This window comes from Streptomyces winkii (assembly GCF_032248595.1).
Taxonomy (GTDB): domain Bacteria; phylum Actinomycetota; class Actinomycetes; order Streptomycetales; family Streptomycetaceae; genus Streptomyces; species Streptomyces winkii.
This window is the reverse complement of the sequence record NZ_JASTTH010000003.1, coordinates 282,439-338,803: the sequence shown is the minus strand read 5'-3', so window position 1 is coordinate 338,803 and position 56,365 is coordinate 282,439. Positions and strand designations below refer to the sequence as shown.

The 56,365-nt window shown below is 72.7% G+C and carries 52 protein-coding genes (2 of these 52 running past the window's edge); 13 read left to right on the top strand and 39 right to left on the bottom strand.

Annotated elements, in window-relative coordinates; translation table 11 throughout:
* The 3 genes from cobT to QQM67_RS09990 form a co-directional block, all read right to left on the bottom strand.
* Nucleotides 1-3,768, bottom strand: the 5' portion of a protein-coding gene (cobT, locus tag QQM67_RS10000; RefSeq protein WP_314173334.1) for a nicotinate-nucleotide--dimethylbenzimidazole phosphoribosyltransferase. Its footprint begins 432 nt before the window's first position; the window shows 3,768 of its 4,200 coding nt (coding positions 1-3,768); its start codon is at nt 3,766-3,768; its stop codon lies beyond the left edge, outside the window.
* A 256-nt stretch (nt 3,769-4,024) separates the two neighbouring features.
* Nucleotides 4,025-5,395 carry a precorrin-6y C5,15-methyltransferase (decarboxylating) subunit CbiE gene (cbiE, locus tag QQM67_RS09995; RefSeq protein ID WP_314173332.1) on the bottom strand — a complete coding sequence of 457 codons (1,371 nt, stop codon included), beginning with the start codon at nt 5,393-5,395 and terminating at the stop codon, nt 4,025-4,027.
* Between the two features lie 333 nt (nt 5,396-5,728).
* Nucleotides 5,729-6,379, bottom strand: coding sequence for a GNAT family N-acetyltransferase (locus QQM67_RS09990; protein WP_314173331.1), 651 nt, complete (start codon nt 6,377-6,379; stop codon nt 5,729-5,731).
* Nucleotides 6,380-6,843: 464 nt separating this feature from the next.
* On the opposite strand from QQM67_RS09990, the gene QQM67_RS09985 reads away from it, so the two are divergent.
* Together QQM67_RS09985 and QQM67_RS09980 are read left to right on the top strand one after the other, a co-directional pair.
* Entirely contained in the window at nt 6,844-7,215 is a 372-nt protein-coding gene (locus tag QQM67_RS09985) for a hypothetical protein (RefSeq protein ID WP_314173330.1), read from the top strand.
* Between the two features lie 88 nt (nt 7,216-7,303).
* A complete protein-coding gene (locus QQM67_RS09980) occupies nt 7,304-7,690 on the top strand; it encodes a hypothetical protein (protein ID WP_314173754.1) in 387 nt (128 codons plus the stop codon).
* 7 nt (nt 7,691-7,697) lie between these two features.
* Here the strand turns inward: QQM67_RS09980 and QQM67_RS09975 are convergent, their stop codons facing one another.
* From QQM67_RS09975 to QQM67_RS09965, 3 genes are all read right to left on the bottom strand, one after another.
* The gene (locus tag QQM67_RS09975; RefSeq protein WP_314173328.1) at nt 7,698-8,240 is read right to left on the bottom strand and encodes a GNAT family N-acetyltransferase; all 543 of its coding nucleotides are present in this window, start codon (nt 8,238-8,240) and stop codon (nt 7,698-7,700) included.
* A 118-nt stretch (nt 8,241-8,358) separates the two neighbouring features.
* Nucleotides 8,359-8,940 (bottom strand): sigma-70 RNA polymerase sigma factor region 4 domain-containing protein, encoded by a 582-nt coding sequence (locus QQM67_RS09970; RefSeq protein ID WP_314173327.1) that lies wholly within the window; start codon nt 8,938-8,940, stop codon nt 8,359-8,361.
* Nucleotides 8,941-9,054: 114 nt separating this feature from the next.
* Complete coding sequence (locus QQM67_RS09965; RefSeq protein ID WP_314173326.1) at nt 9,055-10,212, bottom strand: glycerophosphodiester phosphodiesterase; 1,158 nt, start codon at nt 10,210-10,212, stop codon at nt 9,055-9,057.
* 307 nt (nt 10,213-10,519) lie between these two features.
* Between QQM67_RS09965 and QQM67_RS09960 the strand changes: the two genes are divergently transcribed.
* Nucleotides 10,520-11,200: a lysophospholipid acyltransferase family protein gene (locus QQM67_RS09960; protein ID WP_314173325.1), complete on the top strand. Its 681-nt coding sequence runs from the start codon at nt 10,520-10,522 to the stop codon at nt 11,198-11,200.
* A 156-nt stretch (nt 11,201-11,356) separates the two neighbouring features.
* Here the strand turns inward: QQM67_RS09960 and QQM67_RS09955 are convergent, their stop codons facing one another.
* The 11 genes from QQM67_RS09955 to argC all read right to left on the bottom strand — a co-directional run bounded on the left by QQM67_RS09955 (nt 11,357) and on the right by argC (nt 20,905).
* Nucleotides 11,357-11,617, bottom strand: coding sequence for a DUF4235 domain-containing protein (locus QQM67_RS09955; RefSeq protein WP_314173324.1), 261 nt, complete (start codon nt 11,615-11,617; stop codon nt 11,357-11,359).
* A 5-nt stretch (nt 11,618-11,622) separates the two neighbouring features.
* Nucleotides 11,623-12,021: a DUF3618 domain-containing protein gene (locus QQM67_RS09950; RefSeq protein ID WP_314173323.1), complete on the bottom strand. Its 399-nt coding sequence runs from the start codon at nt 12,019-12,021 to the stop codon at nt 11,623-11,625.
* On the bottom strand, nt 12,018-12,437 hold the full coding sequence (locus tag QQM67_RS09945; protein ID WP_314173322.1) for a phage holin family protein: 420 nt from the start codon (nt 12,435-12,437) through the stop codon (nt 12,018-12,020). Before QQM67_RS09945 ends, QQM67_RS09950 begins: the two co-directional genes overlap by 4 nt.
* Nucleotides 12,438-12,509: 72 nt before the next feature.
* Nucleotides 12,510-13,931: an argininosuccinate lyase gene (gene argH, locus QQM67_RS09940; RefSeq protein ID WP_314173321.1), complete on the bottom strand. Its 1,422-nt coding sequence runs from the start codon at nt 13,929-13,931 to the stop codon at nt 12,510-12,512.
* A 130-nt stretch (nt 13,932-14,061) separates the two neighbouring features.
* Nucleotides 14,062-15,258 (bottom strand): argininosuccinate synthase, encoded by a 1,197-nt coding sequence (locus QQM67_RS09935; protein ID WP_314173320.1) that lies wholly within the window; start codon nt 15,256-15,258, stop codon nt 14,062-14,064.
* Between the two features lie 125 nt (nt 15,259-15,383).
* Nucleotides 15,384-15,758: a DUF488 domain-containing protein gene (locus QQM67_RS09930; protein WP_314173319.1), complete on the bottom strand. Its 375-nt coding sequence runs from the start codon at nt 15,756-15,758 to the stop codon at nt 15,384-15,386.
* 37 nt (nt 15,759-15,795) lie between these two features.
* Nucleotides 15,796-16,380 (bottom strand): arginine repressor, encoded by a 585-nt coding sequence (locus tag QQM67_RS09925; RefSeq protein ID WP_314173318.1) that lies wholly within the window; start codon nt 16,378-16,380, stop codon nt 15,796-15,798.
* 19 nt (nt 16,381-16,399) lie between these two features.
* Nucleotides 16,400-17,629 carry an acetylornithine transaminase gene (locus QQM67_RS09920; RefSeq protein ID WP_314173316.1) on the bottom strand — a complete coding sequence of 410 codons (1,230 nt, stop codon included), beginning with the start codon at nt 17,627-17,629 and terminating at the stop codon, nt 16,400-16,402.
* Nucleotides 17,626-18,576 (bottom strand): acetylglutamate kinase, encoded by a 951-nt coding sequence (gene argB / locus QQM67_RS09915; RefSeq protein ID WP_314173315.1) that lies wholly within the window; start codon nt 18,574-18,576, stop codon nt 17,626-17,628. Before argB ends, QQM67_RS09920 begins: the two co-directional genes overlap by 4 nt.
* A 93-nt stretch (nt 18,577-18,669) precedes the next feature.
* Complete coding sequence (gene argJ, locus QQM67_RS09910; RefSeq protein ID WP_314173314.1) at nt 18,670-19,824, bottom strand: bifunctional glutamate N-acetyltransferase/amino-acid acetyltransferase ArgJ; 1,155 nt, start codon at nt 19,822-19,824, stop codon at nt 18,670-18,672.
* Between the two features lie 52 nt (nt 19,825-19,876).
* The gene (gene argC / locus QQM67_RS09905; RefSeq protein WP_314173313.1) at nt 19,877-20,905 is read right to left on the bottom strand and encodes an N-acetyl-gamma-glutamyl-phosphate reductase; all 1,029 of its coding nucleotides are present in this window, start codon (nt 20,903-20,905) and stop codon (nt 19,877-19,879) included.
* A gap of 108 nt (nt 20,906-21,013) precedes the next feature.
* Here argC and QQM67_RS09900 point away from each other — a divergent pair, with 108 nt between their 5' ends.
* Nucleotides 21,014-21,760: a VOC family protein gene (locus QQM67_RS09900; protein ID WP_314173312.1), complete on the top strand. Its 747-nt coding sequence runs from the start codon at nt 21,014-21,016 to the stop codon at nt 21,758-21,760.
* Between the two features lie 94 nt (nt 21,761-21,854).
* Here QQM67_RS09900 and QQM67_RS09895 read toward each other — a convergent pair whose 3' ends face one another.
* Together QQM67_RS09895 and QQM67_RS09890 are read right to left on the bottom strand one after the other, a co-directional pair.
* The gene (locus QQM67_RS09895; protein WP_314173311.1) at nt 21,855-23,108 is read right to left on the bottom strand and encodes an RNA polymerase sigma factor; all 1,254 of its coding nucleotides are present in this window, start codon (nt 23,106-23,108) and stop codon (nt 21,855-21,857) included.
* 63 nt (nt 23,109-23,171) lie between these two features.
* Nucleotides 23,172-23,528, bottom strand: a complete 357-nt coding sequence (locus QQM67_RS09890) for a YciI family protein (RefSeq protein WP_314173753.1) — start codon at nt 23,526-23,528, stop codon at nt 23,172-23,174.
* A gap of 1,278 nt (nt 23,529-24,806) precedes the next feature.
* Between QQM67_RS09890 and QQM67_RS09885 the strand changes: the two genes are divergently transcribed.
* The gene (locus QQM67_RS09885; protein ID WP_314173310.1) at nt 24,807-25,715 is read left to right on the top strand and encodes a P-loop NTPase family protein; all 909 of its coding nucleotides are present in this window, start codon (nt 24,807-24,809) and stop codon (nt 25,713-25,715) included.
* On the opposite strand, the gene QQM67_RS09880 is transcribed toward QQM67_RS09885, so the two are convergent.
* Nucleotides 25,666-26,235, bottom strand: coding sequence for a histidine phosphatase family protein (locus QQM67_RS09880; protein ID WP_314173309.1), 570 nt, complete (start codon nt 26,233-26,235; stop codon nt 25,666-25,668). The genes QQM67_RS09885 and QQM67_RS09880 overlap by 50 nt on opposite strands.
* A 189-nt stretch (nt 26,236-26,424) precedes the next feature.
* On the opposite strand from QQM67_RS09880, the gene QQM67_RS09875 reads away from it, so the two are divergent.
* On the top strand, nt 26,425-27,471 hold the full coding sequence (locus tag QQM67_RS09875) for a hypothetical protein (protein WP_314173308.1): 1,047 nt from the start codon (nt 26,425-26,427) through the stop codon (nt 27,469-27,471).
* A gap of 179 nt (nt 27,472-27,650) precedes the next feature.
* Here QQM67_RS09875 and ligD read toward each other — a convergent pair whose 3' ends face one another.
* On the bottom strand, nt 27,651-28,661 hold the full coding sequence (ligD, locus tag QQM67_RS09870; RefSeq protein WP_314173307.1) for a non-homologous end-joining DNA ligase: 1,011 nt from the start codon (nt 28,659-28,661) through the stop codon (nt 27,651-27,653).
* Nucleotides 28,662-28,944: 283 nt separating this feature from the next.
* Here ligD and QQM67_RS09865 point away from each other — a divergent pair, with 283 nt between their 5' ends.
* Entirely contained in the window at nt 28,945-29,148 is a 204-nt protein-coding gene (locus tag QQM67_RS09865) for a DUF1918 domain-containing protein (protein WP_314173306.1), read from the top strand.
* Nucleotides 29,149-29,271: 123 nt separating this feature from the next.
* Here QQM67_RS09865 and QQM67_RS09860 read toward each other — a convergent pair whose 3' ends face one another.
* Nucleotides 29,272-30,549 carry a glycoside hydrolase family 10 protein gene (locus tag QQM67_RS09860; protein WP_314173305.1) on the bottom strand — a complete coding sequence of 426 codons (1,278 nt, stop codon included), beginning with the start codon at nt 30,547-30,549 and terminating at the stop codon, nt 29,272-29,274.
* A 333-nt stretch (nt 30,550-30,882) separates the two neighbouring features.
* Between QQM67_RS09860 and QQM67_RS09855 the strand changes: the two genes are divergently transcribed.
* Nucleotides 30,883-31,743 (top strand): 3-hydroxybutyryl-CoA dehydrogenase, encoded by an 861-nt coding sequence (locus QQM67_RS09855; protein WP_314173304.1) that lies wholly within the window; start codon nt 30,883-30,885, stop codon nt 31,741-31,743.
* Between the two features lie 13 nt (nt 31,744-31,756).
* Here QQM67_RS09855 and QQM67_RS09850 read toward each other — a convergent pair whose 3' ends face one another.
* From QQM67_RS09850 to infC, 8 genes are all read right to left on the bottom strand, one after another.
* On the bottom strand, nt 31,757-33,223 hold the full coding sequence (locus QQM67_RS09850) for a PP2C family protein-serine/threonine phosphatase (RefSeq protein ID WP_314173303.1): 1,467 nt from the start codon (nt 33,221-33,223) through the stop codon (nt 31,757-31,759).
* A 305-nt stretch (nt 33,224-33,528) separates the two neighbouring features.
* Complete coding sequence (gene pheT, locus QQM67_RS09845; RefSeq protein ID WP_314173302.1) at nt 33,529-36,114, bottom strand: phenylalanine--tRNA ligase subunit beta; 2,586 nt, start codon at nt 36,112-36,114, stop codon at nt 33,529-33,531.
* Nucleotides 36,114-37,262 carry a phenylalanine--tRNA ligase subunit alpha gene (gene pheS, locus QQM67_RS09840; RefSeq protein ID WP_314173300.1) on the bottom strand — a complete coding sequence of 383 codons (1,149 nt, stop codon included), beginning with the start codon at nt 37,260-37,262 and terminating at the stop codon, nt 36,114-36,116. The genes pheT and pheS overlap by 1 nt, the downstream gene beginning before the upstream one ends.
* Nucleotides 37,263-37,477: 215 nt before the next feature.
* Nucleotides 37,478-38,719 (bottom strand): sensor histidine kinase, encoded by a 1,242-nt coding sequence (locus tag QQM67_RS09835; RefSeq protein WP_314173299.1) that lies wholly within the window; start codon nt 38,717-38,719, stop codon nt 37,478-37,480.
* 253 nt (nt 38,720-38,972) lie between these two features.
* Nucleotides 38,973-39,866, bottom strand: a complete 894-nt coding sequence (locus tag QQM67_RS09830) for a TrmH family RNA methyltransferase (RefSeq protein ID WP_314173298.1) — start codon at nt 39,864-39,866, stop codon at nt 38,973-38,975.
* Between the two features lie 109 nt (nt 39,867-39,975).
* On the bottom strand, nt 39,976-40,359 hold the full coding sequence (rplT, locus tag QQM67_RS09825; RefSeq protein WP_314173297.1) for a 50S ribosomal protein L20: 384 nt from the start codon (nt 40,357-40,359) through the stop codon (nt 39,976-39,978).
* Between the two features lie 81 nt (nt 40,360-40,440).
* Nucleotides 40,441-40,635, bottom strand: coding sequence for a 50S ribosomal protein L35 (gene rpmI, locus QQM67_RS09820; RefSeq protein WP_045865535.1), 195 nt, complete (start codon nt 40,633-40,635; stop codon nt 40,441-40,443).
* A 132-nt stretch (nt 40,636-40,767) separates the two neighbouring features.
* Complete coding sequence (gene infC, locus QQM67_RS09815) at nt 40,768-41,424, bottom strand: translation initiation factor IF-3 (protein ID WP_314173295.1); 657 nt, start codon at nt 41,422-41,424, stop codon at nt 40,768-40,770.
* Nucleotides 41,425-41,771: 347 nt separating this feature from the next.
* Between infC and QQM67_RS09810 the strand changes: the two genes are divergently transcribed.
* Complete coding sequence (locus tag QQM67_RS09810; protein ID WP_314173294.1) at nt 41,772-42,146, top strand: DUF1844 domain-containing protein; 375 nt, start codon at nt 41,772-41,774, stop codon at nt 42,144-42,146.
* A gap of 24 nt (nt 42,147-42,170) precedes the next feature.
* Here QQM67_RS09810 and QQM67_RS09805 read toward each other — a convergent pair whose 3' ends face one another.
* The 4 genes from QQM67_RS09805 to QQM67_RS09790 all read right to left on the bottom strand — a co-directional run bounded on the left by QQM67_RS09805 (nt 42,171) and on the right by QQM67_RS09790 (nt 45,994).
* On the bottom strand, nt 42,171-42,908 hold the full coding sequence (locus QQM67_RS09805; RefSeq protein WP_314173293.1) for an MIP family channel protein: 738 nt from the start codon (nt 42,906-42,908) through the stop codon (nt 42,171-42,173).
* Between the two features lie 159 nt (nt 42,909-43,067).
* A complete protein-coding gene (locus tag QQM67_RS09800; RefSeq protein ID WP_314173292.1) occupies nt 43,068-43,829 on the bottom strand; it encodes an SseB family protein in 762 nt (253 codons plus the stop codon).
* A 150-nt stretch (nt 43,830-43,979) separates the two neighbouring features.
* Nucleotides 43,980-45,212 (bottom strand): type VII secretion-associated serine protease mycosin, encoded by a 1,233-nt coding sequence (gene mycP / locus QQM67_RS09795; protein ID WP_399066013.1) that lies wholly within the window; start codon nt 45,210-45,212, stop codon nt 43,980-43,982.
* Entirely contained in the window at nt 45,209-45,994 is a 786-nt protein-coding gene (locus QQM67_RS09790; protein ID WP_314173291.1) for a hypothetical protein, read from the bottom strand. The genes mycP and QQM67_RS09790 overlap by 4 nt, the downstream gene beginning before the upstream one ends.
* A gap of 943 nt (nt 45,995-46,937) precedes the next feature.
* Between QQM67_RS09790 and QQM67_RS09785 the strand changes: the two genes are divergently transcribed.
* Nucleotides 46,938-48,152, top strand: coding sequence for an amino acid deaminase/aldolase (locus QQM67_RS09785; protein WP_314173290.1), 1,215 nt, complete (start codon nt 46,938-46,940; stop codon nt 48,150-48,152).
* 94 nt (nt 48,153-48,246) lie between these two features.
* On the opposite strand, the gene QQM67_RS09780 is transcribed toward QQM67_RS09785, so the two are convergent.
* The 4 genes from QQM67_RS09780 to QQM67_RS09765 form a co-directional block, all read right to left on the bottom strand.
* Complete coding sequence (locus QQM67_RS09780; protein WP_314173751.1) at nt 48,247-49,086, bottom strand: DUF2510 domain-containing protein; 840 nt, start codon at nt 49,084-49,086, stop codon at nt 48,247-48,249.
* Between the two features lie 79 nt (nt 49,087-49,165).
* A complete protein-coding gene (locus QQM67_RS09775) occupies nt 49,166-49,972 on the bottom strand; it encodes a 3-oxoacyl-ACP reductase (protein WP_314173289.1) in 807 nt (268 codons plus the stop codon).
* The gene (locus tag QQM67_RS09770) at nt 49,969-51,354 is read right to left on the bottom strand and encodes an aldehyde dehydrogenase family protein (RefSeq protein WP_314173288.1); all 1,386 of its coding nucleotides are present in this window, start codon (nt 51,352-51,354) and stop codon (nt 49,969-49,971) included. Before QQM67_RS09770 ends, QQM67_RS09775 begins: the two co-directional genes overlap by 4 nt.
* Nucleotides 51,355-51,364: 10 nt before the next feature.
* Nucleotides 51,365-52,732 carry a glutamine synthetase family protein gene (locus tag QQM67_RS09765; RefSeq protein WP_314173287.1) on the bottom strand — a complete coding sequence of 456 codons (1,368 nt, stop codon included), beginning with the start codon at nt 52,730-52,732 and terminating at the stop codon, nt 51,365-51,367.
* 85 nt (nt 52,733-52,817) lie between these two features.
* On the opposite strand from QQM67_RS09765, the gene QQM67_RS09760 reads away from it, so the two are divergent.
* From QQM67_RS09760 to QQM67_RS09750, 3 genes are all read left to right on the top strand, one after another.
* Nucleotides 52,818-53,603, top strand: coding sequence for a FadR/GntR family transcriptional regulator (locus QQM67_RS09760; RefSeq protein WP_314173286.1), 786 nt, complete (start codon nt 52,818-52,820; stop codon nt 53,601-53,603).
* A gap of 188 nt (nt 53,604-53,791) precedes the next feature.
* Complete coding sequence (gene eat / locus QQM67_RS09755) at nt 53,792-55,300, top strand: ethanolamine permease (RefSeq protein ID WP_314173285.1); 1,509 nt, start codon at nt 53,792-53,794, stop codon at nt 55,298-55,300.
* Nucleotides 55,301-55,383: 83 nt separating this feature from the next.
* Nucleotides 55,384-56,145, top strand: coding sequence for a gamma-glutamyl-gamma-aminobutyrate hydrolase family protein (locus tag QQM67_RS09750; protein ID WP_314173284.1), 762 nt, complete (start codon nt 55,384-55,386; stop codon nt 56,143-56,145).
* Between the two features lie 48 nt (nt 56,146-56,193).
* Here QQM67_RS09750 and QQM67_RS09745 read toward each other — a convergent pair whose 3' ends face one another.
* On the bottom strand, nt 56,194-56,365 hold the 3' portion of the coding sequence (locus QQM67_RS09745) for a helical backbone metal receptor (protein WP_314173283.1). Its footprint extends 575 nt past the window's final position; only the last 172 of its 747 coding nucleotides appear in the window; the start codon falls outside the window, past its right edge; its stop codon occupies nt 56,194-56,196.

Here is a 56,365-nt window from a genome sequence, read left to right as displayed (position 1 = left end):
GTCGTTGATGCCCGTGCCGCGGCCGGTCACCTCGGACGGGTCCGCTCCGGTACAGGCCGCGACGAGCACGGCCGAGGCCGTGGTGTTGGCGATGCCCATCTCGCCCGTGAGCAGCGCCTTGTTGCCCGCCGCGACGAGGTCGCGCGCCGTCTCGATGCCCACCTCGACGGCCCGCAGGGCCTCCTCACGGGTCATCGCCGGGCCCTGTGTCATGTCGGCGGTGCCCGCCCGCACCTTGCGTGGCAACAGGCCGGGTGTGGACGGGAGTTCGGTCGCCACCCCCACGTCGATGACACACACCTCGGCGCCGACCTGGTTCGCGAACGCGTTGCAGACGGCGCCGCCGCCGAGGAAGTTGGCGACCATCTGGGCCGTCACCTCCTGCGGCCACGGGGTGACGCCCTGGGCGTGCACGCCGTGGTCCCCCGCGAAGATCGCGACGGCTGCGGGCTCCGGCAGCGGCGGCGGGCACTTGCGTGAGAGCCCGCACAGCTGCGCCGAGATGATCTCCAGCATGCCGAGCGCACCGGCCGGCTTGGTCATGCGCTTCTGCCGTTCCCACGCCTCGCCGAGCGCCTTCGCGTCCAGGGGACGGATGGCGGCGACGGTGTCGGAGAGCAGGTCCTGCGGCTCCGCACCGGGCAGCACACGGCGTCCGTACGACTCCTCGTGCACGACCCAGGAGAGCGGACGGCGCTTGGACCAGCCCGCCTGGGCCAGCTCCGGCTCCGGCGGGAACTCGTCGACGTAGCCGACGCACAGGTAGGCCACGACCTCCAGATGCTCCGGCAGCTCCAGCGCGCGCACCATCTCACGCTCGTCGAAAAAGCTGACCCAGCCGACGCCCAGCCCTTCTGCGCGGGCGGCCAGCCACAGGTTCTCCACCGCGAGCGCCGAGGAGTACGGCGCCATCTGCGGCTGCGTGTGACGGCCGAGGGTGTGGCGGCCGCCGCGGGTCGGGTCGGCGGTGACGACGATGTTGACGGGGGTGTCGAGGATCGCCTCGATCTTCAGTTCCTTGAACTGCTTCGCGCGGCCCTTCGGCAGGGACTCGGCGTAGGCGTGGCGCTGCTGCTCGGCGAGTTCGTGCATGGCGCGCCGGGTCTCCTCGGAGCGGATCACGACGAAGTCCCAGGGCTGCGAGTGGCCGACGCTGGGCGCCGTGTGGGCCGCTTCGAGGACGCGCAGCAGCACGTCGTGCGGGATGGGGTCGGGGCGGAAGCCGTTGCGGATGTCGCGGCGCTCGCGCATCAGACGGTGTACGGCTTCGCGCTCGTCGTCGGCGTAGCCGGGGGCCGGGGGGCCGGTCGGCGCGGGCCGGGCAGGAGTGACCGCCGCTCCGGCCTCGGCCTCGGACTCGGACTCGGTCTCGGTTCCGGCCTCGGACTCGGACTCGGTCTCGGTTCCGGCCTCGGACTCAGGCTCGGTCTCGGTTCCGGCCCCGGACTCAGGCTCGGTCTCGGTTCCGGCCCCGGTGTCGGTCGGGGTCACCGGCCCGGCCCCGGCCACGGGACCGGTCGCGCTGTCGCCTCCGGGCCCGGGCTCGGCGTCCGCTCCGGCGACTTCGGAGACCGCCCCGGGCTCCTGGTCCGGCTCCGTCACGGCTTCCGGAGCGGCCTCCGGGCCTGTCTCCGCGCCTGTCTCCGCTGCGCTCACCTGGTCAGCCTCCGCTCCCGTCTCGGCCGCCGGGGACGAAGCCGCGGGGTCCGCGGCTTCTCCGGCGCTCTCGCCGTCGGTCGGCGAGGCCGTGGGCGCCTGGCCGTCATCGCTTATCTGAGCGGCGGGCATCGGCAGCGCCGCACCCTCCGCCGTCGGCGCCTCCGTCGCGGGCGCCTCCGCCGCCGGACCTCCGGCGTCCGGGGCCGGAGCCGGAGCCGGAACGGCCTCGGCGGCGCTGGAATCCGGCTGCCCCGGCGGGACTTCGGCCTCCGGTCGGGCGTGCTGCCCCTGCCTCGGCACCGTCGCTCCCGCGTCGGACTGCGCGGCCTCCGGGGCCGCCGTCGCATCCGGCTGTGCCGCATCCGCCTGTACGGCGACCGGGTCTTGGGCGGCCTGACCGGGCTCCGCCTGATGCTCGTGCGCGGCGGGCGTCTCGATATGCCTGCTCTGCTGAGCGGGGATTCCCGCGGTGCTTGCGGTGCTTGCGGCGCTTCCGGCGCTTCCGGCCTGCCCGGCGGCACCGGCTTCTCCCGCCTGCTGCTGAGCCGGGATCCTCGCCTCGTCCGCCGCCGGGGCGGTGCCCTCCGCCTCCGGTACGCCCTGCTGCGCGGACGCCGCTGCGCCGTCGCCCTCCTCCGGCCCGGAAGTGCCTTGCTGCCGGGGCTCGATGGCCTCGACCGCCGTCGAACCGGGAGAGGAGACCCAGGTGTTGCCGGTGCCCGTGCTCTCGTTGCTGCTCTCGGGCTTCGCGCGCCGGCGACGCCCCCTCCGGCCGCCGGGCCGGGGCGCGGGCGCCTGCTCGTCCTGTGCACCGGCCGCCGGGGCCGGGCTCGCATCCGCGGAGTCCTCTGCCTGCTGCGCGGTGGCACCGGGCATGCCGGACGCGGCCTGCTCGTCCACTGGGACGTGCTGTGGTGCGTTCTCCGGGGCGCCCGCGGGCAGTTGGGCACCCGCGTAGGCCATGACCTGCTGTTCCTGCTGCGCCTGCTGTGCCTCCGGCGAATCCGGCGACCCCTGAGCCTGCGGAACCGCCTCCTGCCCGGCGACCGGAGCCTGGCCGTCCACCGTCCACATCTCGTCCTGCGGCGGCAGCGCCCCGAGTTGGGGGCCGGGCAGCATCTCGGCGGCCTGCTGCGCGCCGTCCAGGTACTCGGGGCTCCCGGCCGCTCCGGTCGCGTCCTGCTGCGCGACGTCGCCGTCCGCAGGCGTGAACTCGCCCTGCTGCGCGGTGTCTTCGGCCTGCTGCGTCGACGGCTGCGATTGAGCCTGGGGCTGGGGCTCGGGCTGGGGTTGTGCCTGCGGCTGAGGTTGGGGCTGCGCGGCGTCGTGCTGCGGCTGTGCCTGCCCCTGCGCGGCGGTTTCCGGTGCCTGTGCCCGTACGGACGCCGCACCCGAAGTGCCGCCGGTGGCCGCACCCTTCGAGCCCCGGCCCGGCCTGCCGCCGATCCCGCGGTCGGAGAGCGGACGCACCGCTCCGGACTGTTCGGGCTCGGGCGGGCCCAGGTGCAGCGGCCGCCGGGGAGGCGTCCGGTCGCGCGGCGTTCCCTTGGGGGGCGTCTGCTGGGCTGCCTCAGGGAACGCCGCACGGACCGCGCCGGTGTCGATGGCGCCGGAATCGCGTCCGTCCATCTCGTGCGGACCGGGCACATGGGCGGGGGCCGGTGCGGGCGCGAACTGCTCGGCTCCGGGCACTGCTTGAGCGTCCTCGGGTACGGACACCGGCTGGGGCTGCGGCTGGGGCTGTGGCTGCTGCGCCTGACCGCCGTACTGGTCCATGTGTCCGTTGGGGTTCTCCTGCACGTACGCATCCTGCTGCACGTACGAGTCCTGCGGCATGTAGTGCGCCTGCTGTCCGTACGCGGCGTACTGCACGGCGTACGGATCATGCTGGGCCGGGAGTTGCTCGTTCCACGCGCCCTGCGGCGCACCCGGCAGCAGCAGCTCCGGGTCGGTGGGCATCGCCCCGGGAGCCTGTACGTCGCCGAGGGCGTCGCCCGGTCCCGCGTAGGGGTAGGGACCGTTCACCGCGAAGTCCGGCTGCTGGCCGTCCGACTGCCCGCCTGCATTCTCCGGCTGCCCCTCACCCGGGATCCGGCCGGTGTCAGTCATGCGTACCCCTCGCCCATCGGTAGTGCTTCTCCAAGCCCCTGCGGACAGCCGCCGGGCCCCGTAGATGGAGAACGAGCGCGCACACCGTGCGGCACGTTCTCCTCCCACGCGCCATCCGGACATTGACGGACGAAGCGTCAACACCGCATGGCGGCACAACGATCCGTCAGCCTACCGGTGGCGGAGCCGGACGCCGTCCACGGCAGGGTGAGAAACAGCACTTCGTCGTGGTTCGTCACGGGGTGGGCACGGAGGTTCAGGTCCGGACACCGGAAAGCAGGAAAACGACAGCTCGTTCACTTTCCACCCACTCCGTGGTGTCCAGCTCCACGGACTGAAGCAGGGCGCACTCCACGGCGTATCCGCCCTCGGCGAGCGCCCTTCCGATCGCCTCCGCCTCGTCCCGCGTCGCGGCGTGGGTGACGATGCGACCGGGGCGCCTGTCGACGACCGCCGTGACGGTGGGAACGCCTCCGCCGCCCACGCGCACCACGTCCGGCTCCGGCAGATCCTCCAGGACCTGCGGTGCCGTGCCGTGCACGGTCTCCAGCTGTACGCCGAACCGCCGGGCCGCCGCCGCGATGCGCACGCAGGCGGCCGCGTCGCGGTCCACGGCGATGACGGCGGCGCCGAAACGTGCCGCCTCGACGGCGAGGGCGCCGCTGCCGGCGCCGATGTCCCACACGAGGTCCCCGATGCGCGGCCCGAGCCGGGCGAGTTGGCCGGCGCGCAGCTGCCGCGACTCGCTCGCGCGCACCGCCGGGGCTGCGGCGCGCTCCCGCATGCCCCCGCCGGGTCCTTCCCCGACGGGCAGGCCGCCGGGTCTTCCCCACTCGCCCGCGTCGGCTCCGTCGCCGTCCGCGTAGTGGCTCGGCGGGAGCGCCCAACCGCGCACGGCGGGCGGATAGTCCGGGCCGTGGGCGGCGAGCCATCCGCTGCCGTGTCCACCGGGTGCGGGCCCGGGCCCCTGCCCCGCGCCGCGTCCGCTCCCCGCTTCGCCGGGCCGGGGAACGACCGGCCCCGTCGAACCGCCCGCCACGATCACCACGTTCGGGTCGCGCCACGTGTGGTCGGCGACCTTGTCCGATGTGAGGACGGTCACCTCCTCCTGCTCGGTGCCCATCGCCTCGCAGATGACGAACGTGCGGTGCACCGTGCCCAGCAGCAGCGCGAGTTCCGCCGGCCCGGCGCCCGGCGAGGTGAGCACTCCGACCTTGGTGTGAGCACGGCAGACGTTGACCGCGTGGCGGAGCGTGCGGGAGTTGGCGACCACCAACTGCGCGTCGTCCCACGGCATTCCGGCGCGGGCGAAGGCGGCGGCCATCGCGGATACGGCGGGGACGACCTCGACCTCCAGACCGTGTTCCGGGGCGCGCAGCGTACGTACGACGCCGAAGAAACCGGGGTCGCCGTCCGCGAAGACGACGGCGGTGCCGCGGTGGCGGGCTATGCGGCTCGCCGCGAGCGACACGCTGCCCAGCCTGATCTGCTCGGCGTGCTGCGGGACTTCGGGCTGCTGGAGATGGTGCGCGGCTCCGGCGACGAGCGTGGCCGCGCCGAGAGCGGAGCGGGCGGCGCCTGACAAGGGCGAACCGTCCCACCCGATCACGGTGACGCGGTCGGCCATCGGTGCGTGTCTCCTGGGCTCGTCTGTGCTCGTCGCAGGGGCTCGGGGCTCGTCGAGCCTACCTCCGCAGCGGCGGACGCCGGAGGTCGGGTACCGCAGACGTTCCGGATATGCGGGCCTACGGCGGGATTTGCGCCGCGCGGCAGCCGGGCGTGGCTGCGCACCGCCGCGGTCATGCTGCGCACCGCGCGCACCGCGAAGTCGAGGGCGGGCGTGAGGCGTTCGGCGTTCGCGTTCGGCACGCCGGCGGCAGCGGGTGGCGTACGAGGAGGCCACGTACGGGATTTACGGCGTGCTGCGCGCACGCGCCGGGGCGGCGGGAGGCGCCGAGCCCTACCGCGGCGAGTGCAGCCAGTCCGGGTACGGGGCGTAGCCCCCGGCGTCGGCGAGCTGTTCCGGGATGCCGTCGAGGTCCTCCGGCAGCAGGCTCCACACGAGCAGATCGGTGCGGATCTCGGCCCAGCCGCCGTCCTCGGTGCGGGTGCGCGCTATCCAGGCGTTGCGCAGCACCCCCTCGCTGATGCAGCCGAGCTTCTGCGCGACCTGCTGTGCGGCGGTGTTGTCCGCGGCGGTGCGCAGCTCCAGACGCTCGAACTTCTGGTCCTGGAAGAGCCATTGGGCCACGGCGAGCACCGACTCGGAGGCGTAGCCCTCGCCGCGTGCCCACGGTGCCGTGACGTAACCGACCTCGGCACCGAGGATCCGCCAGTCGGTGTGGTCCAGCTTGACCAGGCCGACCAGGCGCTGCGTGAGGAACTCGGCGACGGCGAAGACGATGCCCTCGCCCTCGGTGCGCACGGCCGGGGCGCGGCGCAGGATGAACTCGCGCGCGTCGGCGTCGCGGTAGGGAACCGGCACGGTGGTCCAGGCCGCCACGAGTTCGTCGCGCATCATCTCGGTGAGCGAGGGCACGTCGGCTTCCTCGAACGGGCGCAGCACGAGTCGGTCCGTGCTGATCGAGACGTCCGGAAAGGTCGAAGTCATGTGCCGCTCCATACGGTTCGAGGGGCTGGGGGTGTCGCTCCCCCAGAAGACCACCGCGGGGTCTGCCGGCCGTGCTGGGAGGACCGCCGGCAGGGGGCCCTGGGTGCACCAGACGATTGCCGCAGTGCACAGCATGCAGCATCGGACGCGCTGTGCGCAGTGCCAGAGCCCCCTTCGCAGGCGGGACGCGGCGCGGCTTGCCGACTTGTCGATACGGGGACCTTCCCCGGCTCCCGCCACGCGGTTCCGCGCACGGTTCCGGTACGGCTCAGGCACAGGCGCAGGCACGCGTCCCGGCACGGCCCCCGTACGGGTCCCGGCGCAGGCGCTCGTGCCATGGCCGTGCCCGCGTGTGCCCGCGCCGTCACCGGGCGTCGCGGTCGCGAACTCCCCTCGCCCCGCTCCGGACCGCCCGCCCGGTCCCGGGCGCGGCCGCCTCCGGGCCCCCTCCTAGACTTCGCAGCGTGTTCACCCCGCTCACCGTCGCCCTCGCCGTGGCCGCGCTCGCCCTGGCGGTGTGGTGCGGCTGGGCTGCCTACCGCGATCAGCCCACCAAGGACTGGCACTTCATCGGCATGGCCGTGGTCTCGCTGCTCGCCCTCGCGCAGCTCGTCGTCGGCATCGTGCGCCTGACCGGCGGCGGCGAGCCCGCTGAGGGGACCGTGATCTTCGTCGCGTATCTGGCCGCCGTCGCCGCCTGCGTGCCGGTCGTGGGGCTGATCTCGCTGACGGAGCGGACCCGCTGGGGGTCGCTCACCGTCGCCGCGGGCGCAGTGGTGCTCGCCGTGCTCCAGGCGCGGCTGCACGAGATCTGGGGAGGCGGCCGTGGCGCCTGAAGCACCGCGCCCCGCGCCGGAGAGCCCGGAGGACGGACCGCGCCCCACGGCCGCGCCACCTGCGGAAGCTCCGGCGCGCCGAGCCGGCATCGGCAAGGGCCCGGGCACGCTGCTCGTCACGCTCTACGGGATCTTCACCGTGGGTGCCGCGTCCCGCTCCATCGTCCAGCTGACGACGCGCTTCGACGAGGCGCCCCTGGCCTATCTGCTCTCGGCCGTCGCGGCGCTCGTCTACGCGTTCATCACGCTGTCTCTCGTACGGGGAGGCGAGCGGGCCCGACGGGCCGCCTTCGCGTGCTGCTGCGTGGAGCTGCTGGGGGTGCTGACGGTGGGCACCTGGACGCTTGCCGAGCCGTCGGCCTTCCCGGACGCGACAGTGTGGTCGGACTACGGCATGGGCTATCTCTTCATTCCGGTCGTCCTGCCGGTGACGGGGCTGCTGTGGCTGCGCCGTTCCCGGGCCGACGCGAGCTGAGCCTCTGTCAGGCGCTCGCTCCGAGCGCGGCTGAACCGCCCGCTCCACGGGCCTTCGCCCCGGCCGCGGCACCCGAGGCGTCCTTCGTCATCGACGTCAGCCGCACCTTGCGGTCCCTGTCGGTGCTGCCCGTCGTCGTGTAGCCGTACTTCCGGTACAACCGCAGATTCCCCTCGCTGCGGTGCCCGGTGACGAGGTGGTAGCGCTTGGCGTCGCGCTCCGCCGCGAGCCGGTCCTCGATGGCGGCGAGGAGCCGCCCGCCGAGGCCGTGCCGCTGGAGCCGGGGGTGCACGCAGAGCCTGTCGATGCGGGCGGTGCCGTCGGCGTCGACCGCTCCCCGCACGGAGCCGACGACTTCGTCGCCGAGGCGGGCCACCAGCACGCAACCCGCGGCCATTTCGGCCCGCAGCCCCTCCAGGGTCTGGGTCAGGGGAGCGATGGCGTAGTCGCCGTACGCCTCGGCCTCGCTCTGGAAGCACAGGTACTGGAGCTTGAGGATTTGCTCGGCGTCGCCTTCGACCGCCGCAGAGATGGTCACGCTCATACCCATGTGCGCCTGCCTCCCCTTGTCATGGTGCGTCCGGGCACGGGCCGGTCGAACGAGGGTGGCCCTGCCCGGATTGTCTGCCCTGGTGACGCCGATTGCTTCCCGCAGCATTCCCCCAAGTTCACGTGCCGCAATCCGACGCCGTGAGCATTCTGCGCAGGCAACCCAGACATCGGGAACGAACCGGGCCCACGCTCCCCTGTGACATTCCCAACTCACCTGCGATCTCCGGGTAGGTGAGGTCCCTTCCGGAGAAGAGTGCGCGCATCAGCGCCGGGCACGGCTCGGGAAGCCTGGCGACCGCCGCCCCGAGAAGGCGCCGCTGCTCGGCGGCGAGGACGGTGACGTCGGCGCCCCCGGTGCCCGCGAGGCCGCCGTCCGGCAGCGGGATCTCCCGGCTGCTGCGGCGGCGGGCCCTGCGTGCCTCCGCCCGTACGGCGCCGCGCAGCCAGCGAGGCGACGGTCCGGCGGCACCGAGCGCGTCGCCCGCGGCACTGACGGCGGGGCGGCTCCGTGTCCCCCGCGCCGGCTCTCTGCCGCGGGCCTCCAGCCAGCGCAGCCACACGGCCTGCTGGAGTTCCTCCGGGTCCGTACCGGCCGCGGCCGCCTCCGCGTCGCACTCCGCGGCGACGAGGCGGCGCAGCGGGCCGGGCGGCGGCGCGGCGGGTGCGCCCGCGCCGTAACGGTCAGTGCGGTGGTCCATGCCCGTCGCAACGCCCGGGCGGCGGGCCCCGGTTGCCGGACGGCGGCGAAGCCACCCCTGCGGGTGACGCCGCCGCCGTCCGTCACACCGGCCCGGGCCGCCGGGCCCGCCTGCTCAGCCCGCGCGGAAGTCCTCCGCCGCGAGCAGCGCCGTGTCGGCGTTGTCGGAGAAGATGCCGTCGATGCCCGTACGGAAGTACGCGCTGAAGGCGCCGAAGGCGTCCCCGTAGGCGTTGGGGTCGGAGCCCCGCCGGAACTCGGTAGGCAGGAACGTGTTCTCGTTGCGCATCGTGTACGGGTGCAGGATCAGCCCCTCCGCGTGCGCGTCCCTCACCAGCGTCGTCGGCTCACCGAGGCTGCCGTCGGACTTCTTCGGGATGACGAGGTCCACGAGCGGCCCGATGCCGTCGGCGAAGCGCGCCATCCACTTCAGGCCCTCGGGCTTGACCAGGTCGGCCACGGTCCGCGGATCGCCCGCCTCGACGAAGTCCCAGGGCCGCGTCGAGGCCGCGTCCAGGAGGCACACGCCGGGGCAGTCCACCAGCTTCTTCAGCTTCTGGATGCTGCTCGGCTCGAAGGACTGCACGAAGTTGGGCGAGTCCGCGCGGTGGCGCCCGTACTTGCGCAGCAGCGCCGCCAGCCGCGGCTCCAGCTCCAGACCGAGCTTGCGGAAGTACGTGGGGTGCTTGGTCTCGATGTGCAGCCATACGGGGCGGCCGCGCCGCTCGCCCTGTTTCCGGGCCCACTTGAGGACGTCCTCGAAGAGCGGCACCTCCCAGCGGCCGTCGTAGAGCGTGTTGCGCTGGCGGTTCTGCGGGATGCGCTCCTTGGCGCGCAGGGTGCGCAGTTCGGCGAGGGTGAAGTCCTCGGTGAACCAGCCCGTGAGGTCCTTGCCGTCGACCTTCTTGGTCGTCTTGCGGCCGGCGAACTCCGGGTGGTCGGCGACGTTCGTGGTCGCGGTGATGTCGTTCTCGTGGCGGCAGACGAGGTGCCCGTCCTTGGTGGGCACGAGGTCCTGCTCGATCACGTCCGCGCCCATGTCGAAGGCGAGTTGGTAGGAGCCGAAGGTGTGCTCCGGGCGGTACCCGCTGGCACCGCGGTGAGCGATGACGGCGGGTACGGGCAGCTTTCCGCCGTTCCGGTCCGTCCCGCGTCCCCCGCTCTTCTCCTCCGCGAGCGCGCTCCCGCCCGTGCCGACCGTGGCCGCGCCTGCGGCGCCCAGTACGGCCGCTCCGAGCACGAGTCTCCGACCCGGCTGCTGCTCCTGTCCCATGGGCTCTCCTCAGCTCGTCTCACTTCTGTTCCGTCCGCCTGAACGCCGTGTTCCGGGCGGACGACTGGCTGATCGTAGGTCGGCCTCGCGTACGGGAGGGAGGCTTAAGGCCGAACAGGCGGGAAACACGGGCCAGATGACACTCGGAAGCACTCCGGCATGACCACCGGCGGGCGGTGAAGAGACGGTATTCCGTGTCAACTCCGCGTATCGGTCCGGTGACCCCGGTGTGCGGGCCGCCGAAGGCGGCAAGTATCGTCCTCACCTGCGCGGGTCCGCGCGCAGCCGTCACCGACCGGAGGAACCGTTGTCCCGTTTCCGTCTGATCAAGGCACTTCTCGGCCCGCTGCTGCGGGCGCTGTTGCGCCCGCAGGTGGAAGGGGCGGAGCGCATTCCCGGCTCTGGTCCGGTGATTCTCGCCGGGAACCATCTCACCTTCATCGACTCGATGGTGCTGCCGCTGGTGACCCACCGTCAGGTGTTCTTCATCGGCAAGGACGAGTACGTGACGGGCCGTAGCCTCAAGGGCCGCCTGATGGCGTGGTTCTTCACCGGTGTCGGCATGATCCCGGTCGACCGCGACGGCGGACGGGGCGGCGTCGCGGCGCTGATGACGGGCCGCCGGGTGCTGGAGGAGGGCAGGATCTTCGGCATCTACCCGGAGGGCACCCGCTCCCCCGACGGTCGCCTCTACCGCGGCCGCACCGGGATCGCCCGCCTCGCGCTGATGACCGGCGCCCCCGTGGTGCCCTTCGCGATGATCGGGACGGACGCGATCCAGCCCGGCGGCAAGGGCCTGCCGCGTCCGGCGCCGGGCAAGCGCATCGCCGTGCGGTTCGGGGAGCCGCTCGACTTCAGCCGCTACGAGGGCATGGACCGCGACCGCTACGTACTGCGTGCGGTGACGGACGAGGTGATGAGCGAGGTCATGCGCCTGTCCGGCCAGGAGTACGTCGACGTCTACGCGACGAAGGCGAAGGCCGCCTGACGGCCCCGGCCCGGAGCCGAATCGCCTTCGGGCAGAGCAGCCCGGCAGAGCAGAGCACCCCGGCAGAGCGGAGCGCCGGGGCCGTCGTGAGCGGTCCCCGGCGCTCCGTGTCCGTAACTCTGTCTGTGTGTCTGTGCCTGCGTGCCCTCAGCTGACCTAGGCGGGCCAGGTGCCGGTCAGCCCGCGCACCCCGGTCGCGCCGCCACGGTGGATGACGGCCTTGATCACACCGGCGATGGCGCCCTTGAGGGCCACGGCGGGAAGGATCTCCTTCCACGCGCGCGCCTCGTCGGAGGCGTCCGGCACGTCGTCCTCGTGCGCGACCGCCTTCCAGACCTTGCTGAAGAGCGCGCTGGCGATCATCCCGCCGAGCAGCCCGAAGAGGATCGCGAAGGGCTTGTAGAGCAGCTTGACCACGCCGGTCACCTCTTCCCGTGCTTCCCGTGGATGTGCATGCCGTGCATGTGCATGCCGTGCTTCCCGCACATCCAGTGCCGCCGGTTCTTCCCGTGCTGCCGGTGCAGGAGCAGATACGCCGCCAGCGCGGCGGCGCCGGTGCCGCCCACGACCGCCATGGCCGGGCCGGGCCTGGTGAAGCTGCCGTTCGCGGCCTTCTCCACCGTGTGCTGCATCCTGACCTTGGCCTCGTTCGCCTCGAACAGGGCCTTGGACTTGGCCTGCGCGGCCATCTCCCGCGCGTGCGCCTTGACGTCCGCCTTGTCCGCGAGCTCGGCGACCGTCTCCGCGAGCTGCTCGCGGGCCTGCTCCACCTCCGCCCGCAGCTGCCGGCTGTCGGCTGCGGTGCCGGACCTGCGCGTCATCGGTGGGCTCCTTCCCTGATCGCATCGACATCCGCCTTGACGCTGTCGATGGTCTTCTCGGGTTTCGGCGGTACGGCGGTGCCGATCTCGTGCTTGCCCGTCAGCGCCAGCACACCGGCCACCAGCAGCAGCCCGCCGGCGACGATCAGGGCCGAGGCCCATACGGGCAGGGCCACGGCTATGCCCGCTATCGCCGCGAAGACCAGCGACCACAGCGCCAGCAGCCCCATGATCGCGGCCCCGCCGAACATGCCGCCGCCGAAGCCGGCGCGCTTGCCCTTCTCCTTCATCTCGGCCTGCGCCAGACGCATCTCGCTGCGCACCACGTCGCTGAGCTGCTCGGAGGCCTGCTTGGTCAGCTCGGCGACGGTGTGGTGGTTGGTCTGCTCCGGCCGGTGACGCACAGATCCGATCATCGCGTCTCGCCTCGCTTCATATCGGGAGACGCCCGGGTGCCCTCCCGCGCGGCGGCTACGCGTGCGGTGCCGTCAGTGCAGGTCAGCGGCCCATTCGCGCTGCGCGGCGAGATCGTCCCGTACCTCCGCGAGCTGGACCGCCACCGCGGAGGGCGCGGTGCCGCCGCGGGCGTCGCGCGACGCCAGGGCGCCCGGGACGGTCAGCACCTCCCGGACCCGAGGGCCGAGGTGCGGGGAGATCGCGGCGAACTGCTCGTCCGTGAGCTCGTCCAGCTCGATGCCCTCGCGCTCGCAGACCTTCACGCACTCCCCCGCGACCTCGTGCGCCACCCGGAACGGGACGCCCTCGCGCACGAGCCACTCCGCGATGTCCGTGGCCAGCGAGAAGCCGGCGGGCGCGAGCTCCTCCAGGCGTTCGCGGTGCACGGTCAGGGTCGCGAGCATGCCCGTGAAGGCCGGAAGCAGCATCTCCAGCTGGTCGCAGGAGTCGAAGACGGGCTCCTTGTCCTCCTGGAGGTCGCGGTTGTACGCGAGCGGCAGGGCCTTCAGCGTCGCGAGCAGCCCCGTGAGGTTGCCGATCAGGCGGCCGGACTTGCCCCGCGCCAGCTCGGCGATGTCCGGGTTCTTCTTCTGCGGCATGATCGACGAGCCGGTGGAGAAGGCGTCGTGCAGCGTGACGAAGGAGAACTCCTTGGTGTTCCAGAGGATGATCTCCTCCGCGATCTTCGAGACGTCGACGCCGGTCATGGCCGTGATGAAGGCGAACTCGGCGACGAAGTCCCGGGAGGCCGTCCCGTCGATCGAATTGGCCGCCGAGCCGTGCTCGAAGCCGAGGTCGGCGGCGACGGCCTGCGGGTCCAGCCCGAGCGACGATCCGGCGAGCGCGCCGGAGCCGTACGGGGAGACGGCGGTGCGCGCGTCCCACTGGCGCAGCCGCTCCGCGTCCCGCGAGAGGGCCTGGGCATGAGCGAGCACGTGGTGGGCGAAGAGCACGGGCTGGGCGTGCTGGAGGTGGGTGCGGCCGGGCATCGCCACGTCGGGGTGGGCCTCGGCGAGGCCGACGAGCGCCTCCTGGAGGTCGGCGAGGAGCCCGCCGAGGATGCGGGCGTGGTCGCGCAGGTACATGCGGAAGAGCGTGGCGACCTGGTCGTTGCGTGAGCGCCCCGCGCGCAGCTTGCCGCCCAGGTCGGGCCCGAGCCGTTCCAGCAGGCCGCGTTCCAGGGCGGTGTGGACGTCCTCGTCGGCGATGGTGCCGGTGAACGAGCCGTCGGCGACGTCACGTTCGAGCCGGTCCAGCCCCTCGGTCATCTTCCGCAGCTCGTCGGCGGTGAGCAGCCCCGCCTTGTGCAGTACGCGGGCGTGGGCGCGGGAGCCGGCGATGTCGTACGGCGCGAGCCGCCAGTCGAAGTGCACGGAAGCCGAGAGCTTCTCCAGCGCCTCGGACGGTCCGTCGGCGAAGCGGCCGCCCCAGAGGCGGACGTCGTCGGTGCTCAATGCGGTGCTCCTGGGGCGGATGTACGGGGGGTTACGGAGTGCGGAATCGTTGCCGGAGGCGACCCGGCGGCCGCCGCGCCTGCCTGCCCCGCGCCATCGCGCGGACCACCCAAGCGCGGGGCAAGAGAGACTACTGGGCCAGGTCCCGCTTCGCGGCGATCTTGCTGGACATCCCGAACAGCTCGATGAAGCCCTTGGACATCGACTGGTCGAAGGTGTCGCCGCTGTCGTACGTCGCGAGGTTGAAGTCGTAGAGCGACTGCTGCGAGCGCCGGCCGGTGACGACGGCCCGGCCGCCGTGCAGGGTCATCCGGATGTCGCCGCTGACGTGCTCGTTGGCCTCGTCGATGAAACCGTCCAGGGCCCGCTTGAGCGGGGAGAACCACAGGCCGTCGTAGACGAGTTCGGCCCACCGCTGCTCGACCTGCCGCTTGTACCGGGCCAGTTCACGCTCGACGGTGACGTTCTCCAGCTCCTGGTGGGCGGTGATGAGCGCGATGCCGCCCGGAGACTCGTACACCTCGCGGGACTTGATGCCCACCAGCCGGTCCTCGACCATGTCGATCCGGCCGACGCCCTGGGCGCCCGCCCGGTCGTTGAGCTGCTGGACGGCCTGGAGGACGCTCACGGGCTTGCCGTCGAGCGCGACGGGGACGCCCTTCTCGAACGTGACGACGACCTCGTCGGCCTCGCGCGGGGTGGCCGGGTTCTCGGTGTACTCGTAGACGTCCTCGATCGGCGCGTTCCAGATGTCCTCCAGGAAGCCGGTCTCGACGGCCCGGCCGAAGACGTTCTGGTCGATCGAGTACGGCGACTTCTTGCTCGTCGCGATCGGCAGGCCCTTCTCCTCGCAGAAGGCGATCGCCTTGTCCCGGGTCATCGCGTAGTCCCGCACGGGGGCGATGCACTTCAGGTCGGGGGCGAGGGATGAGATGCCGGCCTCGAACCGCACCTGGTCGTTGCCCTTGCCGGTGCAGCCGTGGGCGACCGTCGAGGCGCCGTGCTTGTGCGCGGCGTCCACCAGGTGCTTGACGATGGTGGGCCGGGAGAGGGCGGAGACGAGCGGATAGCGGTCCATGTAGAGCGCGTTGGCCTTGATCGCCGGGAGGCAGTACTCGTCGGCGAACTCCTCCTTGGCGTCCGCCACTTCGGCCTCGACGGCACCGCAGGCGAGGGCACGCTTGCGGATGACGTCCAGATCCTCGCCTCCCTGGCCGACATCGACGGCGACGGCGACGACCTCGGCCCCGGTCTCCTCGGCGATCCAGCCGATGCAGACGGAGGTGTCAAGGCCGCCGGAGTAGGCGAGTACGACGCGCTCAGTCACGGGGTTCTCCTTACAGTGCATACGCTGATGGGCATAAGTATGCACTGGACCGTATGCTTCGTCAACGTGACTGGTCAGCGGCCTGCAAGGTGCCGTGACGGCTGCGGCATATGGAGCAGGGGACGTCAGCCGCCGCCGAGCTCCTCGCGGAGCACCTCCGCGTGGCTGCGGCCCAGCTGCTCCTCCTTCACGGACGTCAGCAGCGTCACCGTCCGCCCGTCCACCCGCTCACGGAGCCGGTCCAGCGCCTCGCGCGCCTCGGGTTCCGCGAGCTCGGCGCGGTAGCGCTCGGCGAACTCGCGGAAGCGCTCGGGATCGTGGGAGTACCACTTGCGCAGCTCGGTCGAGGGGGCGATCTGCTTGGCCCACTCGTCCAGCCGGGCGTCCTCCTTCTTCATTCCGCGCGGCCACACCCTGTCCACGAGCACCCGCAGCCCGTCCTCCCGGGGGCTCGCGGCCTCGTATACGCGCCGTACCCTCACATGGATCTTGTGTGTCATGCCTCAAGGGTGGGACAGGGGCCCGAGGCCCGCACGGTCACGCCCGCCGGTCCTGGTGCTCCTTCTGGGCCAGGTTCAGCAGATGCTCCGCGAGGGCCTGCCCGCCGTCGGGGTCGCGGCTGATGAGCAGGAGCGTGTCGTCTCCGGCGATCGTGCCGATGATGTCGTGGACGCCCGCCTGGTCGATGGCAGAGGCGAGGAACTGCGCGGCTCCCGGCGGTGTGCGCAGGACCACCAGATTGGCCGACGCCTCGGCGGAGATGAGGAGTTCGCCCGCGAGGCGGGCCATGCGCGCCTCGGTCGCCGACTCGCCCAGCGGGGCCTTCGGCGTGCGGTCGCCGCCCTCGCTGGGCACGGCGTAGATCAGCTCGCCGCCTGTGTTGCGGATCTTCACCGCGCCCAGCTCGTCCAGGTCGCGGGAGAGCGTGGCCTGCGTGACGGAGAGGCCGTCGTCGGCGAGGAGCTTGGCGAGCTGGCTCTGGGAGCGCACAGGTTGCCGGTTGAGGATGTCGACGATCCTGCGGTGCCGGGCCGTGCGGGTCTGCGGTACGGCCTGGCCCCCGTAACCGCTTCCCGGCTCACCGCTTCCCGGCTCACGCTCGTGCGCGTACCCCTCGGTCATCGACGCGGTCCCCTTCGGCTCATCGGCTCGTCTGCCCGCCGTCCACGGCGTCCAGGATCGCGGGGAGGGCCCGGACGAGAGCGTCCACCTCGTCCTCGGTGACGATCAGCGGCGGTGCGAGCCGTACGACATCCGGCGCAACCGCGTTGACCAGGAACCCCGCGTCCTGAGCCGCTTGTTGCACATCGGGTGCGACGGGCTCGGTGAGCACGATACCCAGCAGCAGTCCCGCGCCGCGGACCTGCTCGACGAGCGGATGTCCGAGCGACCAGATTCCGTCACGCAACCGCCCTCCCAGCCATCCGGCGCGCGCTGGCAGTTCCTCCTCGGCGAGGGTCCGCAGCACCGCGAGCGCCGCCGCGCACGCGACGGGGTTGCCGCCGAAGGTGGAGCCATGCTGACCGGGCGTCAGCAGCCCCGCCGCCTCGCCGAAGAACATGGTCGCGCCGAGCGGAAGACCGCCGCCGAGGCCCTTCGCGAGGGTGATGACGTCCGGTTCGACACCCTGGGCCTGACAGGCGAACCAGTGGCCGGTACGCCCGATACCTGTCTGGATCTCGTCGACGACGAGGAGCGTCCCGGTCGCATGGGTGATGTCCCGAGCGGCCGCGAGGTAGCCCTCGGGCGGTACGACGACGCCGTTCTCCCCCTGCACCGGCTCGACGATGACCAGCGCGGTGTCCGTGGTGACGGCTGCGCGCAGCGCGTCCGCGTCGCCATAGGGCACATGCGTCACATCGCCGGGCAGCGGCTCGAACGGCGCCTGCTTGGCGGGCTGTCCGGTCAGCGCGAGCGCGCCCATGGTGCGGCCGTGGAAGCCGCCCTCGGTGGCGACCATGTGCGTGCGGCCCGTGCGGCGGCCGGCCTTGACCGCGGCCTCGACGGCCTCGGCGCCCGAGTTGCAGAAGAAGACGCGGCCGTCCCGGCCCGCCAACTCCAGGAGCCGCTCGGCCAGTTCGACGGGAGGCTCCGCGATGAAGAGGTTCGAGACGTGGCCGAGCGTGGCGATCTGGTCGGAGACCGCCCGCACGACCGCGTCGTGCGCGGTGCCCAGCGCGTTGACGGCGATGCCGCCGACGAAGTCGGTGTACGCCTTGCCCTGCGCGTCCCACAGGGTGGCGCCCTGACCGTGGGTCAGCGGTATCCGCGGCGTGCCGTAGTTGTCGGCCAGCGCGGCCCGCCAGCGCCCGGTGAGGTCGGCGGACGCGGTCGTGGCCTCTGTTGCGGTGGTCTCGTCCGTGGTGGTCATGGCGTGGGCTCTCCCTCGCGCTTGTCCGGCACGACCATCGTGCCGATGCCCTCGTCGGTGAAGATCTCCAGCAGGATCGAGTGGGGTACGCGGCCGTCCAGGACGCGTGCGGTCCGCACCCCGTTGCGCACGGCGTGCAGGCAGCCCTCCATCTTGGGAACCATGCCGCTGGCCAGGTCCGGCAGCAGCTTCTCCAGCTCCGCGGCGGTTAGTTCGCTGACGACCTCGTCGCTGTCCGGCCAGTCCGCGTACAGGCCCTCGACGTCGGTGAGCACCATCAGGGTCTCGGCGCCGAGGGCGGCGGCCAGCGCCGCGGCGGCCGTGTCGGCGTTGACGTTGTACACGCCGCAGCCGTCGTCCTCGGCGCCGTCTCCGATCCCGTCGGACGGGTCGGCACTGCGCGCGATCGAGGAGATGACCGGGACGCGGCCGTCGTCCAGCAGCGCCTGGATCGCCCCCGTCTCGATGCTGTCGATGTCGCCGACGCGGCCGATGTCGACGGCCTCGCCGTCGATCTGGGCGTAGCGCTTGGTCGCCGCCATGATGTGGGCGTCCTCGCCGGTCATGCCGACGGCGAGCGGCCCGTGCCGGTTGAGCAGGTTGACCAGCTCGCGCTGGACCTGGCCGGCGAGGACCATCCGTACGACCTCCATCGTCTCGGGCGTGGTCACGCGCAGCCCCGCCTTGAACTCCGACTCGAGCCCCAGACGCGTCAGTTGGGCGCTGATCTGCGGACCGCCGCCGTGCACGACGACGGGGCGCAGCCCGGCCTGGCGGAGGAAGACGACGTCCTGGGCGAAGGCGGCCTTGAGCTCCTGGTCCACCATGGCGTTGCCGCCGAACTTGATGACGACGGTCTTCCCGTTGTGCCGCGTGAGCCATGGCAGCGCCTCGATGAGCGTCTGCGCCTTGGGCAGCGCGGTGTGCCTGCGGTTTCCGAGTGTCACGGAGTGCGTCCCTCGATCGAGTGGCTGCCCGTCTGGACGTCCACGGGGAATCGTTCAACCAGCCGTCGTCCGGGGCCCGTTGGACGACGGACGTCAGGAGCTGTACGCGCTGTTCTCATGGACATAGTCCGCCGTCAGGTCGTTGGTCCAGATCACCGCGCGCTCGGCGCCGGCCGCGAGGTCCGCCGTGATGCGCACCTCGCGGTAGCGCATGTCGACCTTGGCGCGGTCCTCGCCCACGGAGCCGTTCCGGCACACCCACACGCCGTTGACGGCCACGTTGAGGCGGTCCGGCTCGAAGGCGGCGCCGGTCGTTCCGATCGCGGAGAGCACGCGGCCCCAGTTGGGGTCCTCGCCGTGCACGGCGCACTTGAGCAGGTTGTTGCGTGCGACGGAGCGGCCCACTTCGACGGCGTCGTCCTCGCTCGCCGCGTTCACGACCTCGATACGGATGTCCTTCGAGGCGCCCTCGGCGTCGCGGATCAGCTGCTGTGCCAGGTCGTCGCAGACGGCCCGTACGGCCTCGGCGAACTCGCCGCGGTCGGGGACGGCTTCGGCGGCTCCGGAAGCGAGCAGCAGCACCGTGTCGTTGGTGGACAGACAGCCGTCGGAGTCGATCCGGTCGAAGGTGGTGCGGCTCGCGCCGCGCAGCGCACCGTCCAGCGCGGCGGAATCGAGGTCGGCGTCGGTGGTGAGCACCACCAGCATCGTGGCCAGCGAGGGCGCGAGCATGCCCGCGCCCTTGGCCATGCCTCCGACCGTCCAGCCGCCCGAGCCGCGGACGGCGGCCGTCTTGTGGACCGTGTCGGTCGTCTTGATCGCCAGGGCGGCCTTCTCGCCTCCGTACTCGGAGAGTTCCTCCGCCGCCGCGTCGACTCCGGGCAGCAGCCTGTCCATCGGGAGCCTGGTGCCGATCAGGCCCGTCGAGCAGACGGCCACCTCGGCGGCGCTGTGACCGAGGGCGGCGGCCGCACGCTCCGCGGTGGCGTGGGTGTCCTGGAAGCCCTCCGTCCCCGTACAGGCGTTGGCGCCGCCGGAGTTGAGCACGACCGCCGAGACCGAGCCGCCCTTGAGGACCTGCTGCGACCAGAGCACCGGCGCGGCCTTGACGCGGTTCGCGGTGAAGACCCCCGCGGCCGCGCGGCGCGGGCCGTTGTTGACGACGAGCGCGAGGTCGGGGCCGCCGCTCTCCTTGATCCCGGCAGCGACGCCCGCAGCCGTGAATCCCTTCGCCGCTGTCACGCTCACTCTGCTTCTCCGTTCGCTTCGCCGCCGTGCGTCCGCGGGCCCGCACCGGCTCTCACGGCGCGATCCCCACGGCGGGCAGCCCGAGGGCCTCTGGATATCCGAGGGCGATGTTCATGCTCTGCACCGCGCCCCCCGCGGTGCCCTTCGTGAGGTTGTCGACGGCGCTGACGACCACGACGCGGCCCGCGTCCTCGTCGAGGGCGAGCTGCATCCGGACGCTGTTCGACCCGTATACGGAGCCGGTGGACGGCCACTCCCCCTCCGGCAGCAGCGTGACGAACTGCTCGTCCTGGTACGCCTTTTCGTAGACGGAGCGCAGCTCCTCCGCCCCGATGCCGGGCCTCGCCCTGGCGCTGCACGTGGCGAGGATTCCGCGGGCCATGGGAGCGAGGGTCGGCGTGAAGGAGACGCTGACGCGCTCCCCGGCCGCCGCCGAGAGGTTCTGCACCATCTCCGGTGTGTGCCGGTGCACGCCGCCGACGCCGTACGGGCTCATCGAGCCCATCACCTCGCTGCCGAGGAGATGCGGCTTCAGCGCCTTGCCCGCGCCCGAGGTGCCGGTCGCCGCGACGACGACGGCCTCGGGCTCGGCCAGACCCGCCGCGTACGCGGGGACGAGCGCGAGGGAGACGGCGGTCGGGTAGCAGCCCGGGACCGCGATGCGCCTCGCACCCGCCAGCGCGGCCCGGGCGCCGGGCAGTTCGGGAAGTCCGTAGGGCCAGGTGCCGGCGTGCGGTGTGCCGTAGAAGCGCTCCCACGCCTTCGCGTCGGAGAGGCGGAAGTCCGCCCCGCAGTCCACGACGAGCACGTCCTCTCCCAGCTCGCGCGCGACGGCGGCGGACTGCCCGTGCGGCAGCGCGAGGAAGACCACGTCGTGGCCGGCGAGCACGGCGACCGTGGTCTCCTCCAGCACCCGGTCCGCGTACGGAGTCAGATGCGGCTGGAGCGCGCCGAGCCGGCTGCCCGCGTTGGAGTTGCCGGTGACCGCTCCGACCTCGGCCTCGGGGTGCGCGGCCAGCAGACGCAGGATCTCCCCGCCCGCGTATCCGCTCGCCCCCGCGACCGCTGCTCGTACTGTCATCGATCCCTCCTCGTCGACAGCATGACTATACGTATCGCAGCAGCTTTATGCAAAGTCGGTTTTTGACGGCCGAGTGCCGTCGGCGAGCGGGCGCATACGATCGCCGGCATGGCCCTGCGTCCTGTTCAGGTGAACATCAAGGCTCTCGATGTCCCGAAGGTCGGCCGGTTCTGGGCGGAGGCGCTCGGCTGGAGGATCTCCGCCGGGGTGCCCGGCGTGACCTCCTACGCCGGGCCCTCCGGCGACTTCGTCTGGCCGGACCCGGTCGCCGTCGGCGTCGACGTCGTCGCCGTCCCGGAACCCAAGACGACGACGAAGAACCGTGCGCACCTCGATCTCGCCACCACCTCCGCGGCGCATCAGGCGGAATCGGTCGCGCGCCTGCGGGCTCTCGGTGCGACGCCCGCCGACGTGGGCCAGGGCGACGTGCCGTGGACGGTCCTCGCCGACCCGGAAGGCAACGAGTTCTGCGTGCTGGAGCCCCGGGAGGTCTACCGGGACACCGGGCCGATCGCCGCGGTGGTGGTCGACTGCGCGGATCCGCGGGCCATGGCCCGGTTCTGGGGTGAGGCGACGGACTGGACCCCGCACGAGGTGACCGACGATCATGCGGTGCTGCGCTCCGCTAAGGGGACCGGCCCGTATCTCGAGTTCCTCCGCACCCCCGGCGCGAAGAGCGTGCCCGGCCGCGTCCACCTTGACCTGCTGCCGTACCCCGGTGACGACAAGGCCGCGGAGGTGGCCCGGCTGCGGGCGCTGGGCGCCACCGACCTCGACCTCGGCCAGGGCGACGTCCCGTGGACGTGCCTCGCCGACCCGGAAGGGCACGAGTTCTGCGTACTCGCCCTGCCCTGAGGCGGAGCCTCAACGACGCCCCGCAGCTTGCGAGTCGGAGCCTGATCTGCGCTCAGCCGGCACGTTCGGCCCGGCTGACTCCGGGGCGGTCACGTCATGCGGAGGCGGTGCGCGCGGCGCGGGCCAACAGCAGCTCCCGCTCCCGGGTGTTGCGGGTCAGCGACGCCGCCCGTTCGAACTCGGCGCGGGCCTCGTCCGTACGCCCGAGGCGCTCCAGAAGGTCGCCGCGGACGCTCGGCAGCAAGTGGTAGTCCTTCAGGGCCGGTTCGTCGGTGAGGACGTCCACGATCTCCAGCCCGGCGGCGGGCCCCTGGGCCATGGACACCGCGACCGCGCGGTTCAGTTCGATCACCGGGGAGGGCGTGAGGGCCGCCAGCCGCCCGTACAGCAGCGCGATCGTCCTCCAGTCGGTGTCCTCGTAGCGGATCGCCTGCGCATGGCAGGCGGCGATCGCGGCCTGGAGGGAGTACGGGCCGCGGCCCGCGCCGTACAGGGCCCGCACGCCGCGCCGCATGAGCATCCTGTTCCACCTCGCGCGGTTCTGGTCGGCGAGCAGCACCGGCTCGCCGCCGGGACCCGTGCGTGCGGCGATGCGCGAGGCCTGGAACTCCAGGAGGGCGGCCAGCCCGTGCACCTCCGCCTCGTCGGGCATGAGGCCTTGCAGGACGCGGACCAGGCGCAGCGCTTCCTCGCACAGGGCGGGGCGCACCCAGTCGTCGCCGGAGGTCGCGGAGTAACCCTCGTTGAAGATCAGGTAGATCACTTCGAGCACGGAGGAGAGGCGGGCCTCCCGGTCCGGCCCGGTGGGGACCTCGAAGGCGACCTGCGCCTTGGCGAGCGAGCGCTTCGCGCGGACGATCCGCTGCGCCACGGTCTGCTCCGAGGTCAGGAAGGCCCGGGCGATCTCCGGAGTCGTCAGCCCGCCCAGCAGCCGCAGCGTGAGCGCGATGCGGGCGTGCGTGGGCAGGACGGGGTGGCAGGCGGTGAAGATCAGCCGCAGCAGGTCGTCGTCGATGACGTCTTCGGACCCGTAGTCGGCCTGCCCCGGCCAGGAGCCCTCCCCTCCGGGGGCTCGTGAGGCGTCCTCCAGCGCCCGGCCGACCTCCGCGAGCTTGCGCGCGTACGTCTCCTTGCGCCGTACGAGGTCGATCGCGCGGTGCTTGGCGGCGGCCGTGAGCCAGGCGCCCGGTCTGTCCGGGACACCCGACTCCGGCCACTGCTCCAGCGCGGCGACCAGGGCGTCCTGCGCGAGTTCCTCGGCGATGCCCACGTCCCGCACGATGCGAGTGACAGCGGCGATGATGCGGGGCGATTCGATCCTGAATGCCGCTTCGACCGTCTCTGTCACGTTTCCTGCTGTCACGGCCACCCATCACAGCAGCCGCACTCGGGCGGGACAAGCCCGGCCGGTTCAGCCCTCCTCGATCTCCCGGACCTCGGCGGTGACCTCCCACCCGGCGGGGTGGATCTCGAGGAACCGCCTGGCCCACTCCATGGCCTCGGCCTTGTCCTTGGCCTGGATGAGGGAGTAGCCGCCGACGACCTCCTTGGTCTCGGTGAACGGGCCGTCGGTGTAGTTCAGCTTCCCGCCGGACCAGGTGATCCGCGTGGCCTGGGAGGTCGGGAGGAGCCCGGCCGTGTCCAGCATGACTCCGGCCTTGGTGATCTCCTCCAGCAGAGCGTTCATGCGCTCCTGGAACTCGGGCCCCGGGTCCTCGGCGGGAAGGTTCTGCTCGTCGATGCGGATCAGCGTCAGAAAGCGCGGCATGGTGACTCCTCGGCCGGGGCGGGGCTCTTCTCCCCGCCTCTCACCTGTGCGTCGAACGGGAGGCGCCGGATTCGACATCCCGGCCCGGATCTTTCCGGGAATCTTCGAGGCCGCCTCCGGGGCCGCCCCGGCCACGGCCTCCGTACGGGCGCGCAGCAGCAGCTCGACGCCGAGGCCGCTGACCATCAGGCGTTCCTTCGCGTTCGCCAGGAGGGCCGCGGTCCACCGGGTCACGCCGCCGTCGGCGATGCTCAGCGTCTGCCCGGAGGGCGAGGTCAGGCGGAGTTCGAAGCAGGCGCCGGTGTAGTAGCCCCGGCCACGGGTGCGGTGGTCGTCGAAGTCGGCCGTCACGCCGGGGTGTTCCGCCGGGATCCGGTCGAGAACGCGCTCCCGCAGGGCGGCGCGGTGCCGCCCGCCCGTCAGGTCGGTGACCGAGGCGTGCACGTGCCAGGACCGCGGCCCCACGTCCACGAGCCGTCCGAGGACGTCGAGGTGGGCGGCGATGTGCTCGGCCATCGCCGCGCTCTCGAAGCGGAAGGACCCCTCGTCCCGGCCGGCCGTGCACATGCCCATTAGCGTGAAGTGGGCGGTCATGCCCGGTCCGTCGAAGACCTGGGCACGCACGACCCGGTGCACGGCCGCCAGGCGGACCGGGATGCGCGAGCGGACGTCCCGCCGCATCAGCTGCCGCCGCCGTACGGCGCACTCCAGGGCCAGCGCGTTGGTGGCGTCCGCGACGACCTCCGTGTTGCGGACGGTGCTCACGACCTTGTGCTGATCGACGGTCGCCACCGCCGAGTTGGTGCCCAGCGGGCAGAGCGGCGACAGCGTCAGCCCGGTGAAGCCGTGCCGCGCGACCGTCTGATGCAGCACGAGTTCCGCACGCGCGAGATCCACCGGATCCAGGGAGGAAGGGCGGACGAAGCGGTTGCGCTCGTACTGGCCCAGGAGCCGGGACGGCGTGACGCCGGAGGCGCGCCTGCGGAAGACCGCGAGGAGCAGCGTCTGGAGGTCCGGCAGCGGCAGGCGCTCGGTCAGCGCCCGCATGAGCCCGGGCGCGGAGGCCTCGCGCAGGACCCGTCGGAGATGGGGGGTCTTCTCTTCGTCGTCCTCTTCGTCCGCGGTCATCGCGTCCTCCTGCGGCGGCGGTCTCGTCCGCTCATCGTGTCGCAGTGCGGCGGCCGGACCGTACCGGTTTTCCCCGCTGCGTACGGGCTACGGTGGCGGACCGCACGACGCTGCGGTCAGGGAGGCGTTGCGGTCGGGGAGGGGAAGCTCATGGGCGCGGGGCCGAGGGTGCTGTGGCTGGGCGGGCCGCCGGGAGCGGGGAAGACGACCGTGGCGCGCCTGCTCGCGCGCCGGCACGGACTGCGGTGGTACAGCGCGGACGCCCACACCTGGGAGCACCGCGCCCGGGCGGTGGCGGCGGGCCACGGGGCCGCCGTCCGCTGGGAGGCGACACCCCGCGCCCAGCGCTGGCAGGGGCCGCCCGCCGAGCTGCTGGCGATGTCCCTGCATCACGAGCGGGGAGCGATGATCGCCGACGACGTACGGGCGCTCCCCGCCCACCCGTTGACGATCGCGGAAGGGACGCCCGTCACACCCCTCGCGGCCGGCCTCCACGCCCGCACCGGCGAGGAGGGCCGCGACCGCGCGCTGTGGCTGCTGCCCACGCACGACGTGCAGCGGGCGCGGCTCCTGGAGCGCGGCCTGACGCCGCGGGACGGCGCGTACCGCCTGTACCGGTCGCTGCTGACGGAGATCGGGACGCAGGTGGACGAGCACCGCGCGCCGACGCTGCTCGACGACGGCACGCGCGGCATCGAGGAGACCGTCGCCGCGGTGGAGATGTCCTTCGCCGGCGCCCTCGCCGAAGGACCGGTCGCGCGGACCGCCGCCGGGCGCCGCGCGCTGCTGCGGTACGGCAACCGCGCTCTCGTCTCGCAGTACGAGCAGTTCTTCGCCCGTCCCTGGGCTCCGCGGCCCGATCCGGCGGCGGTACTCCGGTTCGCCTGCGAGTGCGGGGAGACGGCGTGCACCGAGGACGTCGAGCTGCCCTTCGCCGGTTTTCCGCCGCCGCCCGACGCGGACTCGCCGCCGGTCCTCGCTCCGGGCCACGGGGCCCCGGCGTGGCCCGTCAGTTCTCCAGGTTCAGGCTCCACTCCCCCGCCCGTCCCGTCAGCGTGATGACGGCGAGCGGCTGGGCGTCGACGTGCCAGTACGCCTGCGGGGGCGCCTTCAGCACGTAACAGAGCGCGGCGCGCATCACGCCGGGCTCGGTCACCGCGACGATCCAGCTGCCGTCGCCGACCGGCCGGGTGTCGAGCCAGCCTCCGATGCGCTGGATGAAGGTCACCAGGGACTCGCCGCCGTGCGGCGCGGAGCGCGGGTCGGCGAGCCAGCCCTGGACGGCCTGCGGTTCCCGGGCGGCGACCTCCCTCAGGGTGTAGCCGCTCCAGCGGCCCATGTCGCAGTCGCGCAGCGCCGGCTGCGCCACCGGGGAGAGCCCCAGCGACAGGGCGGTCTCCCGGCAGCGCACGGACGGCGAGCAGTACCGAAGTTCGGCGGCGGCCAGGTGGGACAGGGACGGGCCGGCCCGCTGGACTTCGTGCCATCCCGCCGCGTCGAGGGAACGGCTGTCCCCGAACCGCACATCGAGTACGGACGAGCTGCGGCTGGATGCCAGCAGGGTGAGGCGAAGGGCCATTCGGCGATCGTAGAGCGATCAGGGCCGGTCTTCGATAGGACCTTCGTCATTCTCAGTCCTGTCGCGAGCGATCTTCCGGTGGACACTTCCACACGGGAGAGGTGCAATGAAAGCGCACGTCACCAAGCGGTCATCGCGGTCAATAGCGGAGACACACGGCGGAGACAGCGGGCACGGGAGAGTGCGGTCGTGGAGCTGGACGAGGTGGCGGACGAGCTGTACGGGCTGCGGCCGCAGGAGTTCACCGCGGCGCGCGACGAGCGCGCCCGGGAGGCGCGGGCGGGCGGGCAGCGTGAACTCGCCGCGCGGATCCGCGATCTGCGCCGGCCGACCATGGCCGCGTGGGCGAGCAACCTGCTGGTGCGGGAGCAGGGCGAGCAGGTCGCGCCGCTGCTGCGGCTCGGGGAGGAGCTGCGGGGCGCGCACCGGAATCTGGACGGTGAGGAGCTCCGTGCGCTCTCGCACCGGCAGCACCAGCTGGTGAGCGCGCTGACGAGGCAGGCGGAGCAGCTCGCCGCCGCGGCGGGTACGTCCCTCGGCCCGCAGGTGCAGCAGGAGGTGGCACAGACGCTCCACGCCGTACTCGCGGACCCCGATGCCGGGCGGGAGTGGGCGCAGGGACGGCTGTCGCGGCCGCTGACGGGCACCGGGGGCTTCGACGCGGCGGCGCGCGAGGCGGCCGCGGCTCCGGCGGGGGCACGCCGGGGCGGCACGCAGCCGCGCAAGCGGGCCGCTGCCGCCAAGGCCGGGAAGGGCGCGGACGTACGCGGGCGGAAGCGGCCCGGGCAGGTCGCACAGGGAACGCGGGCGGCTGGGGAGTCCGGCGAGGGCGCCGCGGCCCGTCAAGCCCAGGAGGCCCGGCAGGCGCGGGAGGCCCTGCGGGAGGCGCGGCAGGCCGCCCGTGAGGCCGCGGCCGAGGCACGCGACCGCCGGAGCGAAGCGGACGCGGCCTCCGAGGAGGCGAGCGCGGCCCGCTCGGAGCACGAGGACGCGGAGGAGCAAGTCGAGCGGCTGCGCGGGGAGTTGCGGGAGGCGGAGGAGGCCCGCAAGTCGGCACGCCAGCGCGAGCGGGAAGCGGTGCGCGCCGAACGGGAAGCTCACCGGGCCGCCGAAGCGGCGGAGGAGCGGGCCGGAAAAGCGGAGGAGGCCGAGAAGCGCGCACGGCACAACTCCGAGGCGCAATCCGGCACTTCGGGTCGCCCGGCACGCTCTGGCGGCACGGGCCGCAAACGCTGAGGGCCGAGTCGCGCGGAGCGGGCCAGGCAAACGGAGGGCCGGGATGCGCGCCCGGCGCAACTCCGAGGCACACTCCGGCACTTCGGGCCCCAAGGCACACACACCGGCAGCACGGACCGCAAGCCCTGAAGACTGAGCCCGGGCACACCGGGCTGCCGAAGCGGCGGAGGAGCGGGCCGTCACTGCGGGCGTTCGCGGACCACGTCCGAGGGCTTCTTGTCCGCGCGCAGTCCGAGGAAGCGGGGGTGGCGCAGCCTCCCGTCGCGCGTCCACTCCGTGAAGGCGATCTCCGCGACGAGCTCCGGCGAAGCCCAGTGCGCGCCCTTCTCCCGCACGGGATCGGCGAACGGCGAGCGCGGCACGGCCAGTTCGTCCAGCCTGCGCCGCAGGTCGAGCAGCGTGGCCTGGTTGTAGCCGGTGCCGGCCTTGCCCGCGTACCGCAGGCGGCCGCGCTCGTAGTAACCCAGCAGCAGCGCGCCGAATCCCACTCTGCTCCCGGCAGGTTCGGTGAAGCCGCCGACGACGAACTCCTGCCCCTCGGCGCACTTGAGCTTCAGCCAGTCCGGCGACCGGCGAGTCACGTACCGCCCGTCGGCGACCTTGGCGATCAGCCCCTCCCAGCCGCGCCGGCACGCCTCGTCCAGCAGATGCTGCCCGCCCTGGTTGCGGTGCGTGGTGAAGCGCAGCGGACCGTGGAAGCGCAGAGCGCCGCGCAGCAGCGACTTGCGGGTGCGCAGCGGGAGCGCCCGTACGTCCTGCCCGTCCAGCCGCAGCAGGTCGAAGAGGTAGAAGGTGACGGCGACGCCGCTGGCGCGCGCCTGGCGCGGGTCGGTCAGCTGCATGCGCTGCTGGAGCCGCGCGAAGTCCGTGCGGCCCGCGGCGAACGCGACGACCTCGCCGTCGACGGTGAAATCGGAGCAGTCCTGCTCCTCCAGTGCGTCCGCGATCTCGGGATAGGTGTTGTTCAGCGGCTTGCCCGTACGGGAGAGAAGCCTGGTCCGGCCGGATTCACGGACGGCGAGCACCCGTACACCGTCGAGCTTCCGCTCGAAGATCCACCTGCCGCCCTGGAAGTCCCGCCTGTCGCTGAGCGTGGCCAGCATCGGGCCGGCGGCCAGGTCCGCGCCCGGCGGCGCATCGCGGAGCCGGGCGCGGTGCTCGGCGGGCAGCCCGTCCAGCAGTGTGCTCATGGCTCCGCTCCTCCCTGCTCGGGCGTGGCAGGTACCCCGGTGGATGCGGGGCATGCTGCATGCCCTGCCGAGCGCCCGTTCACAGGAGGTGTCCGGCGGGCAGGCAGGGCGCCCCGCCCTGCCCCGTCTCCGGCCCGTCCTCGGCCCCGTCCCCGGCCGCGGAGCCGCCGCACGGACGAGGCACCGTGCGCCCATCCGGCTTAGACTTAAATCGGTACGCACAGCACACCACGGACTGTACGGATTATCCGGTGCATCCCCTGTGAACAGGAGGGTTCTCCTGATGCGAGCGAACACGGGCGACCGTCTGCTGGTGCACGGCCGGGTCGTGGGAGAACACGACCGCGAGGCGGAGATCGTCGAGGTGCTGGGCACGGACGGCGAACCGCCGTTCCGGGTCCGCTTCGACGACGGACACGAGGCCGTCATGTCGCCAGGACCCGACTCCGTCGTGCAGGAACGCAAGAAGACCAAGCGCAACGCCTGACCCGGGCCGGTGCGGAGCGGGGCCGGTCACGGGGAGTTCTGTGCTCCCGTATTCCCGGCCCCGCCGCGTACGGCCCTGCCGGCCGTCGCTGCCGTCGCTGCCGCCGGCCTCAACAGCCGGCGGTCACCGGGCAGTTCGGCCCCCGCGCCCCCGCGGATAGTGGTCCGCGACCACACGGTCCATCGCTCCGATCACGTCCTCGGAGACCTCCTTCGCCGAGAAGAACGCGTGCCCCCGCACCTCCGGCAGTGACCGGCAGTACGTGAGGTGCCGTGAGAGCTCGGCCGGGTCCTGCCACGGCGAGGGCTGTGCCGGGTCGCCCGCCTTGTAGAGCGCTTCCCCGATGCACAGTCGCGTGCGCGTGCCGCGTACGGTCTCGGCCCACCACGGCGCGAGCTTCGCGTAGTCCGCGTCCTCGAAGCCCATGTGCCAGTACAGCTGCGGCACGACGTAGTCGAGCAGGCCCTCGCGCACCCACTTACGCGTGTCCGCGTGCAGGTCGTCGTACGTCTGCACCTGCGCGGCGCTGTCCGAGCCCGCCGGGTCGCTCGCCTTGTTGCGCCACACGCCGAACGGGCTGATCCCGAAGGGCAGTCCGGGCTTGACGAGGCGGACGCGGCGCGCGGCCTCCGCGACGAGCAGGTCGATGTTGTTGCGGCGCCAGGCCGCCCGGTCCGGGAAGCCCTTGCCGTACTCCTCGTACGCGGCGTCGTCGTCGAAGGTCTCGCCCTCGACCGGGTACGGGTAGAAGTAGTCGTCCCAGTGGACCCCGTCGATGTCGTAGCGCCGGACGGCGTCGAGCATCGCGTCCTGCACGAATCGGCGGACCTGCGGCAGCCCCGGGTTGTAGTAGAGCTTGCCGCCGTAGGTCACCGCCCACTCCGGGTGGCGGCGGGCCGGATGCGAGGGCACGAGCCGCCCGGGGTCGTCGTGGATCGCGATGCGGTACGGGTTGAACCACGCCTCCACCGCCAGGTCGCGCCGGTGCGCCTCGCGGACGACGAACGCGAGAGGGTCCCAGCCCGGGGCCTTGCCCTGTTCGCCCGTCAGCCACTCCGACCAGGGCTCGTACGGAGAGGGCCACAGTGCGTCCGCGGTCGGTCTGGCCTGGAACCAGACGGTGTTGAGGCGGCGGCGCTTCGCGGTGTCGAGGTGCGCGAGCAGCTCGGCCTGCTGCTCCCGCGGGGTCAGGCCCGCAGCGCTGGGCCAGTCGCGGTTGTCGACGGTCGCGATCCACATGCCGCGCGTCTCGCCGTGGCGGGCGGGGCCGTGTTCCGGGCCCGGGCGGTCCCCGGCGCGCTGCCGCTCCTGCGCGGCGGCGTCGAGGTTCGACGAACCGGCCACCCCCGTCAGCGCGCCCGCCGAACCCGCCGCGAAGCTTCTGCGTGTGATGCGCCGCATCGTCGTCCCCTTCCCCCTTCGTGGTCGCCGGCTTCATGGTCGCCCATCGCCGTGGCGGTGGGGGTCTCCTGGCCGGCACAGTGGTGGAGACCAATCCGCCGATGCTGCCGCGTCCGGGGCGCCCGTACAAGACCCCGGACGGGCTTTCGGCCCCGGCCCGCGTGGCGGGAGCCGTCGGGGGTAACGTCATGGGCGGCGTGGGAGCACCCCCGTACGCACTCCGAGTGGGGAGGAACAGGGCTGTTCCTCCGGGGCCGTTCCGCTGCGGGCCGTTCCTTCCGGGGTCGTCACGCCCGTCGCGCCTGGGACCCAAGGATCAGCGAAAGGCACGAGGTGACGGACATCGAACGGGTCGGCGTGGTGGGCTGCGGCCAGATGGGCTCGGGGATCGCCGAGGTGTGTGCACGGGCCGGACTGGACGTCATGGTCGCCGAGACCACCGGCGAGGCGCTGGAACTGGGCCGCACACGGCTGGCCAACTCCCTCGGCAAGGCCGCGGAACGCGGAAAGATCACCGAGAACGAGCGGGACTCCACGCTCGGCCGGCTCGCCTTCACGACGGACCTGGGCGACTTCGCCGACCGCGATCTGGTCATCGAGGCCGTGATCGAGAACGAGCAGGTGAAGACGGAGATCTTCCAGGTGCTCGACCAGGTCGTCACCCGGCCCGACGCCGTTCTCGCGTCCAACACCTCCTCGATCCCGCTGGTGAAGCTCGCGGTCGCGACGTCACGCCCCGACCAGGTCATCGGCATCCACTTCTTCAACCCGGCTCCGGTGCAGCGGCTCGTCGAGATCATTCCCGCGCTGACCACCGGGGACGAGACCATCAAGCGCGCGGAGGCCGCCGTCTCCGGCATCCTCGGCAAGCACACGATCCGCGCCCAGGACCGCTCCGGGTTCGTCGTCAACGCGCTGCTGATCCCGTATCTGCTCTCCGCGGTCAGGATGTTCGAGTCGGGGATCGCGAGCCGCGAGGACATCGACAACGGCATGGAGCTGGGCTGCGCGCACCCGATGGGACCGCTCAAGCTCGCGGACCTCATCGGCCTCGACACCGTCGCCTCGGTCGCCGACTCGATGTACTCGGAGTTCAAGGAGCCCCTGTACGCCGCTCCGCCGCTGCTCCAGCGGATGGTGGACGCGGGACGCCTCGGCCGTAAGGCGGGCGCGGGCTTCTACGCGTATAGCTGACGCAGCGGGCCGGTCACGGGCAGGAGCACGCCAACTGCTCGTCGAAGTACGCCTGTTCCGGCTGCGGCTCGCGTCTCTGCCCGTGCACCCGGCAGCGGTCGTTGCGCAAGGCCAGCAGCGCGACGTCGTCGGGCAGCCGTCCGTTCGCGTGCCGCAGCAGGCAGCGCCGCAGCGAGTCCACGATGCCCTCCGGGGCGAGCGGGTCGGCGGCGCCCGCCGTCGCCCGGCGGCCCTTACGGCCCCGGGCACCGGCCACGGCCGCGGCGAGCGCCTCGGGGAGCGGAAAGAAGGCGCCCTCGGCGTCACGGGCGTCCTCTGCCCCGTCGGTGTAGAGGAACAGCACCTCCCCCGGCGGCAGGGCGAGTTGGCGGGGCTCCGGCCCGTCCGGCGGCAGCGGCACCATGCCGAGGGGCGGCAGGGGTTCTTCGCTGCACACCGGCTCGCTGCGGCAGCCGCCCGCGTGACCGGCCGTCAGCCGGTACGGCCAGGGGTGGCCGCAGTTGACGGCGCGCACCGTGCCGTCCTCGTGCACCTCCAGCAGCAGCACCGTCACGAACTCCTCGTCCACGGGCTCCTCTTCGGCGGGCCGGGCCCGGCCGCCGGGCTCCGGCGGTACGGCCGGCGGGGAGTGGCGGGCCGCCAAGTGCCGGTCCAGCGCCAGCTCCAGCCGGTGCGGCACGCGCTCCAGCCGCGGTTCGTCGTGCGCGGCCTCGCGGAAGCCGCCGAGCACCGCCGCGACTGTGCTCACGGCGCCGAGCCCGTGGCCCCGTACGTCACCGATCACGATGCGCACGCCGTGCGCGGTCTCCACCGCGTCGTACAGGTCTCCGCCGACCGCGGCGCCGCGCGTCGCCGAGAGATATCCCGCGGCCACGCCGAAGCCGCCGATGCGCGCCGGCAGTGGACGTATCAGCGCCTGCTGCGCGGCGGTCGCCACCTCGCGGGTACGGGCCAGCTCGTCGATGAGCCGCGCACGCCGCCGCGCCGAGTAGCAACTGGCCATGGCGACGCAGACGATGGCCCCGGACATGCCGGCCCTGCCGCCGATCTGCTCGTAGGCGGGCACCGAACCCAGCGGGTAGAGCGCGAGAAACGCACAGACGCCCCCGAGCCACACCCCGGTCCGCGCTCCGGTGCCGGCGCACGCCAGCGCGGGCGTCGCGGCCAGCAGCGCGACGCAGTGCGTGTCCACCGGCAGCAGAAGTTCCCACACCAGCACGCCCGTTGCCCATACGGCCGGCACCGCGAAGGCCATCGCCCTGCGTGCCGTCCGGGCGCCGGACGACGAGGGTTTCCCGTCCGCCGTCGCGAGCCGCGGAGACTTCACGGGCCCCGGAGCCTTCACCGCTTCGGCGTGCGCTGCGGTCCTCACGGCCTTCGCGGGCCCTGCCGCGTTCGCCGCCTCCAAGGCGCGCGCGCCGTCCGGTTCGCCGAGGCCGGTGCCCGTGACGCGTGTGCGAGATGCCTCGTCTCCGGTCATGCGGATGGTCCCTCCGGCCTACGGGGCGTCCGTCGGCCCCGTCCGTGCTGCTGTCTCTCCCCCTCCCCCCTGCGATCCCCCTGCGACCAGCACGATGGTGTCCGAACCACGGACCGGAACGACCAATGTCCGGCATTCCTCACACGATTGAGTGAGTCGACGCGTGACTGTGCGGTGCCGCGCCGCCCGCGCTTCCGGCGTGCGCGCCCGGCGCTCGGGAGCTCGGGACACACGACGGCCCGGTCCCTGGCTCTCCCGCCAAGGGACCGGGCCGTCGGTGTCCCGGGACCCGCCCGGGCCCGGTCTCAGGCGCCCGCGGGGGCCTGTGCCCCGCGCAGCGCCGCACCCGTGCGCCCGACCGCGGAGTCCACCGCGGCGTCCCGCGCCGCCGAGGCCTCGTCCGCCGTGAGCGTGCGGTCGACCGCGCGGAAGCGCAGCGCGTACGCCAGCGACTTCTTGCCGCCGCCGAGCTGTTCACCGGTGAAGACGTCGAACAGCCGCACCGACTCGAGGAGTTCGCCCGCGCCCTCGCGCAGCGCGGCCTCGACCCGCTCCGCCGGCACGGACTCGTCCACCACCAGCGCGACGTCCCGCGTCGCCACCGGGAAGGCAGAGACCCGCGGCGCCGTCACGACATCACCGCCCGCCCGCTCGACGGCGTCCAGGTCGAGCTCCATCGCACAGGTGCGCGGCGGCAGGCTGAGCGCCCTCACCACGCGCGGGTGCAGTTCGCCGGCGTGCCCGATCACGGTCTCCTCGCCGTCCTCACCGCGGATGGACAGGGCGGCGCACCGGCCCGGGTGCCACGGCTCGTACTGCGCGCTGCGTACGGCGAGTTCGACGCCGGCGGCTCCCGCCACCGTACGGGCGGCCTCGACCGCGTCGGCCCAGTTCGCCGCGCGGCCCTCGCCCCACCAGCCCGGCTGCTCGCGGGGACCGGCGAGCACGGCGGCCGCATGCCTCGGCTGCCCGGGCAACGCCGCCTCCAGGGAGGCGATCTCCTCGTCGGCCGGGCGGGCGTCGACGCGCAGCCGCGCGGCGTGCGTCTCGTCTCCGGTGGGAATGAAGACGAGGCCCGTCTCGAAGAGGGCCAGCCCACCCTGGCTGCCCTGGCTGCCGCGGCCCTCGTTGTTCCGCAGCGCCGCCAGGAGCCCGGGGAGCAGCGTCGTGCGCAGCGAAGGCTCCTCGTCGGAGAGGGGGTTGACGAGCGAGAGCGTACGGCGCCGCGGGTCGTCCTCGGCCAGGCCGAGCTGGTCGAAGGAACCCTGGCCGACGAAGGGGTAGTTGAGGGCCTCGACGTAGCCGGCGCCGGCCAGCGCTCGCCCGACCCGGCGGTGCAGCCGCTGCCGCTCGGTCAGGCCCCGGCCGGCGGGCGGCCTGGGCAGCGTGGACGGCAGGTTCTCGTACCCCTCCAGCCGGATGACCTCCTCGGCCAGGTCGTTGGGATCGGTCAGGTCGGGGCGCCAGGACGGGGCCGTGACGGTCAGCTCGTCCTGCCCGTACACGTCGCACCCCACCTGGAGGAGGCGGTGCACGACGGTCTCGCGGCCGTAGTCGACGCCCGCGACCCGGCCCGGAAGCGTCGCCGGGATCTTGATGACGTGCGGGCCGTGCGGGGTGACGAACTCGGTGACGCCCGGGTCGGCCGTCCCCCCGGCCAGCAGCACCAGCAGATCGACGGTGCGCTGGGCGGCCGCGGCCGCGGCCTGCGGGTCCACGCCGCGCTCGAAGCGGCGGGACGCCTCGGAGGAGATCTTGTGGCGCCGGCCGGTGCGGGCCACGGTGACCGGGTCGAAGTGGGCGGCCTCCACGACGACTTCGGTCGTGCCGCGCCACTCGCCGCTCTCCGGGTCCTGCTCGGGGTCGGCGATCTCGCTGTTGCCGCCCCCCATCACGCCGGCGAGCCCGATGGGCCCGGCGTCGTCGGCGATGACGAGGTCTTCGGTGTCCAGGTCCCGCTTCGTGCCGTCGAGCGTGGTCAGCTGCTCGCCCGCCGTGGCACGGCGGACCGTGATGGGGCCCTCCAGCCGGGAGCGGTCGTAGGCGTGCAGCGGCGAACCGAGCTCCAGCATCACGTAGTTGGTGATGTCGACGGGCAGCGAGACGGGCCGCATGCCGGACTTCTGGAGGCGCCGCTGGAGCCACAGCGGCGACGTGGCCTCCGGGCGCAGCCCCGTGACCGTACGGGCGGCGAAGCGGTCGCAGCCCTTGGGGTCGGCGACATTGACCGGGAAGCCGTCCTCGTTGGGAGTTGGCACGTCGAGCAGGGCGGGGTCGCGCAGCTGACCGCCGTACGCGGTCGCCGTCTCGCGGGCGATGCCGCGCATGGACAGGCAGTCGCCGCGGTCTGGGGTGACCGCGATGTCCAGGACCTCGTCGACGAGTTCGAGCACCTCGACGGCGTCGCTGCCCGGCTCGTACTCCGGCGGCAGGACGATGATCCCCGAGTGGTCGTCGCCCATCTCGAGCTCGGCGGCCGAACAGATCATGCCCTCGGAGACCTTGCCGTAGGTCTTGCGGGCGCTGATGGCGAAGTCGCCGGGCAGCACGGCACCGGGCAGCGCGACGACGACCTTGTCGCCCACGCGGAAGTTGGTCGCGCCGCACACGATGTTCTGCGGCTCGGCCGCGCCTCCCCCGGACTCCGTACGGGCGCCGCTTCCGGCATCTCCGACGTCGACCTGGCAGTAGCGGATCGGCTTCTTGAAGCCTGTCAGCTCCTCGATCGCGAGGACCTTGCCGACGACGAGGGGGCCCTTGAGGCCGGTGCCGAGCCGGTCGACGGTCTCGACCTCCAGGCCGGCCTCGATCAGCTTGGCCGCGACGTCCCGTCCGGTCTCGCCGGCCGGCAGGTCCACGTACTCTCGCAGCCACGAAAGCGGGGCGCGCATCAGATCTCCATCCCGAACGGCCTGGTGAAGCGCACGTCACCCTCGACCATGTCTCGCATGTCCTCGACGTTGTGGCGGAACATCATCATCCGCTCGATCCCGAATCCGAACGCGAATCCGCTGTACTTCTCCGGGTCCAGCCCGCACGCGGTCAGCACGCGCGGGTTGACCATTCCGCAGCCGCCCAGCTCGATCCAGCCCTCGCTGGAGCAGGTGCGGCACGGGCGGTCCGGGTCGCCGACGGACTCGCCGTGGCAGCGGTAGCAGACCATGTCCATCTCGGCGGACGGCTCGGTGAACGGGAAGTAGTGCGGGCGCAGCCGGGTGTGCACTCCCTCGCCGAACAGCTCGCGCACCATGTGGTCGAGCGTGCCCCTGAGGTCGGCCATCGTCAGGCCCTCGTCGACGGCGAGCAGTTCGACCTGCGTGAAGACGGGCGTGTGCGTCGCGTCCAGTTCGTCGGTGCGGAAGGCCCGGCCGGGGCAGATCACATAGACGGGAGGCTCGCGGTCGAGCATCGTACGGATCTGCACCGGCGAGGTGTGGGTGCGCAGCACCACGCCGCTGTCTCCCTCGGCGCCCGCGGCCCCGTCGCCGTCGCCGTCCTTCGCCGCACGTACGAAGAAGGTGTCCTGCATCGTGCGCGACGGGTGGTCGGGCGCGATGTTCAGGGCGTCGAAGTTGAACCACTCCGCCTCGACCTCGGGGCCCTCGGCGACCTCGTACCCCATGGCCACGAAGATGTCCTCGACCCGCTCGCTGAAGGTCGTGATCGGATGGCGGGCGCCGGCGGGCAGACGGTCGTAGGGCAGCGTGACGTCGACCGCCTCCTCGACGAGCGCCCGCTCGTCGCGCTCGCGCTCCAGTTCCTCCTGCCGCTGCTTCAGCGCCTGCCCGACGGCGCCGCGTGCCTGGCCGACGCGCTTGCCCGCCTCGGCCTTGGCCTGCGGCGGCAGTGCGCCGATCTCGCGGTTGGCGAGGGCCAGCGGGGAGCGGTCACCGGCGTGTGCGGCCTTCACCTCGCGCAGCGATTCGAGATCGCCGGCGGAGGCGATGGCGGTGAGCGCCTCGTCCCTGGCCCGGTCGATCACTTCCGGTTTGAGCGCCTCGACCTCGACCGGGTCGTAGGACTTATTGGGTGCGGACATCTTCTTCCATACTTCCGATTCGGATCCGGCTGCGCGCGAGTGTCCCTTCGGCCCGTAGGACCTGGGGCCCCCTCGGTCCTTGGAGGGCCTGGGGGCGGAACCCCCGGCAGCCGAGTCTAGATGGACGGGCACGCGCCCCCGCACACGGCCGTGATCGCCTGATCACGGGGAGGGGCCGCGCTCCCGCGGGCCGCGGAGAAGCCCGTGCGCGCCGCTCAGGCCATGAAGGCCGGGGCGCCCACGGGCAGGGTAAATCGGAAGCGGGCGCCGCCGGCGACCGCCCGGTCCACGGTGATCGTCCCGCCGTGCGCCTCGACGATGCCCTTGACGATGTAGAGGCCCAGGCCGGTGCCGCCGCGCTTGCTGCCCCGCCAGAAGCGGGTGAAGACGCGGCTCATCGACTCCTCTGGGATGCCGGGGCCTTCGTCGCTCACGGTGACTGCCGTTCCTTGTTCGTCGCTGCGGAAGGGTGCGGGTTCGACCTCAATGGTGACAGTGCCCTCGCCGTGGCGCACGGCGTTTTCCAGCAGATTCCCGAGGACCTGGTCGATCTTGTCGGGGTCGGCCCACAGGCCGGGCAGCTGTTCGCTGATGCGTGTGACGAAGCGGTCCGCGGAGCGTCCTGCCGCGATGTGCGCGTCGACGTGGCGGCGCACGGCCGCGGCCATGTCCACGGGCTGACGGCGCACCTCGAGGCGTCCCGAGTCGATGCGGGAGATGTCCAGCAACTCGGCGATGAGCCTGGTGACGCGGTTGGCGTCGGCGTCGACGGTCTCCAGCATCAGCCGCTTCTGGTCGTCGGTGAAGCGCTCCCACTTCGCCAGCAGCGTCGCGGTGAAGCCCTTCACCGAGGTGAGCGGCGAGCGCAGTTCGTGCGCGACCGTCGCTATCAGCTCGGCATGGCTGCGCTCGGCACGCCTGCGCGCCTCCGTCCCGCGCAGAGTCACCACCAGCCGCTGGACGGGCCCCTTCGGGTACGAGCGCACGTACCGGGCGGCGACGAGTACTTCGCGTCCGCCGGGAAGCAGCAGGTTCCGTTCGGGCTGGCCGGTGCGGGTGGCCAGACCGCCGTAGGGATCGGTCAGCTGCCACCACCGGCGGCCGTCCATGTCCTCCAGGGGAAGCGCCTGTTGGAGGGTGCCGCCCAGGGCGTCCGCTGCGCTGAGCCCGGTGATGCGCGACGCGGCGGTGTTGAAGCAGACGACGCGGCCCGCGCGGTCCGCGACGACCAGCCCTTCCGGCAGGTCGTCGGGGTGTACGCCGTGCCCTCCGGCCGCGGCCAGAGGCTCGGGCCGGGAGCCGCCGGTACGGGCGGCCGGCACCGACGGAGCGGGACGGTGCGGCTGCTCGGCGGGACGCGGCCGGTCCCCGGCGGAGCAGCCCGGCAGGTTCGAGGAGGCGTCGGCCGACGGGAACGGGACTCCGCGCGCATCCGTGCGCTGCGTCCCCACGTCCATTCGCGCCGCACCCCCCTCATCTGGCCTCACTGGCTCCACCGGCCCCAACTGGCTCCACTGGCTCCGCCCCCGGGCCCGCCACCCTACTAGTGCACCGTGCACGGTGTCCCTCCCCGCGACGCCGGGCGGGAGCGGCACTGACGGCAGCGGACGCGCGGCCGGGCGCACGCCGGGGCGCACGGTAACCAGGCATGTCCGTACGGGGTCGTCCGGGACGCCGAGGGGCTTCCAACTCGCGGCCGGTGCGCGGAACTCAGCGGCCGTCGCCGCGAAGACCGTCCCCGTGCCGGCATCCGCCGGCGGTGCGCTGCGCGCGGGCTGACGCGTACAGGCATACTGCCGCCGCCGTCGCCAGGTTGAGGCTCTCCGCGCGGCCGTGGATGGGCACCCTGACCACGGCGTCCGCGAGGGCGCGGGTCTCCTCCGGCAGGCCCCACGCCTCGTTGCCGAAGATCCAGCCGGTGGGGCCGCCCATCGTCCCGGCGTCGAGCTCGGCGTCGAGGTCGCGCTCGCCGGTGCCGTCGGCGGCCAGCAGCCGCACGCCCGCGGCGCGCAGCCCCGCGGCGGCCTCGGCCGCGGGAACTCCGACCACGACGGGCAGATGAAACAGCGAACCCGCGGACGCGCGAACGGTCTTGGGGTTGTAGAGGTCGACGGACGCGTCGGTGAGGACGACGGCATCGGCCCCGGCGGCGTCCGCGCAGCGCAGCACCGTTCCCGCATTGCCCGGATCCCGTACGTGCGCGAGGACCGCCACGAGACGCGGACGGGCGGCGAGCACCGCCTCCAGCGGGGAGTCGACGAACCGGCAGACCCCGACCAGCCCTTGAGGGCTGACGGTCTGCGCCATGCCGTCCAGCGTCTCCGGAGCGGCGAGGTGGACGCGTACCCCCGAGTCCCGGGCCTCCCGCACGATTCCGGGATGCCGCTCGGCGGCCTCGGGCGTCGCGAACAGCTCGGTCAGGGCGGGACCGTCCGCCCCGGTGTGGGCGTCGGCCTCCGCGGGACGGTGCGCGACGGCTTCCCGTACGGCCTGCGGCCCCTCGGCGAGGAAACGGCGGTCCTTGGCGCGGAAGTTGCGGCGCACGAGACGCCGCGCCGCGGCGACGCGGGCGGAGCGCGGGGAGATCAGGTCGGGGGTGCCCATGGGCGGCGGCTCACTTCCGGGTTGGTGCCCGTGCGTCACGCACAGCAGCGGACCCGCGGGCACTGATGCCTGCGGGTCCGCTGCTGGTGCGCCGTGCGCGCGGCGTGCTTCAGGCTGCCTTCGGGGCGTTGACGTCGCCCGGGAGAGCCTTCTGCGCCGCCTCGACGAGAGCGGTGAAGGCGCCCGCGTCGTTGACCGCGAGGTCGGCGAGGATCTTGCGGTCCACCTCGATGTTGGCGGCCTTCAGACCCTGGATGAAGCGGTTGTAGGTGATGCCGTTGGCGCGGGCCGCGGCGTTGATCCGCTGGATCCACAGCTGGCGGAAGTCGCCCTTGCGCCGCTTGCGGTCGTTGTAGTTGTAGACGTAGGAGTGGGTGACCTGCTCCTTCGCCTTCCTGTACAGACGGGAACGCTGGCCGCGGTAACCGCTGGCCTGCTCCAGGATCGCCCGGCGCTTCTTGTGTGCGTTGACTGACCGCTTGACGCGTGCCACTTGATAACTCCTTGGTACACGGGGCCGGTCTGGTGGGACGACCACCCAGCCCGAATCGATTGGGTCCCGGTCGAACCGGCCTTACTTGCCGAGAAGCTTCTTGACCTTCTTGGCGTCGGCCGGGGCCATCTCGGTCTTGCCGGCAAGGCGGCGCGTCAACGTGGACGGCTTGTGCTCGAGAAGGTGGCGGCGACCGGCACGCTGGCGCATCACCTTGCCGGAGCCGGTGATCTTGAAGCGCTTACGGGCACCACTGTGCGTCTTGTTCTTCGGCATGTCGCCGTTCACTCCTCGTCGGTGACGCCCGCGCCCGGCCCGGCGGGCCGACGGCGAAGGCGCCGTGTATCGCTTGTACGGACTGTCCGGACCGTGTCCGGGAGGTGTCCCGAGGCAGAGCCCCTGGAGGGCTCACGCCTCGGCGGGCTCCTCGGCGGGGCTGCTCTCCTGCTGGCGGCCGGCCTTGCGCGCGGCCTGGGCCTCGCGGGCCTCGGCCATCGCCTCGGTCTTCTTCTTGTGCGGACCGAGCACCATGATCATGTTACGGCCGTCCTGCTTCGGGTTGGATTCCACGAAGCCCAGGTCGGCGACGTCGTCCGCGAGCCGCTGGAGCAGACGGAAGCCCAGCTCGGGGCGGGACTGCTCACGTCCGCGGAACATGATCGTGATCTTGACCTTGTCACCCTGCTTGAGGAACCGGACGACGTGACCCTTCTTGGTGTCGTAGTCGTGCGGATCGATCTTCGGCCGGAGCTTCATCTCCTTGATGACCGTGTGCGCCTGGTTCTTGCGCGCTTCACGGGCCTTCATGGCCGACTCGTACTTGAACTTTCCGTAGTCCATGAGCTTGCACACCGGCGGACGTGCTGTCGCCGCCACCTCGACCAGGTCGAGGTCGTATTCCTGCGCTAGCTCCAGGGCCTTGGCAAGCGGCACGATGCCGACCTGCTCGCCACTGGGACCGACGAGTCGCACCTCGGGGACGCGAATCCGGTCGTTGATGCGGGGCTCGGCGCTGATGGGGCCTCCTCGGTTACACGCGCGGCGGTCTGGCGGACGGCCGCGCAAGTGATGTCGTCTTGTGACCACCGCACCAAGACGCAGAAAACGCCCCTGACGGACACAGGCGGTGGCTCCTCAAAGACCTGGAGCACCGACGCGCGATCCGCGGGGCGCAGCCTGACCGTTGACCCGCGGCCCTGAGGGCCGTCAGGTGGGAGTTCGGAGCCTCCACTTGCGGGCTGAAGTCACGTACTCTCCAGCCGGTCGATATCCCAGCATACCAGGGGCCACCGAGGTTCCCCACCGGAGCTTCCTGGGCAGGGACGGCACGGGGCCGGCAGCTCTCGCGGGATGCGGGTTCCGGGCGCCGGGAGCGCGCGGGGGCCCGTTGGGCACCCCCTAGGGTGGCACGCATGAGCGAAACCGAACCCCACGGCCCCTCCGGGGCGGGCGCCCCCGACTTCGACAGCATGACCCGAGACATCGCGGACGTGCCCGCGGTCGAGGTGATCACAACTGTCGCGGTGCACCTGATGAGTTCGGCCGCGGTCAATCTCGGGCTGTCCGAGGGCGGCGAGGACCACCGCGATCTGGACGAGGCGCGCAAGCTCATCCACTCGCTGGCGGGGCTCGTCACCGCGAGCGCCACGGAGATCGGCTCGTACCACGCGGCGCCGCTGCGCGACGGTCTGAAGTCGCTGCAACTGGCGTTCCGCGAGGCCTCGGCGGTGCCGGACGAGCCCGGGCAGGGCCCCGGTGAGAAGTTCACGGGCCCGGTCTTCAGCTGACGAGCCGGCGGAGCGGGGCGGCGGTCATCGAGGAGAGCCCGAGGGCTGAAGGTTCCTGTGCAGGTCGGCGCCCGCCGGGGGATGCGTGACGCGGTGCACCGCGGCCGCGAGCAGGCCGCCCACGAGCGGGGCGACGAGGAAGAGCCAGAACTGGGTGAGCGCCGCGCCGCCCGCGAAGATGGCCGGGCCCAGGCTGCGGGCCGGGTTGACCGAGGCGCCCGTCAGCGGGATGCCCATGAGGTTGACCACCGCCAGCGTGAGGCCGATGGGGAGTCCGCCGAAGCCCGCGATGGTCACCCTGTGGGTCATGCACAGATAGACGTAGACGAGGAACGCGGTCATCAGCAGTTCGGCGAGGAACGCGCCGCCGAGGTTGATCTGCACCGCGGAGCGGTCGCCGAACCCGTTGCTGCCGAAGCTCTCGCTGGTCTTGAGGCCGGGCACCTGCTTCGCGAGCAGGAAGAGCAGGGCGGCGCCCGCGATGGCACCGGCGACCTGGGCGATCCAGTACTTCACGGCGGTCGGCATGTCCAGGCGCTTGGCCGCCAGCATGCCGAGCGTGACCGCGGGGTTCACGTGGGCACCGGAGATCGGCCCGAAGACGTACGCCAGGGCGAGCAGCGTGAAGCCGAACGTGAGCGCGATGCCGAGCGTGCCGATGTACTCGCCCGCCAGGACCGTGGCACCCACCGCGAAGAAGACGAGGACCAGGGTTCCCAGGAATTCCGCCGCGGTCGTCTGTAGCTCCGTCTCGGTCGACATGGCGCTCCTGACACGTCGGGAATGGTCGCTCACCATCCTCCGCCGCGCACGGCGGGCTCGCATGTCGAGCCGGAAGCGGCCCCCACCAGCGACGACGCGGGTGCGGCAGGAGATCGCCGGGTGTGCCCGACGGGCGGCAGGCGGGACGACGGCGGAGCGTCACGCCCGGTAGAGCGCGCCTTCGGGCAGCGGGCTGCCGGGCGGAAGCAGGGCCAGTTCGAGGCCCTTCACCAGGCGTGAGCGCAGCACCTCGTCGGAGGCGAGGGCTCCGGCCAGCCGCCGTACCGCCGCAGCGGCCTCGTCGTGGTCGGCGGCGGCGTTCGCGGTCAGCGTGATCGCGAGGGTGGCGTCGGTTCCGGCGCCGCCGGGCACGAGGTGTGCGCCCGTCACGGCCGGATCGGCCGCGAGCAGGGTGCGCAGCGCGCCGGTGACACGGGGGTCGGCGGCGGGGTCGGCGCCCGCGTGCCCCTCGGCGAGGGCCCGCAGCGCGGCACCGGTCAGCTGGAACGTCACGGGCCCGGCGAGGTCCAGGACGAGGGTGTCGGCCTCCTCGTGCGCGACGGCTTGCAGCGCCCGGCTCAGCGGTACGGCCACGGGGCGGGCCTCCGCGTCCCAGCGGGCCAGCGCCTCGGTGCTGGTGAACGCGGGCAGCGCGCGGCGGCCTCCGGGCGAGGTGAGCGTCGGCACGGCCATCTCGCTCGACTTCTCGCGGCGCAGGCCCGATTCGTCGGTCTCGGTCTCCCCGAGGACGGCGACGACGGGCACCAGGAGGCGGGCTTCGGCGAGGGCCGCCAGCACACGCCGTTCGGCGCCCGGCTCCCCGGGGGCGGCCTGCCAGGCGCGGAGCGCCTCGGCGAGAGCGGGGTCGGCCGAACCGGTGTCGGCGGCGAAGCCGGGGTCGGGGATGTCCTTGAGCGCCACGGGCGTGAGCTTAGTTCCGCGGGGCGGCGCCGCCGGACGCCGGGGCTCCCGCCCGAACGCCCGGACCCGGAGCGGCCGTACACCCCGATCCGGGTGTACGGCCGCGTCCGTACGTGCTCAGCGCTGCGTCACGTCCTCAGCGCTATGTCCTCAGTGCTCCGGCAGCCGCGAGCGCACGCCGCGCAGCGTCTCCAGGTTCACGCCCTTGTGCACCGCCACGGCCCCGCCGATGAGCAGCAGCCCGAGCACGGCGGCGATGGTCGCCAGCCAGCCGGCGCTCGGCCCGTCGTCCGGGCCCGTGCCGAAGAATTCGCTCCGGTACGGGGCCTGACTCGGCTGCTGCTTCCGCGGCTTGATGTTGGAGCCCATCTCGATGGCCGCGGCCGGGTCGACGACGCCCGTGCCCAGGGCGTCGCTGCGTCCGCCCTCGGGAGTGTGCCGTGCCGTGTCGGACATCAGCTCCTTGATCTGCGCGGGGCTGAGGTCGGGGTGCGCGGCACGTACGAGCGCGACAGCGCCGGAGGCGAACGCCGAGGCCGCACTGGTGCCCCAGCCCTCGTAGTACTGCCGGTCCGGGTCGGCTATCAGCACCTCCTTGCCGGGGGCCGCGACGCTCGCGTACCAGCGGCGCGTGGAGAAGGACGCGCGCGCCCCGCGGCGGTCCACCGCGGTGACCGCGATGACGCCGGGATAGGCGGCCGGGTAGGAGACGTGGTCGCCGTCCTCTCCGCCGTTGCCCGCGGAGGCCACGACCACGGCGCCCTTGCGCTGCGCGTAGCGCACGGCGGCGTCCTCACCGGCCTCGGGGTGTGCGGAGCTGCTGTCGTCGCCGAGGGAGAGGTTGATGACGTCCGCGCCCTTGTCCGCGGCCCAGCGCAGACCGTCGGCGAGGGCGGAGGCGCGGGCGTTGCGGGCCCGCTTGCGCTTGGGGTCGCTGTCCTCCAGCAGGACGCGTACGGGAAGGATCTTCGCCTCCGGGGCGACGCCCATCACGCCGAGCTTGCCGCCCTTGCCGTGACCGTGGCCGGCGATGATCCCCGCCATGGCGGTGCCGTGCCGGGCCCAGGTCCGGTCGCCCTTCTTCGCGCCCAGACCGATGAAGTCGTGGCCGGCGCGCACGCTGCCCGCCAGATCGGGGTGGCCGGGGTCGACGCCGGTGTCGAGCACGGCGACGGTGATGCCCTTGCCCTTGGTGGTCTTCCAGGCGTCCGGCGCGTGGATGGCCTTCAGGCCCCACTGCTGCCGCTGAATGCCCTCGCCGTCCGCGGCCTGTGCGGTTCCGGCCGCGGGGAACACGCCGAGCGCGGCGGCGAACAGCGCGACCGCGACTCGGGTGGGGCGGCCGCGGCGCGGCCGGCTGTGTACGGGACGGGTGTAGGTCACTGGTCGGCCTCTTCTTCCCCTGCCGCGTTGCGCAGGCGGCGTTCGATGCGGTCCGCGATGCCCTGTGCGTCATGCCCGAGACCGGCCTGCGCGGCCGCCGAGGTCTCCCCCTTCTCGGTCGCCTCGGCCGCGGGCTGCGGGTCGCTGACGACGCGTCCGTCCGCGAAACCGCTCACGGCGTAGACGACGACGGGGGCGTCGGAGAGCACCCGTATCGTCCAGCTCGCGCGCTGCGCGTCGCCGAAGTCGGCCGAGACCGTGCCGCGTGATCCGTACGGACGGGGCATCAGGTCGCTGCGCTCGCCGAGGTTCTCCACGGCGAACCGCTTGCGGAGCGCCCGCATGCCCGCGCCCTCGGAGCGGGTGAAGACCAGACCGACCGTGATGACGCTGCTCGTGGTCTCGTCGGCGTACGTGGCCCGTACGAGGCGGCTGCATCCGACGGGCGAGAGCGCCTTGGCGAGCAACGGGTCGAACGCACCACGGCAGTTGCTGTCCGGCGCGACCCCGACGCGGAGCCAGCGGCGGTCGGCGCCGCCGGGGCCCGCGCCCCGCCCGTCCAGGACGCGGGGGAAGAGCTTGTCGACGGGGATGTTGTGCCATGCGGCGCGCATGTCGTCGAACGAGCCCTCGGTGACGGCCTGTTCGCCGGGATCGTCGGTGAGCCAGGTACCGGCCGCGGCTCCGCCGAGCAGGCCGACGCCCAGGACGAGACAGACGGCTGCCGCGACGGTGCGCGGCGCCGGACGGCTGTGCGGAGGTTTGTCGCTGATCGGCCGCAACTGCCAGGTGGGAGGCCCGGAGTCGGGGAGCCCGGGCCGCCAGGGCGTGCCGGGAGGCGGCCCTGCGGGACCGGACGGCGGCCCCGCGGGACCCGGGCGAGCGGAAGGCCGCTGCGGAGGTACGGCTGCCGCGCCCGCACCGGGGAGGGGCGCGGAGCCGGCGGAGCCCGCGGAGGTACGGGAGCCGGGCGCGCTCTCGGCGGGCGTGGGCCCGCCCGATCTGCCGCGGTCGGAGGCCGAGCCGTACCCGCCGGAGGTGCCGGGCCCGGAAGTGCCGCCGTACCCGGCGGAGGTGCCGTACCCGGAGGTGCCGCCATTGCCGCCGTTGCCGCTCTGCCCGTCCGTGCCCGTGGCGAACGCCCTGCGGTGCAGCGTCTCGGAGGTCAGCGGCTGCCCGGAGGGCGGCGGGGGCTGGGGAGTTGAAGCGGGCCGGGGAGGTCTCGGCCCGCCGGGCGTGGACGACGCACCGGACCTGTCGGACGGAGCGGGTGGAGCGGACGCGTCGGACGGGGCGGACGAGGACTGCGTGCCGGCAGGCCTGAATGCGTCCGATTCCGTGTCGTGCGGCATGTGTGCGGTGGGCTCGTCTTTCTGGGACTGCCCCGCGGGCGCGCCCTGACGCGGAGGCGCGGAGGGGCGCGGGGGAAAGGCGGGGCGGGGTGGGACCGGGGGACGTGAAGGATATGAGTCCGGTGAAGGGTCCGGGGAGTGCGTGCGGTCGGCGTCAGTGCTCATCTGCACCCCTCCCGCGCGCAGGGCCACCCCGCACGATCCCCTTTCGGGGCATGCCGGTTCGTATCGGACAGCACGCCGCTGGTCCAGACTCATGACAGCGTGCGGCGTAACTCTACGGGGCGAACTGGTGGTCCCGGCAACCCGGTCGGAGAGGTCCGCGGACGGGGCGGGACTGTCCCGGGGGGCTCCGCTCTGGCAAGCTGCCCGGGTGCCCGACGTCACTCCCGGCCCCGCAGCCGACCGTGCCCGCTACGATCGCGCGACCGCGCATCTGGACGCGCCGCTCGCCGTCGTCGACCTGGAAGCGTTCGACGCGAACGCCGCCGACCTGGTACGCCGCGCCCGCGGCAAACCGGTCCGCGTCGCCAGCAAGTCGGTGCGCTGCCGGACTCTGTTGGAGCGCGTACTCGCCCGTGACGGCTTCGCCGGGGTCATGAGCTTCACCCTCGCCGAGTCCCTGTGGCTGGCGCGTTCCGGAATCGACGACGTGCTGCTGGCCTATCCCTCCGCCGACCGGGCCGGATTCGCCGAGCTGGCCGCCGATCCGAAGCTCGCGCAGAGCGTGACGGTGATGGTGGACGACGTCGCGCAGCTCGACCTCGTCGACGCCGCGCGGGACGGCGGTACACAGGAGATCCGGGTCTGTCTCGAACTCGACACCTCGCTGCGGCTTCTGGGCGGCCGTGTCCGGATCGGCGCGCTCCGCTCCCCGCTGCACTCCCCCACCCGGCTCGCGGAGCTGGCCCGCGCGGTGACCCGGCGGCCGGGCTTCCGGCTCATCGGCCTGATGGCGTACGAGGGCCATGTGGCAGGCGTCGGCGACGACGCACCGGGCAACTGGGCGCGCTCGCGCGGCGTGCGGCTCATGCAGAGGACGGCCCGGCGGGAGCTGGCCGCCCGGCGGGCGGCGGCGGTGCACGCGGTGCGCCGCGTCGCCCCTGACCTGGAGTTCGTCAACGGCGGCGGCACGGGCAGCGTGCAGCACACGGCCGCCGAGGACGCGGTCACCGAAGTCGCCGCGGGCTCCGGCCTGTTCGTGCCGCGCCTGTTCGACCACTACACGTCGTTCACGGGACGGCCCGCCGCGCTGTTCGCGCTGCCCGTCGTACGCAGGCCCGGGGTGGGCGTGGTGACCGTCCTCGGCGGCGGTTATCCCGCCTCCGGGGCGCCCGGGGCGGACAGGCTCCCCCAGCCGTACCTCCCCGAAGGGCTGCGCTACGACGGGCAGGAGGGAGCGGGCGAGGTGCAGACGCCGCTGCTCGGTGCCGCCGCCGACGATCTGCTGGTGGGAGACCGCGTGTGGTTCCGGCACGCCAAGGCAGGCGAGTTGTGCGAGCGGTTCGCGGAACTGCACGTGATCGAGGGCGACCGCGTGACCGGTTCCTTCCCGACCTACCGGGGCGAGGGCCAGACCTTCCTCTGAGGCGCCGCGCGGAGAGTGCCCTCCACGCATTCCGGCCACGCCGCCCAGCCCTCGCCCGGCCCTCAGCTGTGCTTCATCGGCGCTTCATCGGTTTTCAGACATTCTCGCTGGAGCCGTCGCCGCCGCCGTCCTCGGTGACCCCTTCGGCCAGTTTGTCCATGTCGCTCAACGGCGGTGCGGACTCGGCGATGTCGAAGCCGGTGCGCATCAGCAGCATCTCCCCGGAGCCGTCGGGGTGCGGGAACGCCACGGACTCGACGTAGGCGTTCGGCTTGGTCTTGTTGACGATCTTCCAGCGCACCCGGTACGCGTCCTGGCCCGCGATCGAGGTCTTCTCGGAGGCGACGGCCTCGTGCGAGGTGATCCCTCCGTAAGTCCCCTTGCTGTAGGCGAGCTTGGCGAACCGGCCGATGTCGTTCTTCGCCACGTCCTCCGCGCTGCCGGTGTCGGTGGGCGCCACGACGATGGCGGACGAGCCGCGCAGGCAGCTCTCCTCCTTGCTGCCGGGGCACTTGTACTTCCCGGTGGTGACCATCGGCCCGAGCGGGTCGTGCTCCCAGCCCTCCAGTACGGGCAGATCGACGCCGACGGCCGGGACGTCGCCCTCCGGCCCGCCCGGCGCGTCCGGGTCCTCCTCCGGTGCGCCCGGCCCGTCGTCGGGCGGGGCCGGCTCGCTGCTGGGCTCGGGGCCGGCCTCGTCGCCCGGAAGGCCGGTGGCGCCCGCGCCGGTGCCGAAGGTGAGCACCGCGCTGACGACGAGGGCCGCGGCGAGCACCCCCGCGCCGACGACCCCGGCGACGAGCGGACCGCGGACGGCCGCCTTCGTACGGGTCTGCCCCGTCCAGGAGGCGCCGTCCCACCAGCGTTCCGCGGAGGGCGAGTTGGCTCTCTGCGCCGGATCGGGATCGGGGTACCAGCCGGGCGGCGTCGTCATGCTCACGCATCGACTGTAGGGCAACAGGTGTACGAAACACACGGTCGCCAACCGGACTGGACCCCCCTCCCGGCCACCGTCAGACAGGCGTCACATACGCCCCGGAGATGCCGCCGTCGACCATGAAGTCCGTCGCGTTGACGAACGAGGCGTCGTCGCTGGCCAGGAAGGCGACGGCGGCGGCGATCTCCTCCGGCTCCGCGAAGCGGCCCGGCGGCACGTGCACGAGCCGGCGCTGCGCGCGCTCCGGGTCCTTGGCGAACAGCTCCTTCAGCAGCGGGGTGTTCACGGGCCCGGGGCAGATCGCGTTGACCCTGATGCCCTCGCGTGCGAACTGCACGCCCAACTCCCGCGACATCGCCAGCACTCCGCCCTTGGACGCGGTGTAGCTGATCTGGGAGGTGGCCGCGCCCAGCACGGCGACGAACGAGGCGGTGTTGATGATCGAGCCGCGGCCCTGCCGCTGCATGTACGGGATGGCGTGCTTGCAGCACAGATAGACCGAGGTCAGGTTCACCTGCTGCACGCGCTCCCAGGCGTCGATGCCGGTGGTGAGGATCGAGTCGTCGTCAGGGGGCGAGATGCCCGCGTTGTTGAAGGCGATGTCGACCGAGCCGTACGTCTCGTGGGCAGTGCGGAAGAGGGCCTCGACCTGTGCGGCGTCGGTGACGTCCGTCTCCACGTACAGCCCGCCGGTCTCCTCGGCCACGGCCTTGCCGCGCTCGCCGTCGACGTCGGCGCAGACCACCTTGGCGCCCTCCGAGGCGAGGCGCCGCGCTGAGGCGAGGCCGATTCCGCTGCCGGCACCCGTGACGACGGCGGTGCGTCCGGTCAGGCGCCGGCACTGGGAGGCTGCTCCCGAGGGGTCGGTGAGCGGTTCGGTCACGGCTGCTCCTCCGTACTGATGAAGACGTTCTTGGTCTCGGTGAAGGCGGCCAGGGCGTCGGGGCCGAGTTCACGGCCGAGACCCGACTGCTTGTAGCCGCCGAAGGGTGTCGTGTAGCGCACGGCGCTGTGCGAGTTGACGGACAGGTTGCCCGCCGCGACGCCGCGCGAGACCCGCAGCGCACGGCCCACGTCGCGGGTCCAGATCGAGCCGGAGAGGCCGTAGTCGGAGTCGTTGGCGATGCGGACGGCCTCCTCCTCGTCCTCGAAGGGGATCGCCACGGCGACCGGGCCGAAGATCTCCTCAGCGCTGCGCCGGTCGCCCGGCCGGCCCTCCAGGACGGTGGCCGGATACCAGAAGCCCTTGCCGCCGGGCACGTCGCCGCGGATCAGCGCGGGCTCGTCCTCGGGGACGTAGCCGCGTACGCGCTCGCGCTGGCGATGCGAGATTAGCGGGCCCATCTGGGTCGCGGGATCGGCCGGATCGCCCGCCACGAAGGTCTTCACGGCGGGCTCCAGCAGCTCAAGGAACCGGTCGTAGACCTGGCGCTGCACGAGGATGCGGCTGCGGGCGCAGCAGTCCTGCCCGGTGTTGTCCAGGAACGAGCCCGGGGTGGCGGTGGCGGCCAGGGGCAGATCGGCGTCGGCGAAGACGATGTTGGGGCTCTTGCCGCCGAGTTCGAGCGTCACGCGCTTCACGCGGGCGGCGCACCTGGCCATGATGTCCTTGCCGACGGCGGTCGAGCCGGTGAAGACGACCTTGGCCACTCGCGGGTGTTCCACCAGCGCCGTGCCGGCCACCGGCCCCTCGCCGGGCAGCACTTGGAAGAGCCCCTCGGGCAGGCCCGCCTCCAGGGCGAGTTCACCGAGCCGTACGGCCGTGAGCGGCGTGGTCTCGGCAGGCTTGAGGACGACGGCGTTGCCCGCGGCCAGCGCGGGGGCGGTGCCCCAGGCCGCGACTGGCATGGGGAAGTTCCAGGGCGCGATGACGGCGACGACGCCGAGCGGTTCCGCGAACGTCACGTCGATGCCGCCCGCGACGGGGATCTGACGGCCGGCGAGCCGCTCGACGCCTCCGGCGGCGTAGTCGAGGAGGTCGCGGACGTTGCCCGCCTCGAAGCGGGCGTTGCCGACCGGGTGGCCCGCCTCCCGCACCTCCAAGAGGGCGAGTTCCTCCAGGTGTTCGTCGACGGTGACGGCGAACCGCCGCAGCAGCCGGGCGCGTTCGGCCGGTGCCAGGGCCGCCCACGTGCTCTGCGCGCGGACCGCCCGCCGTACCGCCGCGTCGACGTCCGCCGGGCCGGCGGCGGTCACCGTCGTGATCAGTTCCTCGGTCGCCGGATTGACGACGGGGAGTTCGTTCGTGTGGTGCTCGTCCCGCAAAGCCCGTTCCTCACATGCGTTCGAAGGAGCGGAAGCGCTCCCAGTCCGTGACGGCCGTGTCGTACGCCTGCTGCTCGACGTGCGCCATGTTGCGGTAGTGCGCGACGACTTCGTCGCCGAACGCCTCGCGCGCGACGGCGCTCTCCTCCCACAGTCCGGCGGCCTCCCGCAGCGTGGTGGGGACGTGCTCCGCGTCGCCGTTGTACGCGTTGCCGGTGCAGGCCTCCGCCAGCTCCAGCTTCCGGTCGACGCCGTGCAGTCCGGCGGCGATCATCCCGGCGGTGGCGAGGTACGGGTTGACGTCGCCGCCCGGCACGCGGTTCTCCAGCCGGTGTCCGGGGCCGTGCCCGACGACGCGCAGCGCGCACGTGCGGTTGTCGGGCCCCCAGGCGACGGCGGTCGGCGCGAAGGAGCCCGGCTGGAATCGCTTGTAGGAGTTGATGTTCGGGGCGTAGAGCAGCGTGAACTCGCGCATGGTCGCGAGCTGTCCCGCGAGGAAGTGCCGCATCGTGTCGGACATGCCGTACGGGCCGTCGTCGTCGGCGAGTACGGGGGCGCCGTTCTCGTCGCGCAGCGAGAGATGGATGTGACAGGAATTGCCTTCCCGCTCGTTGAACTTGGCCATGAAGGTGAGGGCCTGGCCCGCCTGGGCCGCGATCTCCTTGGCGCCCGTCTTGTAGACGACGTGCTGGTCGCAGGTCGTGAGCGCCTCGTCGTAGCGGAAGGCGATCTCGTGCTGGCCGAGGTTGCACTCGCCCTTCGCGGACTCCACCCGCATCCCCGCGGCGCCCATCTCGTTGCGGATGCGGCGTAGCAGCGGTTCGACGCGGCTCGTGCCGAGCATCGAGTAGTCGACGTTGTACTGGTTCGCCGGCGTCAGGTCCCGGTATGCGCGGTCCCACGCCTGCTCGTAGGAGTTCTGGAAGACGATGAACTCCAGCTCGGTGCCCACGTACGCGCTCCACCCGCGCTCCTCGAGACGGTCCAGCTGGCGGCGGAGGATCTGCCGCGGGGAGGCGACGACGGGCGAGCCGTCGTGCCACGCCAGGTCGGCGGTGATCATCGCCGTGCCGGGGTTCCACGGGACGAGGCGCAGCGTGCTGGTGTCGCCGTGCATGGCGAAGTCGCCGTAGCCGCGCTCCCACGAGGACATGGTGTAGCCGTCGACGGTGTTCAGGTCGACGTCCACGGCGAGGAGGTAGTTGCAGCCCTCGGTGCCGTGCTCCAGGACCTCGTCGAGGAAATGGCGCGCTGCGAAGCGTTTGCCTTGCAGCCTCCCTTGCATGTCGGTGAAGGCCAGGGCGACGGTATCGATCTCCTCCCGTTCGACGAGCACGCGCAACTCGTCCACGGAGAGCGGGGGTGTGCGGTCTGCCACGTCTGGCCTCCTGTCGGTCCACGGGAAGTCATAAGGTAGTCCGGAAGACCATTGGTTCGGAAGGGGTTCCGAGGAGGGAGGGCCGGTGAGAGCCGATCACAGTACCGGGCGAGAGGGTTCCGCCGACGAGCTGCCCGAGATCGACCGGCTCGCCGCGGTGCTCCGTCCGGTCCGGGCCGGAAACGGCTTCGAGGAGGCGCTGGAGCAGATACTCCAGATCGTCCGGCTGGGCCTGGTTCCCGACGGCGAACGCCTGCCCGCCGAACGCGAACTCGCCGAACGCCTCGGCATCAGCCGCGTCATGCTCCGCGAGGTGCTCAAGGTGCTCGCCGAGCAGGGCCTGGTCACCAGCCGCCGCGGACGGTACGGCGGGACCTTCGTGCGGCACCCGCAGCCGCCCGTGGAAGGCACCGGCACCGCGGGAGGGCCGGCCCTCGGCGCCGCCGGCCCCGCCGAGGACGTGGACGTACGGGACACCCTGCGCTTCCGCGAGGTGCTGGAGACCGGCGCCGCCGAACTCTGCGCGTCACGCGGCCTGGAGGACGCCGAGGCCGCCCGGCTGCGCGCGGCACTGGACGCCACCCGCAACGCGGCCCTCTCCGACTACCGGCGCAGCGACACCCTCTTTCACCTCACCCTCGTCGAGCTGGCCGGCTCTCCGACGCTCACCGCCCAGTACGCGGCCGTACGGGCAAAGGTCAACGACCTGCTCGGCCGCATCCCGCTGCTGGTGCGCAACCTGGAGCACGCGCAGCAGCAGCACGCGGAGCTCGTCGAGGCCGTCCTGGCCGGCGATCCCGAGCGCGCCCGCGGCGTCAGCCGCGAGCACTGCGCCGGAACGGCCGCGCTGCTGCGGGGATTCCTGACGTGAGCGCCTGCCTGACCGCTCACGCGGGCCGTCACGTGGGCGGTCAGGGCGACTTCGGCGGAGCGGCCCGGCCCTTCGCGCGGCACTCGAAGCGCCGCCACGTAACTCCCGCGTAACGCGCAGGGGGTTGCGCGGCGCCCTACTCGGCGCAAAGGTATGACTCCACACCAATGCCGAGGGTAGGAGCGGTCATGGCCGATGGAACCAAGTCCTCGCACTCGTCGCCCGATACCGGCGCTGAGAGCGCCGAGGCCTATCTCCAGGCGCGCTCGCTCCGGCGCGGCAGCGCCGGATGGCTGCTGCTGACCGGACTCGGCGTCGCGTACGTCGTCTCGGGTGACTACGCCGGCTGGAACTTCGGCCTCGCGGAAGGCGGGTTCGGCGGTCTGGCGATAGCCACCGTGCTCATGGGCACGATGTACACCTGCCTGGTCTTCTCCCTCGCGGAGCTCTCCTCGATCCTGCCGACGGCGGGCGGCGGCTACGGCTTCGCCCGCCGCGCGCTGGGCACTTGGGGCGGCTTCCTGACCGGCACGGCCATCCTCATCGAGTACATCCTGGCCCCGGCGGCCATCGCGGTCTTCATCGGCGGCTACGTCGAATCGCTCGGGCTCTTCGGCATCCACGCCGGATGGCCCGTCTATCTCGTGTGCTTCGTGCTCTTCATCGGCATCCATCTGTGGGGCGTGGGCGAGGCGTTGCGCTTCAGCTTCGCCGTCACCGGGATCGCCGTGGCGGCTCTGCTGGTCTTCTGCATCGGGGCCTTCACGCACTTCGGCGGTGCCTCGGTCAACGACATCGCCGTGGACGGCGACGCGTTCGGCTCCAGCTCGTGGCTCCCGCTGGGCCTGCTGGGCATCTGGGCCGCGTTCCCCTTCGGCATGTGGTTCTTCCTCGGCGTCGAGGGCGTGCCGCTGGCGGCGGAGGAGGCCCGCGATCCGGTACGCGCCATGCCGAAGGCGCTGGCCTGGTCGATCGGCATCCTGGTGCTGCTCGCCGTGCTGACGCTGGTGCCCGCGGCCGGAGCGGCCGGTTCGGACGCCATCAAGGACGCGGACAACCCGCTCGTCGCGGCGCTCCAGGCCGCGACCGGCGGTCATGCGACGACGCTGAGCAGGGTCGTCAACTACGCGGGCCTGGCCGGGCTGGTGGCCTCCTTCTTCTCCCTGATCTACGCCGGGTCCCGGCAGCTGTTCGCCCTCTCCCGCGCCGGATACCTCCCCCGCTTCCTGTCACTGACGAGCCGCCGCAAGGCCCCGTACCTCGGCCTGCTGGTGCCGGGCGCGATCGGCTTCTCGCTCGCCGCCTACACGGGCGACGGCGCGCGGATGCTCAACATCGCCGTCTTCGGCGCGGCCATCAGCTACGTGTTGATGTCGCTGTCGCACATCGTGCTGCGGCGCCGCGAGCCGGAGCTGCCCCGTCCGTACCGGACCCCGGGCGGGCTCGTCACCTCCTCGGTCGCCTTCGTACTGGCCTGTTCGGCCGTCCTCGCCACGTTCCTGGTGGACCCCGCCGCGGCGGGCATCGCCTTCGTCCTCTACGGCGTGGCCGTCGCCTACTTCGCCTTCTACAGCAGGCACCGGCTGGTGGCGGCGGCCCCCGAGGAGGAGTTCGCCGCGCTCGCGGCCGCCGAGGCGGAGCTGGAGCGCGACTCCGACGACGACGATCCGGCCCCGGCTCCGCACGCGCGCTCCTAGAAACGTGCGGCCTGCCTGCGCACCCCGGCGCCCGTAGGCTTGTTGAGCGTACGTACGAGATCCCGCTGCCGGAGGCTTCCGTCATGCAAACCCCGCTGATCGGCGTCAGCACCTACATGGAGACCGACGTCCGCTGGGGCGTGTGGCAGCACGAGGCCGCGGTGCTGCCCGCCGGCTACCACCGCCTCGTACAGCGGGCCGGCGGATGTGCGCTGCTGCTGCCGCCGGACGCGGACGAGCAGGCCGCCCGGATCGTGAGCAGGCTGGACGGACTGGTGATCTCCGGCGGCCCGGACGTCGAACCGGTGCGGTACGGAGCCGAGCGCGAGCCGGACTGCGGCCCGTCGGACGCCGCCCGCGACGCCTGGGAACTCGCCCTGGCGCGGGCCGCGTTGGAGCAGCGCGTGCCGCTGCTGGGCATCTGCCGCGGCATGCAGATCCTCAACGTGCTGCTGGGCGGCACGCTCGTCCAGCACATGGAGGGTCACCGAGGGCACCCGGGCGTCTTCGCCGAGCACGCGGTGCGGCCCGTGGCGGGCACCCGGCTCGCGGAGGTGCTGCCCGGGCCGGTGACCGTACCGACGTACCACCACCAGGCCGTGGCCCGCCTCGGCGACGGGCTCGTGGCAGGCGCGCACGCGGCGGACGGCACGGTCGAGGCGCTCGAACTGCCGGGCGCCGCCCACCCGTTCACGCTGGCCGTGCAGTGGCACCCCGAAGAGGGCGAGGACGTCCGCGTGATGCGCGCCCTGGTGGAGGCGGCACGCACGGCACAGAGCGCACCGGGCGCGCAGACGGCCCCGGCGGCGGCGTCGGCAGCCTCGGCGGCTCCGGCAGCCGGCTGAACGGAGCCTCCGCGCGCCGCGATCCGCGGCCCGCCGGCCGCCCGTCCCTCAGCCCAGCGCCTTGCGCAGCGCCCCCGCGAGCGCGCCCGGAGCCTCCGTCAGCGACGGCCCGTACCAGGTGAGAAAGCGCCCGCTGACCAGTGCGGCGGGCAGGCCGGGAAAGGCCTCCGGGCCGTCCTCCGCGGTGAAGCGGTATGGCTCGTCCGGCAGTACGACGAGA

Excerpts from the sequence above, each read along its gene's own strand:
- cbiE (WP_314173332.1), bottom strand. The coding sequence starts at position 5,395 with ATGGCCGACCGCGTCACCGTGATCGGGTGGGACGGTTCGCCCTTGTCA.
- QQM67_RS09990 (WP_314173331.1), bottom strand. The coding sequence starts at position 6,379 with ATGACTTCGACCTTTCCGGACGTCTCGATCAGCACGGACCGACTCGTG.
- QQM67_RS09975 (WP_314173328.1), bottom strand. The coding sequence starts at position 8,240 with ATGGGTATGAGCGTGACCATCTCTGCGGCGGTCGAAGGCGACGCCGAG.
- QQM67_RS09970 (WP_314173327.1), bottom strand. The coding sequence starts at position 8,940 with ATGGACCACCGCACTGACCGTTACGGCGCGGGCGCACCCGCCGCGCCG.
- QQM67_RS09965 (WP_314173326.1), bottom strand. The coding sequence starts at position 10,212 with ATGGGACAGGAGCAGCAGCCGGGTCGGAGACTCGTGCTCGGAGCGGCC.
- QQM67_RS09950 (WP_314173323.1), bottom strand. The coding sequence starts at position 12,021 with ATGACGCGCAGGTCCGGCACCGCAGCCGACAGCCGGCAGCTGCGGGCG.
- QQM67_RS09945 (WP_314173322.1), bottom strand. The coding sequence starts at position 12,437 with ATGATCGGATCTGTGCGTCACCGGCCGGAGCAGACCAACCACCACACC.
- QQM67_RS09930 (WP_314173319.1), bottom strand. The coding sequence starts at position 15,758 with ATGACACACAAGATCCATGTGAGGGTACGGCGCGTATACGAGGCCGCG.
- QQM67_RS09925 (WP_314173318.1), bottom strand. The coding sequence starts at position 16,380 with ATGACCGAGGGGTACGCGCACGAGCGTGAGCCGGGAAGCGGTGAGCCG.
- QQM67_RS09920 (WP_314173316.1), bottom strand. The coding sequence starts at position 17,629 with ATGACCACCACGGACGAGACCACCGCAACAGAGGCCACGACCGCGTCC.
- argC (WP_314173313.1), bottom strand. The coding sequence starts at position 20,905 with ATGACAGTACGAGCAGCGGTCGCGGGGGCGAGCGGATACGCGGGCGGG.
- QQM67_RS09900 (WP_314173312.1), top strand. The coding sequence starts at position 21,014 with ATGGCCCTGCGTCCTGTTCAGGTGAACATCAAGGCTCTCGATGTCCCG.
- QQM67_RS09890 (WP_314173753.1), bottom strand. The coding sequence starts at position 23,528 with ATGCCGCGCTTTCTGACGCTGATCCGCATCGACGAGCAGAACCTTCCC.
- QQM67_RS09885 (WP_314173310.1), top strand. The coding sequence starts at position 24,807 with ATGGGCGCGGGGCCGAGGGTGCTGTGGCTGGGCGGGCCGCCGGGAGCG.
- QQM67_RS09880 (WP_314173309.1), bottom strand. The coding sequence starts at position 26,235 with ATGGCCCTTCGCCTCACCCTGCTGGCATCCAGCCGCAGCTCGTCCGTA.
- ligD (WP_314173307.1), bottom strand. The coding sequence starts at position 28,661 with ATGAGCACACTGCTGGACGGGCTGCCCGCCGAGCACCGCGCCCGGCTC.
- QQM67_RS09865 (WP_314173306.1), top strand. The coding sequence starts at position 28,945 with ATGCGAGCGAACACGGGCGACCGTCTGCTGGTGCACGGCCGGGTCGTG.
- QQM67_RS09860 (WP_314173305.1), bottom strand. The coding sequence starts at position 30,549 with ATGCGGCGCATCACACGCAGAAGCTTCGCGGCGGGTTCGGCGGGCGCG.
- QQM67_RS09850 (WP_314173303.1), bottom strand. The coding sequence starts at position 33,223 with ATGACCGGAGACGAGGCATCTCGCACACGCGTCACGGGCACCGGCCTC.
- pheT (WP_314173302.1), bottom strand. The coding sequence starts at position 36,114 with ATGCGCGCCCCGCTTTCGTGGCTGCGAGAGTACGTGGACCTGCCGGCC.
- pheS (WP_314173300.1), bottom strand. The coding sequence starts at position 37,262 with ATGTCCGCACCCAATAAGTCCTACGACCCGGTCGAGGTCGAGGCGCTC.
- QQM67_RS09835 (WP_314173299.1), bottom strand. The coding sequence starts at position 38,719 with ATGGACGTGGGGACGCAGCGCACGGATGCGCGCGGAGTCCCGTTCCCG.
- QQM67_RS09830 (WP_314173298.1), bottom strand. The coding sequence starts at position 39,866 with ATGGGCACCCCCGACCTGATCTCCCCGCGCTCCGCCCGCGTCGCCGCG.
- rpmI (WP_045865535.1), bottom strand. The coding sequence starts at position 40,635 with ATGCCGAAGAACAAGACGCACAGTGGTGCCCGTAAGCGCTTCAAGATC.
- QQM67_RS09810 (WP_314173294.1), top strand. The coding sequence starts at position 41,772 with ATGAGCGAAACCGAACCCCACGGCCCCTCCGGGGCGGGCGCCCCCGAC.
- QQM67_RS09805 (WP_314173293.1), bottom strand. The coding sequence starts at position 42,908 with ATGTCGACCGAGACGGAGCTACAGACGACCGCGGCGGAATTCCTGGGA.
- QQM67_RS09780 (WP_314173751.1), bottom strand. The coding sequence starts at position 49,086 with ATGACGACGCCGCCCGGCTGGTACCCCGATCCCGATCCGGCGCAGAGA.
- eat (WP_314173285.1), top strand. The coding sequence starts at position 53,792 with ATGGCCGATGGAACCAAGTCCTCGCACTCGTCGCCCGATACCGGCGCT.
- QQM67_RS09750 (WP_314173284.1), top strand. The coding sequence starts at position 55,384 with ATGCAAACCCCGCTGATCGGCGTCAGCACCTACATGGAGACCGACGTC.